Here is a 55,683-nt window from a genome sequence, read left to right on the forward strand (position 1 = left end):
GGTCAGTGGGCTGTCGTCGGTCGCGGCGGGAGGCAGCACAGCCGGCGGCGACACAGCCGGCAGGGGCGACGACCGACCGCCCCGTCGCGTCGACCGCCGCAGCTACGATCTCCAGTTCCCCGTCGCCAACCGCGAAAGCTGGATCGTCGATGTGGAGCCGTTCACCGCCCGCAACCGTGGCGACCCGACCGGCCCCGATAACGCGACCCGGGATCGCTACGCCTACGTCGCCCGCGAGATCGCCCGCAGCCACGGGAACATCCTACTGTGTTACCCCAACTACGCCGAGGCAAAGTGGGCCGCCGGTCGGCTGCGCGAGGAGATCGACAAACCAGTCTATCTCGATGAATCCTCAAGTCACGAGGCGACCCACGCGCTCCGCGAGGGGTTCGTCGACGACGATCACGCGGTGTTGGTGACAAGCACCCGCGGGACGCTGACTGAGGGCGTCGACTACGAGGGCGAGGAGTTACACACCTGTGCGGTGTTCGGGATTCCGCTTGTCAACATCGGCTCCCCGCGCGTGCAGGCGGTACGGCACGCCTACGGCGATCGGTTCGGGCGCGACAACGCCTTCGACTACGCGCTGACGGTGCCAGCCGTCCGACAGGTGCGGCAGGCGATCGGTCGGGTGTTGCGCGGGCCCGAGGAACGCGGCGTTCGAGTGCTCGTCGGCGAGCGATACCTCCCCGACAAACCGCGGTCGGTCGCGCCGTTTTTTGCCGACCAAGAGCGTGCGGAGTTTCGGCGGTTAACGCCGGAGTATCTCGACAGCCAATTTGAGGCATTCTGGGAGTAAGACTGGCTGTGTGATACTAAATAACAGAAGAGCAGCCGGTGATACCGCAGCGACCGTCGCCGTCGATCAGTGATCGATCCGATTCTGGTGTCGCGCAGTCGCTTACGCGCGCAGTTCGTCAAGCGCAGCCTGCAGGTCGGCCTTATCCTGGACGCCGACAACGCGGTCAGCGGCTTCGCCGTTGTGGTAGAACTCGATGGTCGGGACGCTCCGGATGCCCTTTTCGCTGGCGAGCTCTTGGAGCTCGTCGATGTCGACTTTCAGGACTGCGGCGTCGGTTTCGGCAGCCAACTCCTCTACTGTTGGGGCCAGCATCTTACAGGGGCCACACCAGTCGGCGTAGTAGTCGACGAGGGCAACCTCGTTGTCGGCGATCAGTTCCGCGAAGTGGTCGCTGTCGGATACGTGGATCGGCTCGGTAGCTGCTTGGCTCATATTACCTTCTTCGGTAGCATTACATATAAGCATGGAGGGGCGATGCCGACAGCACACACAACCGCTCGGGTTTAGCCGTCGATCGTGTAGTTCAACACCACGCCGTCGTCCAATTGTTCGATATCGTCGAGCGTGAGCGCCGGGAACTCCTCGGTGAAGCCGTCGCCGTCGGCCAGCGTCGGCGCGTCTCGGCCGCCGATGAGCATCGAGCCGACGAACACAGAGAGTTCATCGACGAGTCCCTCCTCAAAGGCCGAGGAGATGAGTTCACCGCCGCCCTCGATCATGAGCCGTTCAAGCCCCTCGTCGGCGAGGCGGTCGATCCCGGCGGCGAGATCAACGCGGTCGTCGCCAGCGACGATGAGCTCCGCGCCTGCATCAGCCAGTTCGGTTCGCCTGTCTTCGGGTGCCTGTTCGGACACAAGCAGGTAGGTCGTCGCCTCGTCGTCGAGAATGCGGGCATCGAGTGGGGTTCGGGCTGTCGAGTCAGCGACGACACGGGCGGGGTTACCCGGCCGGCCGTGTCGCTGTCGCTGCACGCGGCGGTCAGTCACGTCAAGTGTGAGATGGGGGTCGTCAGCCAGCACAGTGCCGACGCCGACCATGACGCCGTCGGCGGCCGCCCGGATTCGGTCGACGCGGTCAAAATCCTCGGGGCCGCTGATGGCGAGTTGCTCCCGGCGTCGGGAGGCGAGTTTGCCATCGACGCTCATCGCGGCGTTGACGACGACGTGCATACCGGCATTCAGCGCGTGATCGACATCTGGGTTTCGGTCGCCGCGTAACCGCGGCACTAAGCTACTTGCCTGCTGAACCCAAACGCGGGGTATGGTGACCCTGTATGCGCTCGATGGGTGTCCGTACTGCGAAAACGTCCACGACGCCCTCGACGACAACGATATCGACTACGAGACGAGCTGGACAGACCCGCTTCACTCCGATCGCAACGATGTCAAACGCGTCAGCGGGCAGCGAAGCGTCCCCGTCATCGTCGACGAGGAACGCGGTGTGACGATGGCCGAAAGCGAAAATATTCTCAGCTTTATCGAACGGAGTCTGGCATGACGATCTACACCGGCCGCGGCGACGAGGGACTCACGGATCTGCGGGATCGCTCGCGGGTGTCGAAAACGAACGTCCGGATCGAAGCCTACGGCGTTGTCGACGAGGCCAACTCGCTGATCGGCCGGGCGCGACCGACCGGTTACGACGATGTCGACGACTGGCTGGCCGGCGTCCAAAACCACCTCCATATCATCCAAGCGGAGTTCTCGATGCCGGAGGCCGACGATCCCTCGATCGAGGAGGCCCACGTCGAAGAAGTCGAAGACTGGATCGACACCGCTGATGAGGAGCTTGACCCGCTCACCGAGTTCATCCTGCCGGGTGGCAGCGACAGCGGGGCAGCACTCCATCACGCCCGGTCGGTGACCCGGCGGGCCGAGCGGCGGGCGGTTGAACTCGCCAACAATGAACCGATCAACGCCGAGGCGTTGGTGTATCTGAATCGGCTCTCGGACGCACTGTTTACGTTCGCGCGACTGGTCAACTCACGCGACGAAATCCCTGAGGAATCGCCAAGCTACTGAGCAGTGCTGATCAGTGCTCGCCATTCAGTCGAAGAGAACCCGGCGACGACCGACGGGACAGACGGGCGGATGACGGTCGTCGCGGTGCGGATGATGCCAACGATGCCGTCGGTGACACGACGGAGGCGATACGATGCGGTCGCAACGGAAGCAGGAATCCGTCGGCGACCGTATTTTTAGGTTTGCCTAATCCAATGTATAGGTTTCGGTTTAGGCGAGCCTAAATAGTGCGTGGCCGAACGCGGTTCGTCACCTCCCCCAGCGTGGGCGGCGATATCGCGGAGAGAAGCCTTTAAGTCCAGCCGAGTGTGAGTTTTCGCTGTCGGGTCGGTGGTCTAGTCTGGTTATGACGGCTCCTTCACACGGAGCAGGCCGACGGTTCAAATCCGTCCTGACCCATTCGATTTCTTGCGCGTTTGAAGGAGTAAGCCGACAGGCTCGCGGTCAATGCAGCAGTCACAGCAGCAGGACTGACCAGCTTCGCGCAGCCGTCGGCAACAAGGATACTAGGGTCTCCTCACTGAGTCGAACGCAGCCGGGAGAGACTGCCGTCGAAACCGATACTCAGTGATCCGTGGTTGTGTCGACTTGGGCGTCGATCCAAGCGGTAAGGTCGTCGCCGGGGACGAAGCCCTCGGCATAGCGGGCAACTGGGTCGCCGTCGACAAACAAGACAAACAGCGGCACGCTCCGCACCTCAAAGCGGTCGACGAGCGGCGGGTCGTCTCGTGGGTTGACGAGAGCGACCCCGATGTCGAGTTGGCGAGCAACGTTGCCGACGATCGGTTCCATGCTTGCACAGATGCTACAGCCCTCCGTGTAGAACTCGACCAACGCGATCTCGTGTTCCGAGATGAAGTCATCAAGGGCCGCTTCGTCGGCAAGATTGGTTGGGCGGGTTGTCGCTTGGGTGTCCGCCGCAGTATCGGCTGTCTCAGTCATAGCGAGAAGTAGGGGGGCTGGCTATCTAAGGCGTTCGGCCAAACTGAATCCCGGTCTTGACCGCGGTGCGATCCACCTCGTAGGTATGGCATGTGATATCAACCCATGAAATTTTGCCTATCGAGCCGAAATATGTGTTATGAGTTCGATCATTCTCTCGGTTTCCGCCGAGCAACAGTTGCTGCTGAAACTCCAGTCGATGGTCGTGATGACAATCTTCGGGCTCATCGCCGGGCTCGCGCTCAAGCAGGTGGTACGGGCGACCCTCGGGGATGGCTTCATCGACGCCAGCCCCTCCCGGCAGTCGCCGTGGCGATAACAGTCACCGCGTTGGGAGAGAGCATACCTCTCGAACTAGTCAGTGGCTGTCACCGTCGACTCACACCGTGGAGGCGTACGGGCGACTGGGAGTCAAAAGCGGTGCCGGTGTGGTAAAATCGGGAAACGCAACCGTTGTGAGTCCGCGTTGTGACAGTTCGAATACCTATGTATTGTACATATTTTCTATACTTATTCAAACATACATTTTGTTAAAACCGAATGTTCACCATTTATTATATATCCGAAACGGTTATACTGGCATATATGTTTAATTAGGGCCATGCTGGCCCAGACTGAGAGCCGCGTCGGCCGGAAACTGCAACGATTCATCACCAATATTCCCGATGGGAGTCGGATCTCAGATGATGCATTCGAGAGCCGCCATCGGGGCGTGCTCATCGCGACAGCGCTGCAGTTGCCGATTATCTACGCGATCAGTCGTCTCACAGGCATCGAATCGGTCACTGGGGCAGAGCTGCCCGCCATCCCGCTGACCCACTCGATCGCCGGGATCGGGCTCATCGTCGGTTTACTTGGACTTGCTGTGGTGCCAACCTTCCCACGACGGGTACGCACCTCACTCGCCTCGTTTGGCTTTATGACCACGGCCGCGGTATTAGCCTACTTTACTGGCGGCTTCATCGAGGCACACTTTCTGTACTTTGTCGGCGTCGGTGTCGTCGCGCTCTACGAGGACTGGGTGCCGTTCGGCGTTGCGATCGGCTACGTTGCCACCCAACACAGCGTCTTCGGGCTGATCGAGTGGTTTACGGTCTACAATCATCCGGCTGCGATGGCCAACCCGGTCGTCTGGGGCGGCATTCACGCGGTGTTTGTCAGCATGCTTTCGGTCGCCATCCTGATCAACTGGCAGTCGCTGGCGATCGCCCGCAACGAGATCGAAGCCCAGATCGAGGAGGTCGAACAGGCGAAAGACAACGTCGAACAGCAGCGTGCAGAGGCAGACCGACAGCGACAACAGGCTGAACAACAGCGCGAGGAGATGGCTGCGCTCAACACGAAGTTGGCCGACTCCTACGGAAGTGTGATCGATGCCTGTGCGGCCGGGGATCTGACACAGCGGCTCGACGAGGATGTTGACAACGAGGCGATGGCAGAGATCGCAACCTCATTCAACACCATGGTCGACCGGTGGGAAGACACCGTCATGGAGATTCAGTCGTTTGCGACAGCCGTCTCAGATGCAAGCGAGGAGGTGACAACGAGCGTGAGCGAGATCGAACAGGCCGGAGAGGATGTCGCCCGATCGGTTGAGGATGTCTCCCGCCGGGCCGACACCCAAAACGAACAACTCGAGAGTGTGTCCGGGGAGATGAGCGATATGTCCGCGACGATCGAAGAGATCGCGGCCTCCGCTGAGGAGGTGTCGTCGACAGCAGCGATGGCCGCTGATCAGAGCGATACCGGTCGGGCGCGTGCGGCCGACGCAACGGCCCAGGTCGACGAGATCGAACACCAAGCCCAGGCGGTGGCCGATCAGGTCGAAACGCTGGACGAGAAGATGGCGGAGATCGACGCGATCGTCGATATGATCGATGAGATCGCCGAACAGACCAACCTGCTTGCGCTTAACGCCTCGATTGAGGCCGCTCGTGCAGGCGAGGCCGGAGATGGGTTTGCGGTCGTTGCCACCGAGGTAAAATCACTGGCTGAGGCGGCCTCTGAGGCAACCGACGATATCGAACAGCAGATCACCGAGGCACAGTCAGTGACCGACGAGACAGTCGACGGCATCGACGCGATGACCGATCAGGTCGCCGAGGGTGCCGAAACGATCGACGCAACGATCGAGATCTTCGATGAGATCGCCGATGTGATCGATGAGGCCGAAAGCGGCACCGCCGAAATCTCCGAAGCAACCGACGATCAGGCAGCGTCCTCTACAGAGGTAGCCTCGATGGTCGACGAGGCCGTGACGCTGAGCGACAAGACGGCGGGCGACGCCGCCGATGTGTCGGCCGCAACCGAGGAACAGGCTGCCTCTCTCAAGGAAGTCACCGACAGCGTCCACGAACTCTCAGAGCGGGCCGCCGCGCTTCGCGATGAGATCACTGCCTTTGAAACATCGAACATGGAGACCGAACCGACGCAGACAGCGAGTTCCCCGGCCCCCAAAGCGACCGATGGCGGCCAGCACACCCCGCAGTAACGCTCCCACACGCAGGGTCGACGAGCGTTGTATCGTTCGTGTCTGCCAGCGTACGGTCGTCTAGCCGAGGATTTTTATTCGTCGATGCCTTGGTGATTGTTGCCATGTGCCACCACGTCGACATGGACATTGACTGGGAAGACGCCGTCACTGAACAGGATACCGAGATGCTAACCGAGACACCCGAGGCCGACGCCGAGGAGCCGGAACTCGACGCCGAGGAATCACCACCGGAAGCCGCGCCGCCAGCTGACGACTGAGCCCCGTTGTAATCGGTGGTGAGTAATCCCCGTGTCACACGCCACTTACTCACGGTCTCACGCCGCTGGAATTGGCCGTGAGCCAGTGACAAGGAAACAGTGCAGTGGGCCAACGAAACTCGTTCGCAGGACAGCAGGTAGTTTTCCGATCGCTCGACCTATCGCTGTCAGTTATCTGCTGCTGCAGCCGCTAACTGTTCTTTGATGAACTGTCCAGCATCCTCGTCTGAGCCGCTGTCGGCCCCGCGCAACAACCATTCATCGGGTTCAGCCCCTTGAACGAACATCGCTGGCTCCCACCAGACATCTGCACACCACGCTGTCCAACTAATTGCGTCGTGTGATTCAAGCCAGTTCATAAACGGTTCTCCGAAGTCGGCTGTCGTCCCGCCTAACCACCGATCATCGTAATCTCGCCAGCCGAATTCGGTAACGAACAGCGGATGTGTCTCATACACAGCTTCGACGCCACCCCCACCAGCCGTCTGCCCATCCCACGCACGGTTCTTGCTGACCGCATGGCCCGGATACACGTGGTATGCGTACGCGATATTGCCCCCGGTTACCGGATCGAGTAAGGCACCCTCCGGACTCGTTGACCACCCTGGGGAGCCGACGATAGCAACCGTATCACTGTGGTTCCGAATGGTATCAACGATCGGTTGCATGAACGTCAGAAACAACGCCCAGATATCGTTGATCGCGGGGTCGCTCGTCGGTCCCCACATCCCGGGGGTGGTTGGTTCGTTATACACCTCATAGAGAACGTGATCAGCATCGGCGTATCGGGACGCTACTGTCTCCCAGAACACCGTCGCCTCTGCTTGCAGCGACTGATTGATTGACTCCTCACGCAGCGATCCCCATGGAATCTTTTCGCCGTCTCTGTGAAAGTCGATGATAGCGTAGACATTCCGGGCAGCACATTGCGCAACGAGTGGATCGAGATAACTGCTGAGATACGTCTCCAGTTCAGCTTGCGTAAACGCCGGTGGCGTCGGTGCGACTCCATGCTCGGTATCACCGATATCGATCGGTTGGACAGGAATACGAATGACAGTTGGGTACCAGCCAGCGGTTTGATCAGTGAGATGGGCGAGGACGTCCTCACTGGAGCGTCCTCGATTCGGTGTCGTGGATCCCCGTTTTGGATCAACGATTGAAACGCCGCGAAGGGTGACAGCCGTTCCATCAGGCGTGACGAGATGGTTGCCATCGACAGCTAGCGGTGGCAACTCGGCGGTCGCGTCCGAGTGACTCTGTTTTTCCTCACGTGCATTGTCGGTGGAAAGACAGCCACTCAGGCCTGTTAGTGCGCTCATCAGTAGGAGACTCGTTCGCCTTGTCTGCTGGCGACAATCCATATCGGAGTGGTTCACAATTGGTTCCTCGGTTAGTCGTCGTCGGAGAGTACTCCCGTGTCGTCATCGGAGAACACGCCTGATTCGAACTCGTCCGGAGAGTCACGAAGCAGCCGCTCAGTCCCTTCGTGGGAAGCAAGCTCTCCTTGTTCCAGTTCATTCACCTCTTCGATCGTGTCGGCGGCAACTTTCTCAGTGACCTCAAAGGTCTCAACCGGCCGAACGACGCCCCACATCGCACCGATCGAGTGTAAGACCACCGCAACCGGCGTCAGGAGCAAAAATAGCGGCCACAGAATCGGATGTTTTCGGTAGGCGATCAGCCCAAACACCATATAGATGAACAGAATCCCGAGAAGGGCTGTCGAGAGGATCGAGTAGAGTTCCATCCCAGGAGCGGTTCCGGGTAGCAGATAGGAGGCAACAGCCAGAAACGGAACAAAGGGGGAAAATGCCCACGCGACCACGCGGGTGAAATACAGCGGCCGGTACAGCGGGGGCAGTAAATGATCGTCACCCATGGTACCGGACATCCATCGGCGTCGCTGTTTGAGCATCGCTGACACCGAGGGCGGTGCCTGGTTTCGGAAGCGAGTATTCACCAACTGGTACGTGAGATCGTATTCTTTGGCTGCCCGCCAGATCAAGTTCGTATCCTCTGTTATCGTAGCGACATTCCATCCGATCTCAGCTTCGATTGTCCGTCGGATAGCAAACCCGCCACCCCATGCATAGAGCGGATACGACAAGCGGTGGAAGCCGAGTTGTTCGAACTGGTACCCGGTGCGGAACACCTCACACAGGTAGGTGAGCCGAGACCCCGTATAGATCGGCTTCTCGGTGAATTGGATGAAATCAGCATCCGGAAGGCCGGTAAGCTCGGTGACAATCGTATCTTCGTCGAGATACAGAAGGTATTCTTCGTCGGCATCGACGTTCCGACGAGCCCACTCGACGGCTCGACCTTTGTTCGTCGCCTCGCAATCAAACTCGTCAGGAACAACATGTACCGTCGCGCCGTCAATATCGACCGCAGCTTCGGCGATAACACGAATGTCAGCGACCCCATCAGGAACAGCATTGACTGTCTGTTGAACCACTGGCTCGGCGTCTATCGTCAGCACACGGACTTGGATATCGTCGAGCCCCCAGACTTCGTCGGTATCTGTGTTCCACCCGTGGCGGAGCACAAACACTTCGAGCAGCCACCAGAGTGCCGAAAACGCATACACAGCGAACGCAACCCACAAAAAGACAGCCAGCAACCCCTGAACAGACAACAGTTCAGTCACAGATATGCTTAGCACTTAGTCCGGATTAGAATACTGTATATACTTTGAAGTGACGTGGCAAACGAAGATTGATTTGCGAACAAATGGCGACGACCCAATGAGTATTACAGACAGTGTAGGTGGCTGGAGCGGTAGCAGTGAGGGATTGCAGTGATCAGCGCGCTCGCTGGCACAGCGATTGCGCTCGTATTCTGGGTGACGCTGGTGCTGTATGGCTTTTCGTCCTTCTGGTGGCTGCTTGAAGTGACGGTGCTGGCCACCGGCTGGCGGGCCGACGATGAGAGCGAAATCCCACTCGAAAATATCCAGGTGCGAATTTTGACCTACAACTCGCCGTCGACCGTGCAGGTGACGGTCAACTCGGTGCCGGAGAAGATCGGCGCGACGAAAGTGATCGCCGAGGCCGACATGGATATCGACGGCGCGGATGTCCACGTTGTTCCCGACGACTTCGAGAGTCAAGCTCAAAAGAAGGGCCGAGCCATCGAATGGGCGCGCAAACACGTCGAGTGTGAGGAGGAGTACATCCTGTATCTCGACGAGGACAGCATCATGGTCAACTTCGAGGGGCTGCCGGCGGCCGATCTGATCCAGATTTCGGAGCATCCGCTGCGAACCGGGTCGTGGTGGGTCTATCTCTGTGAGGTGTTCCGGGTCGGCTACCAGCGCGAGCAGCGCGCGTTCCACCGGATGGCGTATCCGCTCTACGCATGGGGTGGTGCGGTCGCCGTCCGCCACGAACTCGAAAACGAGGTCACGTGGGACGTGCCGACGATCACCGAGGATACGACCTACATCTGGCGAGCCGCGAAGTATGTCGACCAACAGGGCGGCAAGTTCGAATACCGCCTGCTCAACAGGCGGTTTCGGAATCAGGCCCCGCCATCGATCCGAGAGATGTTCAATCAGCGGCGACGCTGGATGTCGGGGACACTACGGGATATGTACCGCCTCCCGAAGCGATACCTCCCGCTGCAGTTCACGCGGATCATCACCTGGACGCTATCGCCGGTGATTCCGCTGTTGTCGGTGTTGGCGTTTCTGTACCCGCAGTTCGTGCCCCAACACGGCCTCTATCAGGTCACCTCGATCGCCCTGTTCAGCATGCTGTTCGTCTACATGATCGCCGGGCTGATCGAATACAAGAAGTATCCCGAGGTGTGGCCGATCTATCTGGTGTTGACACCGCTGGTCGTCGCACTCCACGCGGTCGGCGCGCTGTGGGGACTGTTTCGGCCGGCGACGGATTTCAAAATCACCGAGAAAACGCCGGGACGGGTCACCCAAGACCAACCGGAGCGTGCAAGTTCCGAAACGCTCGCCGACCTGAATCCCGACCTCGATGCGGAGATTATGGAACCGAACAAACCAACGGAAGAAGACGAGACGCCCACCTCAGCGAATGACTAACAACTTAGCCCCAGATGTTGCCACCACCGTAGTCGGCTTCGCACTGACGGCATGTGTTGATTCCAAGGGCAGCGTAGATGCCACACGTGCCTGTCAGAGCACTTGTGACGAAAATAAAGACAAGCAGCCCGAGGCCGCCCATAGCCGCCAGCGTCGTCGTCGACTGCGGAACTGACGTGTAGAGCCACGCGATCGCACCGAGAGCAACCGGTGTCAGGAGGGTTCGGACGATTCGGTCACGGCGACCAACGTTTGTTTTTCGACCGCTCATACCATTTGTTACGTCGTTGAAATCCATAAAGCAACCGCAAACAGACCAACTAACGCCTGTATCGGCACAATCAACACCGAAGATTTCGACGACACCCGATAAAACAGATGTTACAAGCGGCGGTGTGACGAAGGGATCAACGAAGTTTTTGTGTCTTGGTAACTTTTCTCGTGGAGAGATCTGTTCGATTGGACAGTTGACCGATTCAATCCCACCCAGAGCGATGGGTTTATTACTCAGGTAGCCACTTAGTGCAGGTACATGTCTCACCACGACACGGAGGACACGTCGGATTCCCCGGCGGATCGAGTTCTTCGAGGGCACATTGACTAACACTGACGAAATAGAGTCAGTACGAATTTTCGACACGACGCTGCGTGATGGCGAACAGTCACCACGCACCTCGTTTGATTACAACGACAAACGCGCCATCGCCGAGCTGCTGGACGAGATGGGCACCCACGTCATCGAGGCTGGGTTCCCCGTCAACTCCGACCCCGAGTTCGAGGCCGTCTCGGACATCGCGGCGGCGACCGATGCGACGACCTGCGGGCTCGCCCGCGTCGTCGAGAAGGACGTCCAAGCGGCGATCGACGCTGGCGTCGACATGGTGCACATCTTCGTTTCGACGAGCGATGTGCAGCTCCAAGACTCGATGCACGCAAGCCGCGAGGAGGCGGTCAACCGCGCGGTCAAAAGCGTCGAGCAGGTTCGCGATGCGGGCTTGGAGGTCATGTTCTCGCCGATGGATGCGACTCGCACCAACGAGTCGTTCCTCGTCGAGGTCGTCGAGGCGGTCAGCGAGGCCGGCGTCGATTGGATCAACATCCCCGACACCTGTGGCGTCGCAACCCCAACCCGGTTTGCGAAGCTCATCAGGCTTGTCGGCGAACACACCGACGCCCGGATCGACGTCCACACCCACGACGACTTCGGGCTGGCGACCGCCAACGCGATGTCGGGCTTCGAGGCCGGCGCCCACCAAGCGCAGGTCTCGGTCAACGGCATCGGCGAACGCGCGGGCAACGCGGCCTTCGAGGAGGTCGTCATGTCCGCCGAGAGCCTCTACAACGTTGACACCGGCATCGACACGACCCGAATCACCGAGCTGGCGAAGCTCGTCGAGGAGAAGTCGACGATCCCGATCCCGGTCAACAAGGCGGTCGTCGGCGACAACGCCTTCGCCCACGAAAGCGGCATCCACGCCGCGGGCGTCATGGAGAACACCGACACCTTCGAACCCGGCGTGATGACCCCCGAGATGGTCGGCGCGTCCCGGGAGTTCGTCCTTGGGAAACACACCGGCACCCACTCGGTTCGGAAACGCTTGGAGGAGCTCAACTACGAGCCCAGCGATTCGGAGGTTCGGGCGGTCACCAAACTCGTCAAAGAGTTCGGTGCCGAGAAGGAGCAGGTCACCGACAGCGTGATCGCGCGCTTCGCCGAGGAGGTCGGTGTCAGCGAGATCGACTCAGAGGAGGTACGGGTCTAATGCCCGTCCCCTGCTCGTTTGCACCCGGTGAGCGACAGCCCCAGCCAACCGAGCGGGCAGCTGGGGCTTGGTGGTCAGTAGCACACCGATCACCGGAAACGCGTAACTATTATTATGAACCGTGTCATTTCTTCGGGTACGATGCCACAGCAACTCCCTCTCGGCGCGGCGGTCGACCGAGTCAGTGCTGTCGGCGTACGCGGTATTGTAGGGGTCTAACCCCGACTCCACTTTTTATCCCCAACTCCGGCGTTCGATCCACACCCGCAGTAGGTGTCGAACTCACACAAACCCGACAGCAAACCATGTATTCACCATCACACACAACACGCGACCGACCGACCACAGGAGCAGGCCAATGAGCGAAACAGCGAAATCACATCCCGACGCCGACGAGGAATCGACAACCGATGACACGACCGCGGAAGCGACGACGGCCGAGGCCGACAGCGGACGGACGCCCGTCACCGACGGCTCGACGGCCATCGTTCGCGCACTCGAAAACGGCGGCGTCGAGCACGCCTTCGGCGTCCAGGGCGGGGCGATCATGCCCGTCTACGACGCGCTGTGGGACTCCGATATCGAACACATCACGATGGCCCACGAGCAGGGTGCGGCCCACGCGGCTGACGCCTACGGCGTCGTCGCCAACGAGCCCGGGATCGCGCTGGCCACCTCGGGGCCGGGCGCGACCAACCTCGTTACCGGCATCGCCGACGCCAACATGGACTCCGATGCGATGGTCGCCCTGACGGGCCAGGTTCCCAGCGACATGGTCGGTTCCGACGCTTTCCAAGAAACCGATACCACCGGCGTGACGATGCCGATCACGAAACACAACTGGTTCGCAGCCTCCGCCGACAGCATCGGCGACACCGTCGGCGAGGCCTTCGCGCTCTCTGAATCCGGCCGTCCCGGCCCGACGCTGGTCGACCTCCCAAAGGACGTGAGCTTCGAGGAGACCGACAACGAGCCCGGCGAACCCGAACTTCCGCCGGGTCAGAAACCGCCAACCGAAGCCGATCAGGAGAACGTCGAAGACGCCGCCCGCGCGATCGAACGCGCTGAAAAGCCGCTGCTGCTGCTCGGCGGCGGCGTCATCAAAGCTGAAGCCAGCGAGACCGCTCGCGAGTTCGCGCGCGAACACGGCATCCCGGTCGTGACGACGATGCCCGGCATCGGCAGCTACCCCGAAGACGACGAACTCTGTCTCTCGTGGGCCGGCATGCACGGCACCGGCTACGCCAACATGGCGATCACCCACACCGACTGCTTGATCGGCGTCGGCACCCGCTTCGACGACCGACTGACCGGCGGCATCGACACCTTCGCGCCGGAAGCTGAGGTCGTCCACGTCGATATCGACCCTGCCGAGATCTCGAAAAATATCCACGCCGACTACCCCTGTATCGGCGACGCGGGGACGGTGCTCGACCAACTCACCGAGGAGATGGAGCATGAACCCGATGCCCGCGAGTGGCGCGAGCAGTGTCAGACGTGGAAAAACGAGTATCCGATGGATTACTCGATCGACAAGGACGCGCCGCTGCGACCGGAGTTCGTCGTCGAGGCCTTCGACGAGGCGACCGACGACGACACCATCGTCACCAGCGGTGTCGGGCAACACCAGATGTGGGCCTCCCAGTACTGGGAGTTCACCGAGCCGCGCACGTGGGTCTCTTCCCACGGCCTCGGCACGATGGGCTACGGCCTGCCGGCGACCATCGGCGCGCGCTTCGCCGCTGACGACGACCAGGACGTGGTCTGTTTCGACGGCGACGGCTCCTTTTTGATGACGATCCAGGAGCTGTCGGTCGCCGTCCGCGAAAACCTTGATATCACAGTCGCCGTCCTCAACAACGAGTACGTCGGGATGGTTCGGCAGTGGCAGGACGCCTTCTTCGAGGGTCGCCACATGGCATCGGAGTACAACTGGATGCCCGAATTCGACAAGCTCGCCGAAGCCTTCGGCGCGAAGGGCTGGCGTGTCAACGACTACGACGAAGTTGCCGACACCGTCGAAGCCGCCCTTGAGTACGACGGCCCCTCAGTCATCGATTTCCACATCGACCCCGACGCCAACGTCTACCCGATGGTTGCAAGCGGTGCGCCAAATGGCAAATTCGCTCTCTCGGAGGATCAGCTATGAGTGAGAACCAACAGGGCCTGCAAGGGCCACCGCCGGAGGAACGCCCACACCCGGACGGCCGGCGCAACAGCCAAGGGATTCGGATCGACCCCGAAGTCGAGGCCGAACCCGACAGCCGCACGGCGATGATCTCCGCGCTCGTCGAACACGAGCCCGGCGTGCTGGCGCGGATTGCGGGACTGTTCTCCCGCCGGCAGTTCAACATCGAGAGCCTGACGGTCGGCCCGACGACCGTCGAGGGCAACGCCAGACTCACCCTCATCGTCGAGGAGCCCGAACCCGGCATCGACCAAGCGAAAAAACAGCTCGCCAAGCTCAAGCCGGTCATCTCGGTCGGCGAACTCGAAAACCGGCCGATCCGCTCGGAGCTCGTCCTGCTGAAGGTCAACGGCGACGAGCCTGACAAGGTGCAAGCGGTCACCGAGATGTACGACGGCACAACGCTGGATGCCGGCCCCGAAACGATCACCGTCCAACTCACCGGCGAGTACGACGAGATCGAGGACGCCCTCGACGCCTACCGGCAGTTCGGCATCATCGAGATCGCCCGGACGGGCCCGACCGCCCTCGCCCGCGGGAGTACGCCGACGACACCCGGCGAAAAGCCCGCTGCGGAGGCAACCGCCGTTGGCGTCGAAACCGACGGCGGTAGCGACGCTGGCGGCGAAACAGGTGACGGTTCGGCTGAAAGCCAAGCCGAAACCACCAACTAAGGGGGGCGTCTTTCCGCACACACAATGGCAGACGAACTCGACGCCACGATCTACTACGACGACGACGCAGACACCGGCTATCTGGACGACGCCACGGTAGCGGTCATCGGCTACGGCAGCCAGGGCCACGCCCACGCCCAGAACCTCAACGACAGCGGGATCGACGTTGTCGTCGGTCTCCGCGAGGGCTCCTCGTCGCGGGACGCCGCCGAGAGCGACGGGCTCAACGTGGCGACGCCGCAGGAGGCGGCCGCACAAGCCGATGTCGTCTCGATTCTGGTTCCCGACACCGTTCAGCCAGCGGTCTACGACCAGATCAAGGACGAACTCGACGCTGGCGACACGCTGCAGTTCGCCCACGGGTTCAACATCCACTACAACCAGATCCAGCCCAGCGACGACGTCGACGTGACGCTCGTCGCCCCGAAATCGCCGGGCCACCTCGTCCGACGGAACTACGAGGCCGACGAAGGGACGCCCGGTCTGGTCGCCGTCTATCAGGACGTGACCGGCGACGCCAAAGAGCAGGCACTCGCCTACGCGAAAGGCATCGGCTGTACGCGGGCGGGCACCATCGAGACGACGTTCCGCGAGGAGACCGAAACCGACCTGTTCGGCGAGCAGGCCGTCCTCTGTGGCGGCGTCACCAGCCTCGTCAAACAGGGCTATGAGACGCTCGTCGAGGCCGGCTACAGCGAGGAGATGGCCTACTTCGAGTGTATGAACGAGCTGAAGCTGATTGTCGACCTCATGTACGAGGGCGGCCTCGGCGAGATGTGGCACTCGGTGTCGGATACCGCCGAGTACGGCGGACTGACCCGCGGCGACCGCGTCGTCGACGAGCACGCCCGCGAGCAGATGGAGGAGGTCCTCGAAGAAGTCCAAGACGGCACCTTCGCCCGGCAGTGGATCACCGAGAACCAGGCCGGCCGGCCGAACTACGACCAGCTGAAAACCGCCGAGGAGAACCACGAGATCGAGGCCGTCGGCGAGGAGCTGCGTGGCCTCTTCTCGTGGGCCGACGAGTAAATACGGATGGAACACGCACGCTACACTAACGGAGTTATCAAATGAGCAACGGAACGCTGTACGACAAGGTATGGGAGAAGCACAAAGTAGCTGAGTTGCCGAGCGGACAGGATCAACTGTTCATCGGCCTGCACCTCGTCCACGAAGTGACGAGCCCGCAGGCCTTCGGCATGCTCCGGGAGCGCGATCTCGACGTCGCTTACCCGAATCAGACCTTCGCAACGACCGATCACATCGCCCCCACCGAGGCCGAAAAGCGGGAGCGACCCCTCACGGACGAGCAAAGCGAGGAGATGCTCTCGGCGCTGGAGCGCAACACCAGCGAGAACGGGATCACGTTCTTCGGGTTTGAATCCGGCAAGCAGGGCATCACCCACGTGGTCGCCCCCGAACTCGGCCTGTCGCAGCCGGGGATGACCGTCGCCTGCGGTGACAGCCACACCGCGACCCATGGCGCGTTCGGCTCCATCGGCGTCGGCATCGGCACCAGCCAGATCCGTGACGTGCTGGCGACGGGCTGTATCGCGGCTGACAAACAGAAAGTCCGCCGGATCAACGTCGAGGGCGAACTCGGCGAGGGCGTCTACGCCAAGGACATCATCCTGAAAATTATTCAGGACCTCGGCGTCGACGGCGGCGTCGGCCACGTCTACGAGTACGGCGGGCCGGCCATCGAGGCCCTCGATATGGAGGGCCGGCTGGCGGTCTGTAACATGTCCATCGAGGGCGGGGCTCGCGCGGGCTACATCAACCCCGACGAGACCACCTACGAGTACCTGCAGGGACGGGAGTACGTCCCCGAGGGCGAGGCCTTCGAGGAGCGCAAGGCGTACTGGGAGTCCATCAGCAGCGACGAGGACGCCGAGTACGACGATGTCGTCACGGTTGACGCCGACGACATCGACCCGCTCATCACGTGGGGGATCAACCCCGGCCAGGTCATCGAAATCACCGACAGCGTCCCGCACCCCGAGGACTTCGAGGCCCGAACGGATCGGGAGGCCGCCGAGCAGGCCCTCGACCACATGGATATCGAGCCCGGCCAGTCGATGCTGGGCTACGATGTCGACGTGGCGTTCCTCGGCACCTGTACGAACGGCCGTGTTTCGGACTTCGAGGAAGCCGCCAAGATCCTAGAAGGCAACACAGTCGCCGACGGCGTTCGCGCGCTGGCCGTCCCCGGCTCCGAGACCGTCCGCGAGGAGTGTGAGGCTCGCGGCATCGACGAGACGTTCATCAACGCCGGCTTCCAGTGGCGGCGCGCCGGCTGTTCGATGTGTCTGGCGATGAACGACGACTCCCTGGAAGGCGACGAAGTCTGTGCCTCGTCGTCGAACCGGAACTTCATCGGTCGGCAGGGCTCCAAAGAGGGCCGCACCGTGCTGATGAGTCCCGCGATGGTCGCCGCAGCGGCCGTCGAAGGCGAAGTCGCCGACGCACGCGAGTATCTGAGCGACGATCCGGCTGGCAGTGCCAGCGGCGTTGGGGAGGCGGCTGACTAATGGCTCCTGAGAATCACATTACCGAGGTCGGCGGCACCGGTGTCCCGATTCCCGGTGACGACATCGACACCGACCAGATCCTGCCGGCGCGCTTCATGAAGGAGGTCACCTTCGACAACATGGCTGACTACCTCTTCTATGACGCCCGGCGGGACGACGACGGGTTCAACGACCACCCGCTCAACCGCTTCGAGGGCGCATCCATCGCAGTCGTCAACTCCAACTTCGGCTGTGGCTCCTCCCGCGAGCACGCCCCCCAGGCGATGATGCGCTGGGGCGTCGACGGCATCGTCGGCGAGTCCTACGCGGAAATCTTCCGCGACAACTGCAAGTCCCTGGGGATTCCGGCGGTCACGACCGACCACGAGACCGTCACCGATCTCCAGGAGTGGATCGAGAGCAACCCCGACGGCGAGATCGACATCGACGTCGAAAACGAGGCAGTCACCTACGGCGAGACGACAATCGACGTCGAGATCGACGACGCGATGAAGGAAGCCCTCGTCGAGGGGATCTGGGATACGACCGCGCTGATGTACTCCAATCGCAGCAAGGTCGAGGAGACCGTCGCCGGGCTGCCGTACGTCGAAGGCGACGATTAGTCAACAGAACTTAGAAAACCCGAATAGGATCTCACTTTTTATATAACTGTCATAGATACTTATCAATCAATTCTAATTTGGCTTCTAACTCAGCGCTATCCATCTCGGACAATTTGACTGTAATGTCAATATCTACGTTTTTATTGTATCGACTTTGTTCTGATTCAATCTGTTCAATCTGACTTATGTCTTTTTTATTTTCTTCTTTGTTATACTGGTTGTTGTTTGGTCTCTCATCGGGTTGCCGCGCGGTTTGAGTTGATTGCAAATCTTTTGAATTTGATTGTTGTGGGGATCGCTCTGGTTCAGATTCTTTGTATTCTTCTTTTACAATATCCTGAGAATCTTCTTTACTGTCGGCATTGTCTCTTTTTTTATCGCCTTCACTCTCATTTACCTCTGCTATTCTTGAATAAGGAGATACACTGGATAGTTCTTCAACAATCTTTCTTAAATTAATATCATTCTTGAATTTAAGTTGTGTGCGGCGTCCTGTACCAGATTCTTCTGTACCGTATCCCATCCCGTCTAATGTTTCAATCAATGTTTTAACTGACCTTTTCAAAGTGCTATTTGATACTTCTGTAAATCCAAATTCCGTCCTCAGAACATTAATTATATCCTTATTTTCGAGACCATCTTTACCATCGAAACTACCAATCTTAGAAAACGTTTCTTCTATCACGAGAACATATGCTTCAAAATCTGCAACTGCTTCAAGTAATAATTCGCTTAGTTTTTCATCATTTCCTTCATTGTAATATAATTCGAACCCTTCGGACGTAGGAATATACTCGTTGTCTGATTCTTCAATGAATCCTAGCCTTACACCATAATCTAGAGTACCGTTGATGTTCCGTTTATCCATATCCACCTCATCTTTTTCATCAATTTCATCACTAGTCCAAGTTCCTCCTGACTCCATTAGACTAAGAATAGATACTAAATTATCTGGACCAGCATATCTTGGTAGATCGTCGGCCTCAAAATCAAATTCAAATTGTTGAGAATCCTGTTTGATGCTGGTGCTACTGTTATTTTCCTCCTCTTTGTTCACAGAATTGTTAGACTCATTTGTTTCATTATGATATTCGTCGTTCAATCTTGCGAAACCATTGATGTTTTTTATTGCTTCAATGGATCTTACAATATCTCCAAGATCATCTTCGGTTAGATCGTCTTCTATAGATACTATATCTTGTGCTAACTTACGATTATCCTCATATTCATTATTTTGAATAAGAAATTCTGCTTCTGAGTATATTTCATAGTTCTCTAATATATTCGTTAGTTCATCTATAGCTTCTCCTGAAGATAAGAAATCCTGTTCATAATGTTTGATGACCGGGTCAATAGGGGTGTATACTCCACTCTTTTGTTTATTGAGGAGTCCTATGTTATGCCAAAATTTCAAAACTGGTGACGCAGCAGCTCTACTAATATCTCCGGTTGCGGCTTCCTTATAATTCACGGGCTCTCCCTGAGCTGTATACCTTTCAAGAAAGTTCTCAAGTATCTGTTTGTGTTTTTCGGCAGTAGCGTTTTCAGATGCTAAGGGCAGTTCTGACATAGAAATTTTGTGTAGATGATAGGTTATTAAACTTCTGTCATAACCTTCTTATTATTTGGTGAGAGGATGTCAACCGATGATTCCAGCATATAAAGTATCTCCAGAGGACACCATGGAACTTGGTTATGCGGTTTCTCAAATTGGACCTGACGCATTACAGTCTGAGATAGAAGAATTTACTGAGTTCTCACAGAGAAAAACTTCTGAAGGTCTAAAGATACTCGCCGAATTAAATATAGTGAAAAGAGAGGAAGACGAATACACTATTTCTTCTTCTTATCGTAAAAAGATAGATGATGTTAGCATTGAAAACCGTGATGTCCTACTAAATCAAGCATTAATTCAATATCGGCCGTTCAGATCCTTTGGAACATTCTTGAAAAAAGGATATGGAAAAGATAATGCTGCCAAGAAAACAAATGTTTTACACAATATAGCCAGCGACTCATCAAATCTACTAGACTTTTTTGAGCGATTTGGTCGATATACTGATTTACTGAATACTGATGGTGAAGAGATGTCCATTACGATAGAAGGAAAAGAGATTCCGGGGGATTCTGTTGAATCTGTTGAGGAGCTAAGAAATGCGCTTGAGTCTGAAGCGGAGATTCGCTTTTGGCTGGAGGAAACAATCGGTACCGAAATTGTTGCAGGCATAGATGAAGATACAGAAGAAGAAATCGTGAAGGCGTTTTCTAAACACGCCTCTTCTCCCAGAGATTCAATAACGGCAGCCGGCCGTGGGCTTGAGGATTTCCTTCGCGCCAAAGGACGTGAACAAGGAGTTAATCAAGCCGATCTAGAAAATTCTGCAGGTGCAAATCAAGTAGCCAATCTTCTCAGAGAAAAATCTGTGATCAGAAGTCTTCATACAAAAAGGGCCACCAGTCTTGCAGGTATCAGAAATAAAGGGGGTGCACATGGAGATGATCAACAGACTGGAAATAGATGGAGGACAGAAGCAGAAATCGCATTGACTGTCGCAATGGAAACCACGCTCCTAATTGCCAGTATAAGCCAGTATATTGACAATGGAAAGCAAGTTCTATAATAAAGTACTACATTAGAAGCATACTCATAGATAAGATATGTGAATACATAAAAATTTCAATAATAAAGAGGTATTCCAATTATAATTTTCATGTGTTATGTATTTTCACCTTTAATTTACATTGGCGTCAGTATACCAGTAGGCCCACAGAATCAATACACCCTGTAGCGGCAGCCGCGCCCAGCGAATCAGCGGCGACGGGTCGCCACCGCCGCCCGGCATCCCCTCGACGACGACCATCGAGGTCGCCATGTAGACGTTCGCCGGGAAAATCGCAACGAGCAGCGCAATCGTCGCCCACGCCGCGTACCGTCGCGTTCGTGGAATCAACACCCCGATCCCGACAGCAATTTCGGCGACACCGGAGAGGTAGACCAGCGCGAGCGGCGCGGGCAGGAACGGCGGGATGATCTGGGCGTACAGTTCGGGGACGACGAAATGCAGCACGCCCGCGACGACGTAGAGCGGCCCCATCACGTAGAGCAGCGGACGTTTGAACCGCGCCAAGTCAACCATCTACCGCCTGCTATGGTGACAACAGGGAAGCGGTTTGGGATTGCTGGCTTGTGCGGGTACGACCAAACATCGATCTCACTCAGTTGGATGATAGCCGGCGTACCCGGCCATTTGCTGTGTCGCTTTGTCGGTGAGTCCCGTCGAGAGTTGTGCCACCGCCCGCTCGATATGTCTTGTCCGGAGTGATACGACCGCCCACGGCGAGACGAACGACTCGCGGTGCAGTTCACCCTCGACGAACTCGCCAGCAAGCGGAATCGACTCGCTATACTCCTGTGTCGAGATGCCGAGCGCGATGTACTGGCGACCGGCAAACGGGTGAGAGTCGTCACTGATGATAACGTAGGGACGGCGTGGCGTATCGCCGAGCGGGTCGGCCGCGACGACGACGTGTCCACGCTCATATCTCATTCAGCGTCACCGTCATCGGCGTCGATGTCTGGAAGCTCCGCATCCCACTCAGGATTTTTATCGTAGTAGTCGCCGCGAAACGCTTCGGCCACGGCGTCGAGCCCGATGGCACTCGCGGTCTGTGCGTCGTAGGCCTCGGCATTGATCGCCCAGTAGTCGCCCTTGTGACGCACGAACCCTCGCGATTCGAGCCGGCGGAGCGTCGTGCCGACGCTGCCCTGCGGAATGTCTAGTTCGTCGGCGAGTTCGCTCGGCCGGAATCCCAACTCGGGGTTATCAGCGAGGTATTCAAGGATTCGACGGCCGTGGGTATCCTCGCGTGGGAGATCACTCGGATGATAATTCTCGAAATCGACAGGCATTGTAACTTAGTGTAACTCTACGTCACCAAGTGCCATAATTCTGTGGACGAACGGGATAAGAAAGGCCGAACATCGACATGCTCTTTTCAGTGCTGGCAAGACGACGCGTATGAGCCACACAATCGCCGTCATCGAAGGCGACGGCATCGGACAGGAAGTAATCCCAGCCGCCGTCGACGTGCTCGAATCGCTCGATCTCGACCTCGAATTCGTCGAAGGCGACGCCGGCGACGCCGTCAAGGAAGCCACCGGCGAGGCACTCCCACAGGAGACCTACGACCTCGCGGCCGACGCCGACGCCACGCTATTCGGCGCGGCCGGCGAAACCGCCGCCGACGTGATCCTCCCGCTGCGGGACGCCGTCGACTCCTTCGTCAACATCCGCCCCGCGAAAGCGTATCCCGGCGTCGACGCCGTCCGCCCGGAAACCGATCTGGTCTTCCTTCGCGAGAACACCGAGGGCGTCTACTCGGGCCACGAGGACGACCTCTCCGAGGATCTCTCGACGCTGACGCGCGTCGTCACCACCTCCGCCTCGGAGAAACTCGCGGAGTTCGCCTGCGAGTACGTCGATGACGGCGAGGGCTTCAGCGTCGTCCACAAAGCCAACGTGATGCGAAAGACCGACGGCCGGTTTCGCGATGCGGTCGTTCGCGTCGCCGACGAGCACGGCGTCGACACCGACGAAGTCCTGATGGACGCGTTTGCGACGCGGGTCTGTCTCGACCCCGAACAGTTCGACACCATCGTCTGTCCCAACCTTGCGGGCGACGTGCTCTCGGATCTCGCTGCCGGCCTCGTCGGCGGGCTGGGCCTCCTGCCGTCGGCGAACATCGGCGACGACAACGCGCTGTTCGAGCCGGTGCACGGTACCGCACCCGACATCGCCGGCCAAGGCGTCGCTAACCCGATGGCGACGGTGCTCTCGGCAGCGATGCTACTCAATCATCTCGGCTACAGCGAGGAATCGGATCGCGTCGAGACCGCCGTCGAAACCGTCCTCGCCGAGGGGCCGCGGACAGCCGATCTCGGCGGCGACGCCGACACCGAGGCTGTAACGCAGGCGATCATCAACGAACTGTAGCGCGACAAACGCGAATAGCAGAGATCAGCGAGGATCGGAGCGCCGTTAACTGACGAACTCGGTCGCCGTCGACGACTCTTGTTCTTCGGTGTCGAGTTGGAGTGACTGGTCGGTGATGTCGTCGAGTGCGTCTCGGCCCAGTATCGCGAGGATGGCAAAGCCAACCTTCGTGATGATGTCAAGGTAGACGATCACCATCATCTCGACGCTGGGCTGAAGCAGTCCGAAGCCGACCGGCGCGAGCAGCCAGACAACCGGATACAGCGTCCACAGCACGACGGTCACGTTCCGGAGTTTGGCGAAGACGATAGCGACGCGCTCGCTGGCGAAGCTCGCTCGATCCGGCAGTTCAGTAACCAGCAGGTAGGCCAATGCAACGTAGGCCACCCCGCCGAGGCCGAACAGCGTCAGCGACAACACACCCTCTGTGAAGATCGCGACGATGCCGAGGCCGATCAGTGCCACGTCAAGCCCGATCAACAGCGCGTAGAGTTGTTTGCCCGGCTTACACAGCATGGTGAGATACAGGATCAACAGCGGCGTCGTCAGCAGCCAGTCGACGTACCGTGGTGTGTAGAACGTCGCATCGCCGACCGGGATCGAACCGATGCCAAGCGATGTCAACGCGTAGGCAACCGTCGCGATCCCCGTGATCGCCGCAAGCACGGTGTAGTATTTCCGGTTTTTCTCGTCACGAACCGCAAAGTACGCCGACGGGATCGTGCCGAGTGCCAATGCGACCGCGCCAACCGCCGCCCAGCCGTCTGCACCAAGTAACATTAGTGATCACCAAAGTTGAAGCCGCCGTTGGTATCCTCGCTGTCCGTCTCGTGGCCGCCGTCGGTCGCGGCAGCATCGGGGGTCGCCGTCGCCGTCGGCGACAGGTCGCTTCCCGCAGTCGACGACGCCGACGCACCAAGGTTGCCACCGCCGCCAGTCGACGCGGCATCGACCTCGAAGCGGTCAAGGGCATCCCGCAGCTTCGCAGCCTGCGAGCGCAGTTGGGTCGCTGAGGATTCGACGGTCTGGAGCGTCTGCTGTTGGGCGTCGGCCGTCTCGGTGACGTTGTCCGCCGTCTCGGTCGTCGTCTCGCTAATCTCGGCGACCTCGTCGATCATCTCGACAACCGAGTTGGCCGCACGGGCCTGCTCTTCGGTCGTCCGGTTGATCTCGGTCATGCTGCCGTCGATCTCCTCGACGTAGTCGATGACGTCGTTGAGTTGGTCAATGGCCCCCTCAACAGTCTCGACGCCCTGACTGATGCGGACGCTCGTTTCGTCCATCCCAGCAACGGCTTCGCCGGTTTTCTCTTGGACGCGCTGGATGCGGCCCTCGATCTCGCTGGCGGCATCCTTGGTCTCCTCAGCAAGGCTCTTGACCTCCTCGGCGACAACCGCGAAGCCGGAGCCCTCCTGGCCGGCCCGGGCCGCCTCGATCGAGGCGTTGAGCGCGAGCAGGTTCGTCTGCTCGGCGATCTCGCTGATCATATCGACGATATCACCGATCTCGGCCATTTCCTCGTCGAGCACCTCAATGTCCTCCAGCGTCTCGTTGGTTGTCGACTCGACGGCGTCCATCTGTTCGATGGCGTCGGCCGCGGCGGTCTCGCCTTCGGTGCCGGCCTCGGTCGCGTTTTTCGTCGTTTCAGCGACGGTGTCGACCGTGGCGGCAACCTCCTCGGCCCCCGACGAGAGGCCGTCCATCTCGTCGGCCACATCACGGAGGTTCTCGGTTTGTTGGTGGGCGCCGTCGGAAATGTCTTCGACAGCCGTTGACACACCGCTGCTGTCCTCGTAGAGCTGCTCGGCGTGACTGTCGACGCCGGCGGCGGCGGTTTCGACCTCATCGGCAAAGGTCATGACCTCGCCGAGTGTCTGTTCCAGTTCGTCGATCGTCTCGTTGAACGCGACGCCGACCTGCTGCATCGCCTCATTGTCGGTGTCGGGATCGACGCGCTGGGTGAGATCACCGTTGGCGACCGCCTGCATCACGCGTTCGTATTCAGCGGCTTTCTCCTCGACGCGGTTGGCCCGCTGTTCCATCTGTTCGCGGGCGGCCTCCGCGTCGGCCTCGGCCTCCTCGGCCGCCGAGATCTGTTCTCGCAGGGAGCGACGCATCGAATCAAACGCCCGGTGGAGTTGCCCGATCTCGTCGTTGCGGGTGGTATCAAGGTCGACATCAAGATCACCCTCGGCCATCTGGTCGGCCTTCGTTGTCAGCCGTCGCAGGGCGATGATCGTGTTGCTGCCGATCGTCACGCCGATCAACGCGAGGCTGATGACCGTCAGCAGAATTAATCCGAGAATGCTTGAGCCGATGACGGTGGCCTCCGCGCCAAACAACGAACGGGCTTGGAAGTACACCAAGATCCCGGCTGCCGTGGCGAGGGCAACGACCCCCGCCAACGAGAGTGTGAGCTTCGTGGCATAGCTGTCACGAATGGGGTTACTTGACTGCGTGTCGTCCATATCACAGTGTTGTCGTCTAGCTACCTATATGTGCGGACTAGTTGGATAGGGAAAACATCGAACAGTGAGACCTTTCAGTATAGGGTATTCTGAATCGGGCACAATCAACAGGCGATGGCATCGACACACGTTGCAGACCGACCCTATGCACACAGGGTGGCAGGCTGGTGATCGTCTACGACTCTGTTTCGTCACTGTAGGCGCGTCGAACGCGATCGAAATCGTCGTTCGATTCGAGATGGCGTTGAAGCTCCTCGGCGTACGCTTGGGCGAGCGACTCGGCGGCTGCCAGCTTTTCACGGTCGATGCCGTCATCATCGCCAGCATCGAGGCCCAAAGCCCCTTTGATCGATTCGACGACGCCGGCGTCGTCATCAGCGGACGCATCGCCCATAGCCATCGGGCCGCCCTGCGAACGAACCGACTCCAGTTCAGGTATGATCGATTCAATGGCCTCGGTGTCGGCGACGAGTCGAGCCGCCTCGGCGTCGTCGGCGTGCTCGATATCGAGTTCAGTCGCGGTCATGATCAGCCCCCACTCCTGATTGGTGAATTGCGAGGCCTGAACCCGGTCGGTGAACGCCTGATCGACAGCCATGCGGTCGCCGACGAGCATGTCTCGCCACTCGCTCATGGCTGTGACTACACCTGCCGGTGGTTTCAGCCTACCGGGTGTGATGGCCACCACCAGTTTAGAACGGACGACTAATGCGCCCTCAGTGGGTAACAACGGTATGAACACTGCGACCCGTAGACAGCTGCTGTCAGGGATCGGGGCAACGGCAGTTGTTGGCGTTGCTGGATGCACTAGCCAAGGTGCTGAGACGGCCGAGAGCGGCCCATACGACGGGGTGCTTAGACGAGCAAATAATGTTGATGCCGAGAGCGTGACAGATAGAACAGATGCCGAATCGGTGACTGTCACTGTCGGCGTCGGCGAACAGGGGTTTGCCTTTGACCCAGCAGCCGTGCAGGTGTCGCCGGGAACGACGGTCACCTGGGAGTGGACCGGCAAGGGGGGCGGCCACAACGTTGTTGCGGACGCTGAAGACCCCGCGTTTGTAAGCGAACTCAGAGCCGAGGCCGGTTATACGTTTGAACACACGTTCACCGATCCCGGCGTCTACACCTACTACTGTAGCCCACACCGTGGCTATGGAATGATCGGCGTCGTGGAGGTTCTCGCGGAGTAACCATCGATCAGCGCAGCGTCTCAAACGCATCGCCACAGAGCCCACCGCCGGTCGGGACGCTCGCAGCCCCCTCGCTAATCCGCACCGGATCGGCGGCGAGATCATCCGCGAGCAGCGACCCCGTCGCCAGCCCACACGGCGCGATGTCGGAGATCGCCGCGGCGACATGAACGGCGGCCGTTCGCGCGACGACAGCATCGATCGTCGTCGTCACCACGGGCTCGACGCCCGCCTCGCGGGCACGGGCGGCCGCCTGTGTCGCCTGCAGCGGCCCGCCGAGGGCCATCGGTTTGAGGATCACCACGTCGGCCACGTTGGCATCGATGACGGCTGATATCGACGCTGTCGCCAGCGATTCATCGAGCGCGATGTCGACACCGCGGTCGCGAAGCTCGCGGTGGCCGTCGAGGTCGTCCGCGGGCAGCGGCTGTTCGATGTAGGCAACATCCAGCGCGGTGAACGCATCGATAGCCTGCTCGGCGGTCGGAACAGCCCACGCGCCGTTGGCGTCGACACGGAGGGAGATCCCATCGCCGACAGCCTCACGGACAGCACGGACGCGTTCGATGTCGGCGTCAAGCGATCGGGCACCGACTTTGAGCTTCAGGCACTCGGAGCCGTTGGTGATCGCCTCATCGGCGGCTGCCACCGTTGCAGCAATCTCCCCATCGCCGATGGTTGCATTCACCGGCACCTGTTGGGGAACCGGATCAGCGTCGACGCCGAAAGCCTCCTGCCGAAGCATCGCCGCCAACGGGGTTGCCTGCCCCCGACCGCGCGAATCAAGTCGCGCGAGTTCAATAGCATGAGCGGCCGCCGGCGTTGTCGCCGGATCAGGGGCTGTCTCAGGGGCAGCCGGCTCGGTCGCTTCGAGTGCGTCTTGGCAGTTGTCGAACGATTCAGTCCAACCCGGCAGCGGGGTAGCTTCGCCGATGCCAGTGACACCCGCGGCGTCAACACCGACAAGAAATCCGCGTCGCTGGGTTATCTGGCCACGGGCGGTGTCAAGCGGCGACTCAAGGCCGAGACTGAACTGCTCGACCCACATCAGACCGCCAACCCCACGCCGAACAGCAGCGCGTAGCCAGCCAACAGCTTCCCGGTCGTCTCCAGTGCGGGATTGAGGGCCGCGCCACTCGTTTCGGTTCGGATCGTCTCGGCGACACGGATGGCGACCGGCAGCGTGACCAGCGGCAGCAACACAATCATCGAGAAATCAGTCGCCAGCCACAGCCAGACCGGCACCAGATACGCCACAGCGAGCAGACCAATGTACTCCGCGCGGCTAAAGCCGTAGCCGAACCGGACGGCCAGCGTTCGCTTGCCCGTCGTTTCATCTTCGGCCTTATCGCGGATGTTGTTGACGACGAGGATGTTCGTCGAGATGGCCGCAATCGGGAGACTGGCGACGACCGCTTCAAACGTGATCGTCCCGGGCGGAATCGTCGTTGCCAGCGGCGCGGCGAGGACGGCTGCGGCTTGGACGTAGTAGGTGCCGGTGACGGCAATAACACCGAAAAAGACGAAGACAAAGAGGTCGCCGAGGCCGTGATACCCCAGCGGATAGGGCCCGCCGGTGTAGGCGATCCCGGAGATCACTGACAGCAGGCCGATGACGAGAATCGGAACGCCGCCAACATAGACGAGATAGCTGCCGACGACGACGGCAGCCGCGAAGGTGAGATACATCGCGGCTTTGACCTGCCCCGGCTCGATGAGGCCGGCCTGCGTCACACGGGTGAACCCCTCGCGGTCGTCGGTGTCGGCGCCCTGGATCGCGTCGTAGTAGTCGTTGGCGAAGTTGGTGCCGATCTGGATAAGCGCCGCGCCGACGAAGGCGGCGACTGCGGGGACGACGGCAGCAACGCCGTCGTGGACGGCGAGGCCGACGCCGACGATCACGGGGGCGGCCGCCGCGGGCAGTGTCTGCGGTCGGGCGGCGGCAACCCAGGCCTGCCGGCGTGAGAGTTCCGTACCGCTCATGGTGGTACTGGGGGCGGCGCGTGCCTGAATGTTGCTATTTGGCCACAGGTGAGGAGACTATTTACGAGTGGACACTAACGGCGACACATGGTCGACTACGATTCCTTACACGACCCGAACGCCGAGTACACGATGCGGGAGCTGTCCGGCGAGACGATGGGTGTCACCGCCAGCCGCGGCGGCGACCGCGATGTCGAGATCACCGACGTGCAGACGACGATGATCGACGGCAACTTCCCGTGGACCTTAGTCCGTATTTACACCGACAGCGGCGTCGTCGGCACCGGCGAGGCCTACTGGGGTGCGGGTGTACCGGAACTCATCGAGCGGATGAAACCCTTCGTTGTCGGCGAGAACCCCCTCGATATCGACCGCCTCTACGAGCATCTGATTCAGAAGATGTCCGGGGAGGGCACCGTTGAGGGCGTCACCGTCACCGCCATTGCGGGTATCGAAATCGCGCTCCACGATCTCGCTGGCAAGATCCTCGACGTGCCGGCCTACCAACTGCTGGGCGGCAAGTACCGCGACGAGGTGCGGGTCTACTGTGACTGTCACACCGCCGACGAGGCCGACCCACAGGCCTGCGCTGATGAGGCCGAACGCGTCGTCGAGGAACTCGGCTACGACGCCCTCAAATTCGATCTCGACGTGCCATCGGGTCTCGAAAAGGATCGTGCCAACCGCCACCTGCGCCCAGGCGAAATTCGGCACAAGGCTGAGATCGTCGAAGCCGTCACCGAGCGCGTGAAAGATCGCGCTGATGTCTCGTTCGACTGCCACTGGACGTTCTCCGGTGGGAGCGCGAAACGGCTCGCCGATGCCATCGAAGAATACGACGTCTGGTGGCTCGAAGACCCCGTCCCGCCGGAGAATCTTGAGGTGCAGGAGGAGGTCACCAAATCCACGATCACACCGATCACGGTCGGCGAGAACCGCTACCGCGTCACCGAGGAGCGACGCCTCATCGAGAACCAAGCGGTCGACATCATCGCCCCTGACCTGCCGAAAGTCGGTGGCATGCGTGAGACTCGAAAGATCGCCGACGTGGCGAATCAGTACTACATCCCGGTCGCCATGCACAACGTCTCCTCGCCGGTGGCAACGATGGCGAGTGCGCATGTCGGCGCGGCGATCCCGAACTCCCTGGCCGTCGAGTACCACAGCTACGAACTCGGCTGGTGGGAAGACCTCGTCGAGGAAAATGTGATCGAGGACGGCTACATCGAGATTCCCGAGAAGTCAGGTCTCGGTGTCACACTCGACATGGACGCCGTCGAGGAACACATGGTCGACGGCGAGACGCTCTTTGACTGAGCGAAGCAAATACGGCTAGCTCCCCGCCGATTTGTCTTCGTTGATTTGTAGACTAGTCGACATCGGCCGTTCACACCAGCCAAGAGAGAATACCAGGGGAGGCCGGCCGGCGACAATCACGTGACTACACCGCCTGATTCGGCAATCATATCAGTAGAATGAATAGACCGATCGGTGGTGTTTATACTTCCGGAACCCGTTTTGTACGCTATGGTTGCGGTGCCACAACTGCTGTATGTAGACGATGATGCCGACACGGCAGCGTCCCGCACTGAGACGCTCTCATCGGAGTACGACTTTGCGGTGCGTACCGCCAGCGACGTGGCTACCGCACAAGCAGCCCTGGAGACCCACGACATCGACTGTGTCATCAGCGAGTTCCGCCTCGGCGACGACGACGGCCTTGACCTGCTGTCGTACGTGCGCTCGGAACACGGCTCACTGCCGGTGATTCTCCTCATCGACGACGAGCCCGAGGAGATCGCCCGCGACGCCTTCAAATCCGGCGCGACCGATCTCTTCCCCCGGTCGATGATCGAACTCTCCTACGAGCCGCTGGTCGATCGAATCCGCGAGCTGACAACCGACCCGACAGAGAAAGCCGCCGAGGAGTTGACGGCGAGTACGAACGGCGGCAGCGCTAATGCGGCCACATCCGGGTCGACTTCGTCAGCACAACCCGCCGCAGCCGCCACCACGGGTGAGACGACAAGTGCTGATGCACCCGATTCGGCGGCGAGCGACGACACGACAGCCGGAGAGACAACGAGCGGTGACACAGCAACCGGCAACAACGCGGCCGACACGACAACAAGTGACGACACAGCAACGGCAGCCACCAACGGCGCAAGCGATGATCTCTCCGTCTCCGATCTGGACATCGATCAGCTCCGGGCGCTCCCGAAAGACGAGTTGATCGCGCTGCTCGCGGAGATCATCGGCGACAGCGACGAACCGGCGACCGAATCGGCTGAGGCGATGGCCGAGACCATCGATCCGACGGGGGATACCGACAGCAACGCGAGCGCACAGTCGACATCCTCCGAGACAGCCGGCGGTTCCGCGTCGACACCAAGCGAGCCAGCGACGACCGACGACGCGACGACCAGTGAGGAACCGACAACCGACCCGGATACCGCGACGACGACCCCTGAGCCAGACACTGCTGCGGCAACCCCTGAATCAGACGCCGACGAGATGGAGTGGGAAACCGACGAGGGCTACCACCGTCCATCGGGACTTGATCTCTCGCCGGGGACGACAGTGCTCGTGCAGTGTGGCTCACAGGACGCCCGCAAACACGACGCCCGAGAGGATCTCCTCGGTCTGACCGAGACGAACGATCGTAACATCCTCCTGATCCAGTATCGGTCGATGAACGCCGACCGGTTGGCCGCGATCGCCGAATCCGCCCAGCGAGTCAAGGTTATCACCGTCGGCTGTTCGCAGTCGGTGCCGAACGCCGTCAGCGACACCGTCGAGGTTGTCAACATCAACAACCCAAACGATGTGACACGGCTCGGCATCCTCTCGACGAAAACGCTGGATGACTGGCAGGCCCTCGATGGCGGGATCAGCGTCGCACTCGACCCACTCGATGTGTTGTTTCGGTACAAATCCGTCGAGGGTACCTTCCGGTTCCTCCACATCTTCCTCGGTAAACTTAGTGCCGGCGGCGCGGTCAGTTCCTTCTTCGTCAATCCCTCGGCCAGTAACCCACAGGATGTGAACACGCTCAAACCGCTGTTCGATCACATTCTGACGGTGGATGCCGCCGGGATTGATCTGGAAGGCGGCTGATCGAGTACAGCAGTCGCCGGAAACAGGAGGGCAGTACCGGGCGCAACCGGGCGACATGATGGATTGACTGTGGGAACTGTGCGACCACCGCACATCGTCGAAAACTGCCATACTGCGAGTCGATCATAACCCTTAACCGTAACTGTGGCATCGGTTCTGGTAGCGGGATGGGATAGCCAGGAGATTCCGCCGGGCTCATAACCCGGAGATCGGTAGTTCAAATCTACTTCCCGCTACTTCTCACCGAACGTTACCAGTCCAATAGCGTCGTGTGTCGCCTCACGAGTCTGCTGATACAACTCTTCGAGACCAGATCAGATCGTCAAAAATGCCGAGGAATCGGCAACGACTTATCGCAGTTGTTTCACGGGCGCGTACCCCCGAGCCTCGAGCTTTCGCTCGACGCGTTCGGCTGTAGCGTCTACGGCGGCTGCGGCGGGTGTCTGTTGTCGCCGGGCCTGTCGACGACAGCGTTCCTGAGTCATCCAGCGTGATTTCTCTTCGTCGGTCATGGCCGCCCAGTCGGGCGGCAGGTCGTAATCGTGTCTCATAGCGTCGGTCTGGGCAGTTGTATGGTACAGCGATACATATATACGCCTTTTCGATATTGTTTATTCGTTGTGTGTTTGGCGTATTTTAGATTTGTTTCAGCTCATTCAATACAACTATACAAAAGAAATAGCGCATAATTCGGCGTTTAATACCGTTGTAATCAACCATTGAAGACTCAGTGTGGTCTGAGAGACCTTGGCGTTTATATCCCCGTAGCGTCTACCGCCTGTGAGATACTATCATGGGATCAGATACCACTGACACCCTCTCAACGTTGGGACGGGTGTTGTTCGGCCTTGGCGTCGCCCTCCAAGCGACCGAAGACTTCCGCGAGATGGATGAAACGATCGAGTATGCCGACTCCGCCGACGTGCCGCTACCAGAGATAGCGGCCCCGTTTGCCTCTGGGATGATGGTCGTCGGCGGACTCGGGACAGCCCTCTGGCGGTTCCCACGGCTGGCGACCGGTGCGGTGGCGACGTTTCTGGCGGTGGTGACGCCGACGATGCACGACTTCTGGAACGCCGAGCCCGACGACAAAAGCGGCGAGCGACTGGCCTTTTTCGGGAATCTCGCCATGTTCGGGGCTGCCTTGGCGTTCCTTCGGGCGGCGTACAATCGGTAGCGACGGACGGTCGCAATGGCGGTCTCGTCGCTGCTGACAACGGGCGTATCGAGCTAAATACATCGTCGGGTGATCCGAAATATACAATACCATGTTTGAATAATGAGTAAGTCATGAGTGAGGAGGTCGTCGCGGATTTCACCGGAAAGCTCCTCACCGAGGATATCGAGCAACTCAAACCTGTCAAAGGACGCGTACTTCTCAACCGCGAACAGTTGGTGCTCGTAACAGGCGAGGGTAAAGAGACCATCTTTCTCTCGAAGATCGTTAGCACAAATCCCGGGTCGGTCGCCGACAGCGTCTCACAGTTTCTTGAGGAAGCGATCGCCATCGCCTACGAGCGAAACGGAACCCGTCGGCAGGCGATCATCGGCGGCAGCCCGGAGACGATCGCCAAGTTTCGGACGCTGCTGTTCAAACTCCTGATCGGCAAACAGACCGTTATCGCCAAACATCCCGCCAAACGCGGCGGTCGGGTGACCGACGCGCCGGCGAGGAAGATGCTCCTGGATCTCTCAGAGTCCGCAATCGAGCTTACCTTAGACGACAAAACGGCTCGCATCAACGTTGAGGCGGTCATTGGGTTCGAACACGAACAACGGGAGCTGATGGATCGTGCCCGGCCGACGTTGATCCTCGATCACGCCGCCGGGAGCACAACGCTCACAACCTATATTTCGCTCCTCAGCAAGCGGAAACTCACCTTCCTGAGTCAGTTTGTGCGGCTCAACTACAGCAAGGTTGTCGACGACGTGCGGCAGACCGAGGTCAGCGATACCGAAACCCAAGCGCTCATCTCGCTGTACAGTGCCGGCGGCAACGCGTCGCTGGATGGGATCGTCACCGATGACGACACCGACACACAGACTGTCGCCGAGCACCTGCTCGAAAAGGAGTTGGTCACCGAAGAGGAGGGCGTCCTCTATCTCACCTCTCGGGGCGAGATCGTCGTCACCGAACAGCTGGAATCGGTCAACGAGTAATCCGGCTCGCGCCGGGGATCCACAGTCACATCGTGAACAGTTCGGTGTCGTCGGGCACCGAAAACAGCCCCATGCGGACGCCGCAGTCAAGCCACCCATAGCCGTAGGAAAACGCAACTAAGGCGTTAACTGGATCGTCAGCCGCCCGAAAGTGCCGTCCATCGCGTAGATACGATTCGGCCATCTCCCGACAGTCGGCAGCGGCCTCGCCAAACGGTGTTTCTGCCGGCGGTTGTATCGTCGCCGCCGCCAACGCATCGGCCAACATCTGCTCGTAGCGATCCGTCTTTTCATCGAGGTCAGCAGCCATATCGGCCGTCTCGCTGGCCAGTCGGAAAGCCGTTCGGCTGTGGTGTCGCTACTGCTCGGCGGCGTACTTCAGAAACAGCGGCGTCACCACGAGATCCATGACAGCCATTCCGTAGGCAATGAGCTGTGTGATGCCAGTGAGGAAAAAATACGAGACGGCTGCGATCATCACCGCACCGGAGGCACCGATACCCCAGCGGACGAGTGGGTTGCGAAGCATTGGGTAGACTGTCAAACCGGTACCGCAAAAACTCACCCAAGGCTTCGATTCGCGTTTCACTGTCACCGGTTCGCACACGACACACCGAGACTGCGGTTACAACTCCTCGTCGGCCAACTCCTGTTCGGCGACGATCTCGTACGGCGACAGCCCGTTTCGGATCGCATCCAGCAGCCGGAACGCGTCATCCGGCGAGAGGAAGTGTCGGGTGACCGCTCGGCCCATCTGGGTCGGTTGCAGTCCGTCGATGAACTCCCACTCCAGTAGCTTCCCAACCGCACGCTGGGTGTCGATCTCGCCGAGCATCCGGTCGTTGAGCCGCTTGGCTGACTCGCCAGCGACAGTGATGTTGGCAAGCGTTTCCTCGACGGCGGCGGCCTGATCGTAGACGTTGCGCACGTCCTCCATCTCGCCTTTTAGGAGTTTGAACGCGACCTCATCTTCGGTCATCTCCATCGAGTTATGATAGGTGCAGTCGGGTTCGATCAGCATGTAGACCGTCCCCTTGTCGTGGTAGTCAGGGCGGCCCGCCCGGCCGAGCATCTGGCTGAACTCCTGGACGGAGAGCCACTCGATGCCCATCGCCAAGGAATCAAAGATCACCTGCGAGGCCGGGAAGTCGACCCCGGCGGCGAGGGCGGCAGTGGTGACGACCGCCGAGAGTTCCTGATCGAGGAATTTGCCTTCGACCTGTTTGCGCTTTTTGTAGTCGAGGCCGGCATGATATGGCGCGGAGTCGTACCCAAGTTTTCGGCTGATCGAGTGACAGCGTCGCCGCGAGTTGGTGAAGATGATCGTCTGCCCACGGTAGCCTTTCGAGGATTTCTGGTCGAAGGCGCGTTTGACGAGTTTGTCTTCTAACCGGAGTTTCTCGCGTTCATCGGCGAAGGTGACGTGTCGCTCGATCGGGACGGGTCGCTCCTCGAATTCGATCAGCGTCGCACCGAGTCGCTTGGCCAGCCACTCAGGGTTGCCGACGGTCGCCGAGAGATAGAGCCACTGTGCGCCGCTGTAGGTGCTTCGTGTGTCGGCGCGCTCCTCACAATAGTATTTCAGCCGCGAGATGAGGCCATCGAGGCGGTGGCCACGTTCCGGCTCTTTGAGGGTGTGAACCTCGTCGATGACGACAGTGCCGATGTCGCCGAGATCCTTACCCGTCCGGAGGGCGTGGTCGATCCCCTCGTAGGTACCAACGATCACGTCCGCGCCCGGATCAAACCGCGTCCCGTCGTCGTTGATCCGACTCGCGCCGACCCGGATCGTCACATCAAGGCCGAGGTCACCGTAGCGATCCCGGAAGTCCTCGTGCTTCTGATTTGCGAGGGCGACAAGCGGGACGAGGAAGAGCATCGTCCCCTCACCGGTCAGCGCGCGATCGATCCCGGCGAGTTCGCCGATCAGTGTTTTCCCGGTCGCCGTCGCGCTGACGACAAGTTGGTCGTCGCCATCGAACAGCCCGTTGCGTACGGAGAGGCTTTGCACCGGCAGCAACTCGTCAAACCGGGATTCGAGCATCGGCTGTAGCTGCGGATGAAGCCCGAGGTCGGCCGTCTGGACGGGATCAACGTCGTCGACGGTCGCGCTGATGGTGTCGAACTTCGTGAGGTCGGGATCAAGTTCCCCCGACAGCAGATCGACGATCCGGTCGAGATCCTGCACCTCAAGCAGTAAGTCCTCCAGTCGTTCCTGGGCTTGGCTGGTGAACTGGCCTTTGTAGGCGAGTTCGCGCTCTAACTCCTCGCGGGCACAGTCCGGACAGATATGCTCACGGTCGGTTTTGATCGCGGTTTCCTCGGTGATCGGGGAGTACGCGCCGTCGTTGGCGCAGTACCGACAGGTGCGGACGACCTTCGCCGAGAGTTGGTAGCCATCAAGGAGTTCCTGGAGCTCCTGGCGACCCTCCGTGGAGGTTTGTTGAGAGATCCGAATGCGGGTCGCTGCCCGCGCGATGTCGACAAACTCCTGGGGATCGCGGGGCTCTTCGGAGCTTCCGGTCTTCGTGCGAAACTTCCCTGGCCGCGGGCCGGCATGCGTTTCTTTACACTCGAGGGTGCCGTGAAACACGCGCTCGCCGTCACGAAGGGCGACAACGCGGTAGCTGTCGCCGTCGGCATGCAGGAACAGCGTCTCGACGGCGGCGGCCTGCTGGGACACGATCAGGGGGTACGACAGCGGCCTATTTGAGCGGTTCGCTTGCCAGCCACAATGGATTCGTGTGGCGAAAGCCACGTTAATACCCACGGAGGACAACTATCCGATATGCGTGGCCTTCGTCTCGGACGGGTCTTTGGAATCCCCGTCCAACTCAATTGGACGTTTCTGTTGATCCTCCCGATCTTTGCGTGGATTATCGGCTCCGACATCGTTCGGCTGACCGAACTCGTCAACGACCTCCTTGGGAGTGCGATCGCCAGCGATCCCCTCACTGTCGGGCTGACGCCGTGGCTGCTCGGCACAGCCGCCGCCGGTGGCCTCTTTGGTGGCGTGTTACTCCATGAGTTCGGCCACTCGCTGATGGCGATGCGGTACGATGTCGAGATCGACTCGATTACCCTCTGGCTGCTTGGCGGCGTCGCCAGCTTCAAAGAGATCCCCGAAGACTGGCGCCAGGAGTTCAACATCGCCATCGCCGGCCCGGTTGTCAGCGTGCTGCTCGGCGGCATCGCCTTTGTCGTCTTTCAGACGCTGCCGGCGACCCTCGATCCGGTTCGCTTCGTCGTCGGCTACCTCGCGTTGATGAACGTCGGCCTCGCAGTCTTCAACATGCTGCCGGGATTCCCGATGGACGGCGGCCGGGTGCTACGCGCGCTGTTGGCCCGCAATCGACCCCACGCCCGGGCGACACAGCTTGCCTCCGAGGTCGGCAAGACCTTCGCGTTTGTGCTCGGCCTGTTTGGGCTGTTTGCGTTCAGCCCGCTGATGATCCTGCTGGCCTTCTTCATCTACATGGCCGCTTCCGGCGAGGCCCAACAGTCGATGCTGAAATCGGCGTTCCAGGGTGTCACCGTCGGTGATATCATGACAGCACGCCAGGAACTGCTCGTTGTTGACCCCGACACAACGATCAGCGATCTGTTGACGCGGATGTTGACCGAACGTCACACCGGCTACCCCGTCGTCGACAGCCGCGAGGAGCTGATCGGCATGGTCACATTAGATCACGCCCGCTCGATCAAGGAGGTCGAACGCGACGCCTACACTGTCGGCGATGTGATGGAACGCGATGTCACGGCCATCGCGCCGACCGCCGACGCCTTCACCGCTCTCCAGGCGATGCAGGAACACAGCGTCGGCCGGCTGCCCGTCGTCGATGAGGCGGGGAACCTCATCGGTATCGTCTCGAAAACCGATCTGATGACCGCGTTCAACGTCATTCAGAGCCGCGGTGATGCGACCTCGCTGATCGGTGGCTCGTCGGGCGCTGACATCCCCTCACTCAGGTAGGTGGAACTCGCCGACAGCGGTAGTTTTTCCCCATTGCATAGCTGAATAAGAGGTATGCTTACTGTCGTATCGGACACCCACAGCGTCCACGGCCACGAACTGAAAGGCCGGACGCTGCAGGCTGTTCGGGAGGCTGATCTCGTCATCCACGCCGGCGACTTCATGCGGGCGGCGGTACTCGACGCCTTCGAGGCCGAAGCCCGAACGCTCCGGGCGGTCTCCGGCAACAACGACGACAGCGAGATCCGGGATCGACTCCCGGAGGCCTGTACCGTCGAATATGAGGGAGTCCGGTTTGCGGTCACCCATCGCGTCAGCGGCGGCCCAACGGAACTGACGCTGTTCGGTCGCGAACGCGACGCCGATGCCGTGATCTACGGCCACAGCCACAATCCCGGGGTCGACACCAGCGGGGAGTTGCCCCTCATCAACCCTGGCAGCCACGCCCAGCCCCGCGGCTATCGAAAAGCCCATGCGGAACTGGAACCGACCGACGACGGCCTATCCGGGCGGCTTGTCACCCCCAACGACTACGTGATCGATACGTTCACACTGTCGAGATAGCCCCCGACCGAAACGTCTTTCGGGCATGCCGGCGGTGGGGGAACCATGACTATCGCCGAGCTCCTCACCGATCCCGTGTTGTTGGGGATCCTCGCGGTGTTGCTAGCGTTCGTCTTTTTCGGCTATCTCCTCCTGCGGCGTACCGTCCTCGGACTTCGAGAAGGCTATCGTGATGGCCAACGGCGGGAGTAACGTGGCCGAGACACACCACCGGAGCATCCCATGATCGGCGTTGAAACGCTGGCAACGTTTGGAATCGCCGCGGCGGCCAGTCTGTTTATGGCCTGGGCGATCGGGGCGGGCTCCTCGGGATCGACACCGTTTGCACCCGCGGTGGGAGCCAACGCTATCTCCGTCCTCCGGGCGGGCCTGATCGTCGGCGTCCTCGGCTTTTCTGGGGCGGTACTGCAGGGAGCCAACGTCACCGAAGCCGTCGGGAGTGAACTGATTATCGGCGAGCCACTGACCGCCGGGGCCGCGATCGTCGGCCTGCTGACCGCAGCCGTCCTCGTCGCCCTCGGCGTCTTCGCCGGCTACCCGATCGCCACCGCCTTTACCGTCACCGGCGCGGTCGTCGGCGTCGGGCTAGCGATGGGTGGCGGGCCCGCCTGGGCGAAGTACGCCGAGATCCTCACGCTGTGGACGCTGACGCCGTTTGTCGGTGGCGGGATCGCGTATGCGATCGCCCGGCTCATCCGCGGGGATCGCTTCGATGAGGATCGCCTCATTGCTGGGTTGGCCGGCGTCGTCGGCGCGCTGATCGCCAACATCGGCTTTACCTTCCTCGGGCCGGCGGGCGAACAGGGCTCGATCGCCGGCACCCTTGGCGCGGCGACCGGGCTTTCGGCGACAGTCGGTGTCGTCGTTGCCACACTCGCCGTCGCGCTCACCGCGATGGCAACGCTGTGGCTCGCACTGAACCGGGATCGGGCGGCCGGCCAGCGGCGCTTCCTCCTGTTTTTGGGTGGTCTGGTCGCCTTCTCGGCGGGCGGGAGTCAGGTCGGCCTGGCGATCGGGCCGCTGGTGCCACTGCTCGGGGGTGGGATCGACATTCCGCTGTGGGCTGTGCTTGTCGGCGGCGGGTTTGGGCTCTTGGTTGGCTCCTGGACGGGCGCGCCACGGATGATCAAGGCCATCTCACAGGACTACTCCTCGCTTGGGCCGCGGCGGTCGATCGCGGCGTTGATCCCGTCGTTTGCGATCGCCCAAACCGCGGTCTACTTTGGCATCCCGGTGTCGTTCAACGAGATCATCGTCTCCGCGATCGTCGGCAGCGGGCTGGCCGCCGGCAACGCCGGGGTGAGCCGCGATAAGATGCTGTATACGGTGTTGGCGTGGGTCGGCTCGTTGGTCTCGGCGTTCGTCATCGGCTACGTGGTGTACACCGCCGTCCAACTCGTCTTCTAACTCGTTGTTCGGCTGTTGCTCCCGGATTCCGTCACAAAAACAGCTACTCCGTCAACTCGGGTTCGTCGTCGCTTTCGGTTTTCGGATACTCGTCGGTGACGGTCAGGCGTGCTTTGAGGATGCGCGTGCTGTCGACCTCCTCGATCTCGATGACGACGCCGTCGTACTCGAAGGTCTCGCCCTCCTCGACGAGCCGGCCAGCCCGGTTGAACACGAAGCCGGCCAGCGTTTCGAACTCTTGGCCTTCCGGGAGCTCGATGTCGAGTACCTCGTTGACCTCGTGGATGTTGACCTCGCCGCGGACGACCGTCGTCTGATCGTCGAGCCGTGTGAATGGTTCCTGTTCGTCGCCTTCGAGGATGTCGCCGACGATCTCCTCGACCATATCTTCGAGCGTGATGATCCCCTCAGTCGTCCCGAACTCATCGAGGACAACGACCATCTGGAGGCGGTTTTCCTGCATTTCGGCCAGCAGGTCATCGACATTTTTCGATTCGGGGACGTGGAGCGTCGGCTGGACGATATCTCTGAGCTCGCTTGTCCCCTCGCTGTACTGGTGTTCCCGCACCAGATCGCGGACGTTGACGACGCCGATGATGTTGTCGAGGTTGCCGTCGTAGACGGGGACGCGGACGTGGTCGTGGCCGATACAGGCCTCGATGGCCTCCTCGATGGTGGCGTCCTCAGAGACGGCGGTGATGTCGAGCCGCGGCGTCATCACCTCCTTGGCGATCGTCGAGTTGAACGTGAAGATGCGTTTGAGCATCTCGCGTTCCTCCTCGTCGATGACGCCCTCGCGTTCGCCGGTTTCGATGATATCCTTGATCTCATCGCGGGTGACGTACGGCGATTCGATCGCCGAGGAACTGCCCATCGCCTTGTTGACGATGCGGGTCAGCTTATCGAAGACGATGATCAGCGGGAACAGCACGTACTCCGAGAGCTTGAGCGCGCCGGCGATCCGGAGGGCCCACGACTCGGTGTTTTCGACCGCGTAGGATTTCGGCGCGCTCTCGCCGAACAGCAGGACAACGGCGGTGATCCCGAACGTCGCCGCCACCACGGCCTGTCCCTGCGAGAGGTAGATGCCGAACAGCGCGGTCGCAATCGAGGACATGGCGATGTTGACGATGTTGTTGCCGACGAGGATCGTCACCAACAGCCGGTGTGGGTCGTCCTTGAGGGCTTTGACCGTCTCGGCGTTGGGAATCCCCTCCTCAACCATCGACTCGATGCGGTGTTGGGGCAGCGAGAAGAAGGCGATCTCGGAGGACGAAAAGAACGCCGACAGGCCGATCAGCAGGACGATAGCGACGATCCCGAGTCCGGTGATCGCCGTCGTGCTGAGGGCCGGCAGCTGGAGCAGCCCGCTGGCGAGAGACATGCCTACAAGCGATAAGCCCATTGTCAGTGATCGTTCCTCCGCCCCGGAATTAAGCGTTGTCCTCGATACATGATGCGCCCATGTCGTCCCGCGAGCGGTGGACTAAAACCGGCGGGCGCCCTCCGCTACCCAATGACAACGCGGCGGTGTGACGGCTGCGGCACGAAAGTCAAGATCGCCGGCGGGATCGGCGACATCTGGAGCTTTGACTTCGGGCCGACCGACGGCATGATCCTCGAACTCGCCGACGGCAGCGAGCACTTTCTCTGTCTCGACTGTGTCGACCGGCTGCCCGATGACCACGATCCAACCGCCGAGGACGTGGCTGCGTTGCCGACCGCCGACGATGCGGACGGGTCGCCGGCTGACGACGAGTAGCTACATTCGGCTCGTGAACGCCTCACCAGTCTAGTGATCCTCCTCAATCGCTCAGTACAGCCCACTCAAGCCCCAGAAATCGCGGAGAGAACTGTTCCGAGAAGCGTCAAACAAGCGGCACCAACTAACGCGAAGATGGAAATAGCCGAGGCAATAAACTCCTCAGGGTCAGTTTCCAGTGCTTCGTAGACAGCGGTGACGGTCATCCCGGCCCCGCCGATCGCCATAAGCAGTATCGGGATGCTATGGTCTCCAGCAGCGAGTGAGCGTGTTGCTGGCCCGCCCACTGAAAGTCCGATTACGGCGAACGCGCCGGTGTATATGTACAGCCGCTCCATAGTGACTGTAATAACGCGCAACTACTTGTGAGTTTGTTGAACGATGTTTTTTGTGCTGCTTGGCCGCCTCAGAGACTCGCTGTCGACACCGACGACCACCCCACCGCAATCCCTACGTTTTTCTCTCCAGCCTTCCGACCGACGGCCGTGAAGCCCGCCCGCATCGTCGAGTCCTTCCCAGCCCCCGAGTTTCGGGCTGGGCAAAACCAAGCCCTCAGCGACATCCAGTCGGCCTACGAGGCCGGCAACGACGTGGTGTTGGTGCGCGCGCCAACCGGCAGCGGAAAATCACTGCTGGCGCGGGCGATCATGGGCTGTGCGCGATCGAAACAGACCGCCGAGCCCGCCCAGGCGACCGGCGCGTACTACACGACGCCGCAGGTCTCCCAACTCGACGATGTCGCCGCCGACTCGCTGCTCGACGATCTCAATATTATCCGCGGCAAAAGCAACTACACCTGCCTGCTGCCTGGCGAACACGACACGCCGGTCGATCAGGCCCCCTGTGCGCGGGAGTCCGGCTTCGACTGCTCGGTCAAACATCGCTGTCCGTACTTCTCCGACCGAGCGATCGCCTCCGCCCAGCCGTACGCGGCGATGACGCTGGCGTACTTTATGCAGACCGCCGGCTCAGACGTGTTCGGCAAACGCGATGTCGTCGTGATCGACGAAGCGCATGGACTGGCCGAGTGGGCCGAAATGTACGCAACGATCGAGATTTCTCCCGAGCGTGTGCCGGTCTGGGACGATGTCGGCGTCCCCGATATCGCCGGTGCCGACGACCCCCTTGATCGCACCGCCCGCTTTGCGGAGACGCTGGCAGGCGTCTGTTCGCAGGCAAAAGACGACCTAACCGCAAAGCCCGAACTCACACCCGAGGAGGTCGCCCGCCGTGACCGCCTGAACGAACTCATTTCTGAGCTCAACTGGTTTGTCGACGACTACCGCGAGCCCGAGAGCCAGACGACCTGGGTCGTCGATCAGTCCGGTGGGGAGGGGACAGCGATCACGATCAAACCGCTCGATCCCGCTCGGTATCTCCACCACACAGTCTGGGATCGGGGCGAGGCCTTCGCGCTATTGTCGGCGACGATTCTCAACAAAGAGGCCTTCTGCCGACAGGTCGGCCTCGATCCCGACCGCGTCGCCCTCGTCGATGTCGAGCACACGTTCCCGGTGGAAAACCGCCCGCTATACGACGTGACACAGGGCAAGATGACCTACGAGCACCGCGAGACGACTCTTCCAAAAATCGCTCGCCTGATCGTTCGGCTGATGGCCCACCACCCCGACGAAAACGGGTTGATCCACGCCCACTCCTACGCGATCGCCGAGGAGCTGGCCGACCGGCTGGCCGATTTTGGCGTCGGCTCGCGGGTACGAACCCACACCAAAGCGAGCCGAGACGACGAACTCACGGCGTGGAAAGCCAGCGACGACCCCGAGGTCTTCATCGCGGTCAAAATGGAGGAAGCCCTCGACCTCAACGGCGACCTTGCCCGCTGGCAGGTGCTCTGTAAGGCCCCGTATCTCAACACGAACGACTCCCGGGTCGCCCGCCGACTCGAAGACGACCAGTGGGCGTGGTATCACCGGACGGCGTTGCGGACGGTGATTCAGGCCTGCGGGCGGGTGGTTCGCGCCCCTGATGACTACGGGGCGACCTATCTCGCCGATTCGAGTCTGTTGGATCTCTTTGATCGGGCCGCCGCCGACATGCCGCCGTGGTTCCGCGAGCAGGTCGATCGGTGTTCGCGGCCGACGCTCCCAGAGTTTGATCCGACGGCCGCCGTCGCCGGGATCGACGACCCAGCTGACACCCGGAGTCGCCAGCGATCTGTGACACAGCATCGCAGCGAGTCGGCATCGTCCAACGGGCAGACACGAACCGACGCTGACGCTGATCAACGGGCTGATCACCCGCTGTCGGATGTGTGGGGGGACGGCTAGATCAGCGTCGCGCCCCAAGCAACCATCGAGCCGACCATCAGCACGGTGAAGATGACCGCAATGATCTGCTGTCTGTCCATACCCTTTCTACTAGGGCCGAGTAAGTTAGCTCCGTTGACTTCGCACGAGGCAACGACGAATCGAACAGCACAACGTACCCGACCCTACTAAAAATTTGAGATGGACATTCACGAATTTTTCGAGTTTGAATACAAACAATAAAGCAGTTATTTCTATTTTACTGTCTTACTACGACACTAATTCTCACAGTAGACTTATATTCTACTACCTTATACAGAGCGTATGGCCACAGATAGCCTACCGATCGCACTCACCCTGTATCGTTGTGGAACACTCACCTTCACGCAGGCAGCGACGCGTGCCGGGCAGTCGCCGGAGACCTTCGCCCGCGTTCTCGACCGCTTCGGTGTCCCGTGTCGCGGCGAGCAAACAGACCAGTCAACGTTCTCAGAACCAACAGTGTAGGCGGTTTGTCGCCCCGTTTCTCGACACCCGCACTCGGGTTCTGATTGTCATTCACTATCAGTACAGATAATTTGAAGCTGAGTATTATGTATGTGGCAACGCCTCTCACGAATGGAGGCACGCGTATGACAGCATCCGTAACCGACCCCTGTGGCCGGCTTGAACTGCCGCATGCCGAGGCTTGGGCTGCCCACGCAACCGTCGAGCACTGGCTTCGAGACGCCGTCGACCGAACCACCGTCGACGATGTTCGTATCGAACGCGTCTCTCGAATTCTTGACCGACTCGAAGCCGACGGGGTATTCACAACGGACGAGCTGTCACTGCTCTGTGAACTGTGTCGTGACCGCCTTGCGGCATCGGCCGTCCCCACGCGGGATCACTCCTCGTTGCGGGCGGTCATCGAGGCAGCTGAAACACAGCGCGAACGCTGCACACAGTAGCAAGGCGAAGAGGCCGACCGGCGCTCGTCAGGTCGTCCGCAGGTGATCCTGCTTCGGTTCGTACACCTCGCCTTTTCGTCGCAACTTCTCAATCTCTTGTTCGGCTTTGGAGGCATCCATCCCGATCTCATCGGCCCGATCCAACACTTCCTCGATCGGAGCGCCTTCTTCGAATTCCTCTTCGATATCGCTGATGAGCCCCTTGATATTTTTAATCCGATCACGCTGCGTCTTCGAGGTGCCTGTTTCGACCACGTCGGCGTCGAACTGCCCGGTTTCAGGGTCGACACCGATATCCTGCAGACAGGAGCGAACGATATCGACTGATCGATCGGCGTCTTCGGCCTCGACGGTATCAGAGAGGCGCACGCGCGCACTCGCCTCCGCCAGCCGAACAAGGGCTTCGAGTTTCCGGGCGGTGACCGGGATCGGCGCGTCCTCGTCAGCCCCTTTCGAGCGGAGGTCGACGTAGAACTCCCGGATCGTCGCTTTCGCCTCGTCGGTCATCGTCGGGAAACAGGAGCGTTTGGCGTGGGCAACGTATTTTCGCAGGAGTTCGGCGTCGATCTCCGGGGCGACCTCCTCGGTCACGTCGTCAACCTGCTGTTGGGTGAACTCCGAGGTTGCGATCCGGTCACGCTGGGTGTTGAGCTCCCCGGCGTAGTTCGTTTTGAGAATGTGATCGGCGAGTTTGCCGTCGTGTTCGGGATCGGGTTGGTCAGTAACGGTGAAGATGAGGTCAAACCGCGAGATGAGCGCGGGTTCGAGGTCGATCTGCTCGCCGATCGGCTCATACTGATCGAACCGACCGTACTTCGGGTTGGCCGCGCCTAAAAGGGAGCAACGGGATTTCAGGGTGGCGTTGATACCGGCCTTCGAGATGCTGATCTTCTGTTGTTCGAGGGCCTCGTGCATCGCCGATCGGTCGTCGCTGGCCATCTTGTCGAGTTCGTCGACCGCCGCGATCCCCTTATCGGCCAAGACGAGCGCGCCCGCTTCGAGTGTCCACTGCTGGCCGTCGCCGAAATCATCTTGCACAGCGGCGGCAGTAAGGCCAGCGCTGGAGCTGCCTTTCCCCGAGGTATACACCGACCGCGGGGCAATATTTTCGATATATGATAACATCTGACTCTTTCCGGTCCCAGGGTCACCAATAAGAAGCATATGCAGATCGCCACGAATCCGTGATCCGTCGGGAAGATTCTTCGTCACGCCGGAAAACAACTGAAGGATCATCGCCAACTTCTCCTCCTCGTAGCCGTAGATCGCTGGCGCGACCGAGCCGACCATCTGGTCGTAGATATCGTCCTCGTTGGAGAGAGTGATGATCGTCTCGATGTCCGCCTGCTCGATGTCCATGTCCTCGAACTCCTCGTCCTCGACGGTGATCGAGACACCGTCCATGTAGAGATCGAACAGCGAGGACTTCTCGTTGCCCTCCGACATCTGTTCGATGTGGAGGACGCCGACAGCGGTGACGTGATCGCCGGGGGTGACCTTGCCGGTGATGTCGTCTTCGACGTTCATATCGATACTCTGTGGCGTCTCGCCGCCGCGCAGGCCTTCGGGGCTCTCCTGGACGCGGATCTTTTGCGCATCGATGAACTCAGATTGATCGAAGTTGATGCGGAACGGCCCTTGTCGCTCACAGCCCTGACACTCGTGGGGCTCCTGAAACTCGCCGTCCTGCTGGGGGATGTAGTTCATCGTTCCACAGCGTTGGCACTCGAAGGCGGAGTCAGTGATCTTCGGGCGCACATCGGTCGCTTTGCGGACGATCCCTTGGACAGCGACGAGCTTGCCAATATGGTTGTCGTGGACGCGGATACCGCGGATGTCGACGGACTCCGGGAGGTTCCGCAGTCGAACGTGGGCGTTGCCGAGTTTGACATCCGCCGGCAGGTCGTAGAGCCGGAGGGCTTCCTCGGCGTACTCCTGGAGCTGGTCGGGCTGGGAGCGATAGTCCTCGGCGAGATCCGCATCGAACTGATAGAGGTCGTCATAATCGATGTACAGCGACCGCTTTTCGTTGGGATACTGCTGGGCGAGCTGCCCGATCTCATCGCGGTAATAGTTGCGGTAAAACTGGATGAACCGATCGGTGAGTTCCTGATTGGAGGCCTGCGCCATTGAGAGAGGCGTAGGTCGGCATCGGTTATGAAAGTCCGGATCCCACAACCACCCTCAGTATTCGAGTCATGTACCATTACTGCAAAAATGCTTGCGCCGGTACGAGTGGTATGGCGTCATCGCAGTCGACGACAGCAGGAACCACGCGTGGGCAACACGAACTGCTAATTATTGGTGGCGGCGTCGCCGGACTGACGGCGGCGACGTTTACCGCTCGCGCTGGCATCGAGACGATGGTGATCAACGACGGCGAGACGGTGCTGCGGCGCAACGCCCATCTCGAAAACATTCCGGGCTTTCCGGCCGGCGTCAACCCCCGCCGGTTTGCGGATATGTTGCGCGCACAGGCAACCCGAAACGGTGCCGAGTACCAGACGGGCACCGTCACCGAGTTGACCGGCGATATCGACGACGGATTCACAGCCACCATCACCGGCGGACAGGCCAGCGACGACACCGAGAGAGCTGCTGGCGACGGCAAGGATGCCGAACCGACACGGGAACTGACGGCTGATCGGGTGTTGGCCGCCTCGTTCCCGGATGCTGACTTTCTCGAGGGGTTCGATATCGAGACCCGAACAGCCGACAGCAAACAGTACGCCGAGGCTGGCGAGTTGGGCCGCACCGGTGTTGAGGGGCTCTACGTCGCGGGGCGGTTGGCCGAACGCTATCACCAAGCCGTGATCGCCGCCGGCGATGGGGCCGAAGCGGCGATCACGCTGATCCACGACAGCGACATCCCCTTCTACAACGATTGGGTCGCCCCCGAGGGCTACTGGACGGATCGCGGTCGGGAGGTGCCGCCGGGCTGTGAAGAGATCGATCCGACCGAACAGCGCGCCAGACAGGAGGCCGCGATGGCGGCGATGCAGGAGTACTTTGCCGCGCCACACGACCAACAGCAGCGAACCTTTCCTTCGCTTGTCGACGACGAACGCAATCGTCTCGATTGGGAACGGTAGCGAACCCCGAACGCCTATCTACCTACCGACCCGACGTTCGGAGTATGCTTGACGGCGTCAACGTCGCCTTGGGCGTCACCGGCAGCATCGCCGCGGTGAAAACCGTCGAACTCGCCCACGAGCTCCGCCGACAGGGCGCGAGCGTCCGTGCGTTGATGAGCGATAGCGCCCACGGGATCATCCACCCGTGGGCCCTCGAATTCGCGACCGAGCGCGACGTTGTCACCGAGATCACCGGCCGCGTCGAACACGTCGATCTCTGCGGCCGCGACGGCTGGGCAGACGTGTTGCTGATCGCGCCGGCAACCGCAAACACCGTCGGCAAGGTTGCGGGCGCGGTCGACGACACGCCGGTGACAACCGCCGCGACCACTGCCCTCGGCGCCGATGTTCCAGTTGTCATCGCCCCCGCAATGCACGAACCCATGTACGACCACCCTGGCGTCCTCGATGCCATCGACCGCGTCGAATCGTGGGGCGTCGAGTTCGTCGATCCCCGCATCGAGGAGGGGAAGGCCAAGATCGCCACCGCCGAAGCCATGGTCACCGCGCTCGCCCGCGCGACGACGCCGCAGGATCTTGCCGACCGCCATCTCGTCGTCACCGGCGGCGCGACCAGCGAGGCAATCGACCCGATCCGCGTGCTGACCAACCGGGCGTCGGGCCGCACCGGTCGCGCGGTCGCCCGCGTCTGTGCGATTCGGGGCGCCGACGTGACACTGATCCACGACGGCCCCGACGTGCATTACGCTGATGTGGTCGAAATCGAGAGCGCCGCAGAGATGCTGGCCGCGGCCGATGCCGCCTGCGAGGATGCCGACGCGATGGTCTCGGCGGCGGCCATCGGCGACTACACCGTCCAGGAGGCGTCCGCAAAACTCCGCTCCGGGGAGGCCCGCACACTGGAGTTAGAGCCGACGCCGAAGGTGTTGGATTCGATTCGACAGGGTCACCCCGACCTCCCCTTGGTCGGCTTCAAGGCTGAGACGACCGGCGATGACGACGCTCTGCTCGAACAGGCGGTCGCGCTCCGTGATCGGATCGATCTTAGCTTCGTCGTCGCCAACGACGCGACGGTGATGGGCGAAACCGACACCCGCGCGCTGTTGGTCGACCGTGGGGTCGAGTCAGTCGCCGACTGTGAGGTCGTCGAAGGGCCGAAGCCCCTGCTCGGTGATCGGATCGCCAGCCGGCTCGCGAGACTGCTCGGCGAGTAACTGATCAGACACCGCTCGGCGGGTTATTGAACAGACAGGTAGTATCTCGACAGATTACTCACAAACCAACAGTTGACACACCCGCTTTTCGAAACTCCGACTCATCCGACAGCCGAGATAAGAATAGTTTTGAGGCGTCCCCGACTTCCCCCGACTAAGACCAGTATGACGTTCGGACAACCCTCGGACGCGCCGGACGGAGTGACCGGGCGATGACGACCCCCGAGTCGGGGATCATCGTCCCCGTCAAACGCTCGGCGACCCTCCGCCAGACTGTCGGCTACGTGATCGGAGACGCACTCGACCGGGCCGCCGACGGCGACGTGGCCGTCGTCCACTTCGTCTCGGTGGCCTCGTGGCGTGCCGAAGACCCCGGCTCCGACCGCGAGCGACAGCGCGCGGTCGACCTCCTTGAGCAGGTCGAAACGTGGGCCGGCTTCGAACTCGACGAGGCCGACACCGACAGCGACACAGTCACTATCGAAACCGCAGTGATCGGCGACACCGACTACCTGTTCAGCCCGGAGGACTACGCCGACCTGCTCACCGAGTACGCCGAGCAACACGGCCTCGGACGCGTCGTCGTCGACCCCGAATACTCGCTTGTCGGCCACACGACGCTGGTAGAGCCCTTGGAGTTCGAACTCGCCCAGCGCGATCTCGCTATCGAGGAGGCCCCGGTCGACCGCCCGACACGCCGCGGTCGATTGGTCAGCCGGACCACGCCGGCCCGCTTTCTCACGCTGTTCGGCACCTCGATGCTGTTCTATCAGGTGCTTGGCGGGTTTAGCGGGCTGTTCGATCTCGTGACGGGCGTCGCGACCGCGCTGATCGTCGCCACAACGTTGTCGAGTGTGAGTTTCTACCGTGATCCAACGCTTCGGGAGTCGCCAAAACGCGTCCTCCGCGGCGTCATCTACGTGCCGTATCTCCTCTATGAGATCGTCGTTTCGAATCTCGTCGTCGCCCGCGTGATCCTCGATCCGCGCCTCGATATCGATCCACGGCTCACGAAAGTTCGGGTGTTCGTGGGTTCGGGGTTCCCGCTGACGACGCTGGCAAACAGCATCACGCTGACACCGGGGACGCTGACGGTGAAAGCCGACGATCAAGAGCTCTACGTCCACTCACTGGTGCCGTTCGCCCGCGAGGGGCTGTTCGACGGCGCGTTAGAACGCTGGGTTCGGTTCGTGTTCTACGGCCGGGAAGCAGCTCGCTTCCCGTCGCCGCGTGATCGTGGCGACACCGAAGTGCTACAGGATCCGGGTGTAGACGAGCCGGCGAACGGCGAACCCGAAGCCGTCGCCGACGGCGGCGTCGATTGTAGTGGTGACGATACACAGGAGGGCGACCAATGAGTGTCGCCGACGCCGCGCTGATCGCCGGCTACACCGTCGGCGACGGCCTGTTGATCGCGGCGACGCTGTTCGTCACGCTGGCTATCGCCATGCTGTATCGGGCGATCATGGGGCCGACCAATCAGGATCGCGTCCTCGCGGTCAACGTCCTCGGCACCAACACGGTCGTCATTCTTGCGTTGCTGGGGGCGGCCCTCGGCGAGCCGTGGTTCCTCGATATCGCGCTCGTCTACGCATTACTGAACTTCCTGATGTCGGTTGCCATCTCGAAGTTCACTGTCGAGCGGGGTGGAGTCATATGATCACCACCGTTCGGATCGGGCTCATCGCGGTCTTCGTCGCGCTGGGCCTGTTTTTCACGTTCGTCTCGGCGACCGGCGTGATCCGGCTCCCGGACGTGTTCTCGCGGGCCCACACCGCCTCGCAAGCCGACACGCTGGGCGCTGGCTTCGCGCTCGCGGCGGTCGCGCTGACGATTGGCTGGGGCCCAACAGCGGTTAAAACGGTGCTCCTGCTGTTTTTCATCTTCGTCACCAACCCGACGGCCGCCCACGCCATCGCACGGGCCGCCTACGAGGAGGGCGTCGAGCCGTGGACAAAGGGGGATGAGCGACGATGAGCGTCGCTGCTCCGCAGCTCGCCGGCTTGGTGCCGCTGCAGAGCGTCGGCATCACGCCTATCGAGGCGTCGCTGTTCGTCTTCGTCCTGCTCACGGCTGTCCTGACCGCGCTGTTTCGGGACGTCCTCGCCTCGATTGTGGTCTTCGCGGCCTACAGTCTCGGCTTGGCCCTGCTGTACACGTTCTACCGTGCGCCCGATGTGGGGCTGACTGAGGCTGCAATCGGGGCCGGTGTCACCACCGTCTTCCTGCTGTTGACGATTGCGAAGACGACGCGACCGGCGACCGACGCCCGCTTCGAGGCGATCAACTGGCCCGCCGTCGGCGTCTGTGGGCTGTTCGTCCTCGTCGTCGCCGCGACGCTGCCGGCGTTCCCGGCGGTCGGCGATCCCGCCTCGCCGATCCTCGCGAACGCCGACGTGACCGGCTACTACCTCGCCAACGCCTACGACGAGACCGGCGCGGAAAACGCCGTCACCGCCGTTCTGGCGGCCTACCGCGGGTTCGATACCTTCGGCGAGGCAATCGTCGTCTTCGCCGCGGGCATCGCCAGCCTGCTGGTGCTCGGGCGGGAGGTGTTCACCGCATGAGCAGCGACCGACTCAACGGCGATACGTCATCTGACACCCGCGTTGCCCGCCAACGGCCGCTCTACAGCGAGAGCCAAGTCATCATGACGACGGTCAAAGCGGTCATCCCGTTCGTGTTGACCTACGGGCTGTTCATCACGTTCCACGGGACGAGTTCGCCCGGCGGCGGGTTCCAGGGCGGCGCGCTCATCGCGTCGGTCGTGTTGATGATCGCCTTCGCCTTCGGGATCGAGTCGACGCGGACGTGGCTTTCGAACACGCTCGTCGTCCTCCTCGCAACGCTCGGCGTGGCGATCTTCGCCGGCATCGCCCTCGTCCCGATGGCACTCGGCGAGAACTTCCTCGATTACACCGCCTACTACCCCGTCCTCGGGGACGTACTCGGCCTCAAGGAGTACGAGTTCGTCAAATACGGGATGGAGGCCGTCGAGATCGGCGGCATCGCCTTCATCGTTTCGGGTGTCTTGATGGGGCTGTTCTTCGCACTGGCGGCCGGCATGACGCCGCCGAGCAGCACCGACACCGATGCCGACACAGCGGCAGATACCGGTGCCGACACGGCGTCGGAGTCGTCCGGCGATGTCGCTAGCGGCGATGCCGAAACCCCTGGCGACGATGGCGACACAGCCGCTGCTGGCAACGACGAGCAGGCAGGTGAGACCCAATGACTGATTTCCTTGGCGTGGTGACGACGCGACACGCCTACGCGCTGTTCGTCCTGCTGTCGGCTATCGGGCTCTACATGATGATCGCAAACGAGAACCTCGTCAAGAAGATTATCGGCCTCAATATGTTCCAGACCGGCGTCTTCCTGTTTTTCGTCACCTCGGCCTACCGGATCGGCGGCGCGGCCCCGATTGTCACCGAGGGCGGCGGCCCCTACGTCAGCCCGCTGCCGCAGGTGATCGTCCTGACGGCGATTGTCGTCGGCATCAGCCTCACGGCGGTCGGCCTCGCGCTCACGATCCGGCTCTACAGCGAGTACGGCACCCTGCGTGCCGACGCGCTCCGGGAGGTGATCGGCGATGAGTGACGCCCTCCTCCCGCTGTTGATTGCCATTCCGCTGTTGGCAGCGGTCTTCCCGCTGCTGTTGGGACTTCGCTTCGACAGCGCTGGCTGGCCGGTGGCGATGGCAACGTCACTGCTCGTCGCCGCGCTCGCCGTGCGGTTCACGTGGGCGGTCTCGCCGGCCAGCAGCGGCCCCCAGCGACTCGTCCACGACCTCGCTGGCTACCCCGCCCCGTACGGGATCGAACTCGTCGGCGACGGCCTGTCGGCGATCCTCGTACTCCTCATCAGCGTTGTTGCCGTTGCTGTCCTCATCTACGCCCGGACGACCGGCCCCGACAGCAACGCCTTCTACAGCGGTTTCCTGCTGTTGACCGGTGGGCTGCTCGGGATGGCACTGACCGGTGACCTGTTCAACCTCTTCGTCTTCCTCGAAATCGTCGGGCTGGTGAGCTACGCGCTGATCGCCAGCAGTGACGACGGCCGGGCGGCCTACGGCGCGCTCAAATACCTTTTCCTCGGGACGACGGGCGCGTCACTGTACCTGATCGGCGTCGGCTACGCCTTCGTCGCCACCGGGACGCTCAACATGCGCGATATGGCGAGTGAACTCGCCGCCCTCGGCTACGGTGATCCGCTCGTCCAAGCCGCCTTCGGCTTCATCCTCGTCGGCTTCATGCTGAAAATCGCCATCTTCCCGCTGCATACTTGGCAGCCCGATGCCTACACTTACGCGCCGGATACCGTCTCGGCGTTCATTTCCGCGCTCGTGTCGACGACGGCGGCCTACGCGCTCATCCGGATCGCCTACGACGTGTTCACGGTCGACTTTTTCGCAGCGAACCCACTGATTACCGACGCCGTCCTACTCGTCGCCTCGGTCAGCATCGTCGTTGGCAGCCTGCTGGCCTTGCTGCAAACTGAACTCAAACGCATCTTCGCGTACTCCTCGGTCGCCCAGTTCGGCATGATCCTTGCAGCAATCGGTCTCCAGAGCGAAACCGCGCTGTTCGGCGCGGTCATCCACCTCGTCGGCCACGGACTGATGAAGGCCACGCTGTTCATGGGCGCGGGCGTCCTCTCCTCGGCCTACGGAGCCCAGACCGTCGCCGACTACGCCGGTCTCGCCAAGCGCGCGCCGATCACGTCAGGGATGATGGCGGTCGCCGGCCTCGCGCTCGTTGGGATTCCGCCCTCGGTCGGTACGCTCGGCAAGTGGTTCATCGCCCTTGGCGCGGTCGAGGCGGGCTCGTGGGGCGTCGCCGCGGTGATCTTCATCAGCACGCTGTTGACGCTGACGTACATCGGCCGGCTGCTCGAAGCCCTGTACTTCACCCAGCCCGCGACTGACGACGACACCGGCGTCGCTGGCGATACTGGCGATGCGACTGACGACGGTTCAATCGTTGCCGATGGCGGTGCCGATTCGTCGACTGCCGCCGGCCTCGACGACGTTGTACCCGTCGCGACCGAACGCGTCGTGGTCGTCGTCGTCCTCGCGCTGTCGACGGTCGCGCTGTTCGGCGCGGCCGGCCTGTTTGCGGAGCTGCTTGACCCCGTCTTCGGGAGGTTCTTCCAATGACTGAAATCGCCGCGGTTCGACCATTGGCTGCCGTCCTCGTATCGTTCGTCGCCGCCGGGCTGATCCTCGTTTCCGGCCGCCGGCCGAACCTCAGAGAGGCGTGGACGATCCTCGCGTCGGTGTCGATGTTCGGCCTCGTCGCCAGCATGGTGCCGGCCGCCCTCGACGGCGACATCCTCGTCACCAACCTCGGCACTATCGTCCCCGGCATCGATTTCCTCCTCCGGGCCGACCCGCTGGGCGTCCTGTTCGCCTCCCTCGCTAGCTTGCTGTGGATCGTCACCAGCTTCTATAGCATCGGCTATATGCGCGGCCTCGACGAGGACAATCAGACCCGGTATTTCGCCTCGTTTGCCGTCTCGGTCGCCGCCGCCGTCGGCATCGCCTTCTCGGGCAACCTCCTGACGATCTTCGTCTTCTACGAGGTGCTCTCGGTCGCAACGTACCCGCTCGTCGCCCACGACGAAACCGAGGAAGCGCGGGCCGCGGGCCGCAAGTATCTCGCCTACACCTTCTTCGGCGGCGGGGTGTTGGTGCTGGCCGGGACAACGCTGGTCTACTGGCTCGCCGGAACGGTTGATTTCACACCGGGCGGAATCACCGCCCTCGCCAACGCCGACCCGACGGCGGCGACCCTTGCGTTCATCGTCCTCGCGGTCGGCTTCGGCGTCAAAGCCGGGTTGATGCCGCTCCACCAGTGGCTCCCGGAGGCGATGGTCGCGCCGACGCCGGTGTCTGGCCTCCTACACGCGGTCGCGGTCGTCAAAAGCGGTGTCTTCGGCATCGCCCGCGTCGTCCTCGACGTGTTCGGCCCCGAGACGCTGGCCGCGCTCGGCCCCGACCGCTTCGGTGACCTCGGGATCGCGCTGCCGCTGGCCGCGCTGGCGGCGATTACGCTTACCGTCGCCAGCATCATCGCCCTGCGGAAGGATCACCTCAAACGCCGGCTGGCCTATTCAACAATTAGCCAGCTCTCCTACATCGTCCTCGGGCTCGCACTGCTGGAGGGTGACGCGCTGATCGGCGGGCTGCTCCACATCC

General features: G+C 60.9%; 60 protein-coding genes and 2 tRNA genes (2 of these 62 running past the window's edge). 40 read left to right on the top strand and 22 right to left on the bottom strand.

Annotated features, from left to right (window positions below):
• Positions 1–799, top strand: the final stretch of a protein-coding gene (locus DM826_RS01515) for an ATP-dependent DNA helicase (protein WP_205738779.1). Its footprint begins 1,727 nt before the window's first position; the window shows 799 of its 2,526 coding nt (coding positions 1,728–2,526); the start codon falls outside the window, past its left edge; the stop codon is at positions 797–799.
• 102 nt (positions 800–901) lie between these two features.
• Here the strand turns inward: DM826_RS01515 and trxA are convergent, their stop codons facing one another.
• The gene (gene trxA / locus DM826_RS01520) at positions 902–1,234 is read right to left on the bottom strand and encodes a thioredoxin (protein WP_120100615.1); all 333 of its coding nucleotides are present in this window, start codon (positions 1,232–1,234) and stop codon (positions 902–904) included.
• 71 nt (positions 1,235–1,305) lie between these two features.
• Positions 1,306–1,971, bottom strand: coding sequence for a 2,5-diamino-6-(ribosylamino)-4(3H)-pyrimidinone 5'-phosphate reductase (locus DM826_RS01525; RefSeq protein ID WP_120100884.1), 666 nt, complete (start codon positions 1,969–1,971; stop codon positions 1,306–1,308).
• Positions 1,972–2,062: 91 nt separating this feature from the next.
• On the opposite strand from DM826_RS01525, the gene DM826_RS01530 reads away from it, so the two are divergent.
• The 3 genes from DM826_RS01530 to DM826_RS01540 all read left to right on the top strand — a co-directional run bounded on the left by DM826_RS01530 (position 2,063) and on the right by DM826_RS01540 (position 3,222).
• Positions 2,063–2,299 (top strand): glutaredoxin family protein, encoded by a 237-nt coding sequence (locus DM826_RS01530; RefSeq protein ID WP_120100617.1) that lies wholly within the window; start codon positions 2,063–2,065, stop codon positions 2,297–2,299.
• Positions 2,296–2,823: a cob(I)yrinic acid a,c-diamide adenosyltransferase gene (locus DM826_RS01535; protein WP_120100620.1), complete on the top strand. Its 528-nt coding sequence runs from the start codon at positions 2,296–2,298 to the stop codon at positions 2,821–2,823. Before DM826_RS01530 ends, DM826_RS01535 begins: the two co-directional genes overlap by 4 nt.
• 324 nt (positions 2,824–3,147) lie before the next feature.
• Positions 3,148–3,222, top strand: a tRNA-Val gene (locus DM826_RS01540).
• 165 nt (positions 3,223–3,387) lie between these two features.
• Here the strand turns inward: DM826_RS01540 and DM826_RS01545 are convergent.
• The gene (locus tag DM826_RS01545) at positions 3,388–3,765 is read right to left on the bottom strand and encodes a thioredoxin family protein (protein ID WP_120100622.1); all 378 of its coding nucleotides are present in this window, start codon (positions 3,763–3,765) and stop codon (positions 3,388–3,390) included.
• Between the two features lie 139 nt (positions 3,766–3,904).
• Here DM826_RS01545 and DM826_RS01550 point away from each other — a divergent pair, with 139 nt between their 5' ends.
• From DM826_RS01550 to DM826_RS12925, 3 genes are all read left to right on the top strand, one after another.
• Positions 3,905–4,084 carry a hypothetical protein gene (locus DM826_RS01550; protein ID WP_120100624.1) on the top strand — a complete coding sequence of 60 codons (180 nt, stop codon included), beginning with the start codon at positions 3,905–3,907 and terminating at the stop codon, positions 4,082–4,084.
• 282 nt (positions 4,085–4,366) lie between these two features.
• On the top strand, positions 4,367–6,256 hold the full coding sequence (locus DM826_RS01555; protein WP_120100626.1) for a methyl-accepting chemotaxis protein: 1,890 nt from the start codon (positions 4,367–4,369) through the stop codon (positions 6,254–6,256).
• 104 nt (positions 6,257–6,360) lie between these two features.
• Positions 6,361–6,516, top strand: coding sequence for a hypothetical protein (locus DM826_RS12925; protein ID WP_165853220.1), 156 nt, complete (start codon positions 6,361–6,363; stop codon positions 6,514–6,516).
• A gap of 167 nt (positions 6,517–6,683) precedes the next feature.
• On the opposite strand, the gene DM826_RS01560 is transcribed toward DM826_RS12925, so the two are convergent.
• Positions 6,684–7,838 (bottom strand): glycoside hydrolase family 5 protein, encoded by a 1,155-nt coding sequence (locus DM826_RS01560; RefSeq protein ID WP_165853221.1) that lies wholly within the window; start codon positions 7,836–7,838, stop codon positions 6,684–6,686.
• Between the two features lie 71 nt (positions 7,839–7,909).
• On the bottom strand, positions 7,910–9,169 hold the full coding sequence (locus DM826_RS01565; protein WP_233735646.1) for a glycosyltransferase: 1,260 nt from the start codon (positions 9,167–9,169) through the stop codon (positions 7,910–7,912).
• Positions 9,170–9,319: 150 nt separating this feature from the next.
• Here DM826_RS01565 and DM826_RS01570 point away from each other — a divergent pair, with 150 nt between their 5' ends.
• A complete protein-coding gene (locus DM826_RS01570; RefSeq protein ID WP_233735647.1) occupies positions 9,320–10,579 on the top strand; it encodes a glycosyltransferase in 1,260 nt (419 codons plus the stop codon).
• Positions 10,580–10,583: 4 nt separating this feature from the next.
• On the opposite strand, the gene DM826_RS01575 is transcribed toward DM826_RS01570, so the two are convergent.
• Positions 10,584–10,850, bottom strand: coding sequence for a YgaP family membrane protein (locus DM826_RS01575; protein WP_120100888.1), 267 nt, complete (start codon positions 10,848–10,850; stop codon positions 10,584–10,586).
• 292 nt (positions 10,851–11,142) lie between these two features.
• On the opposite strand from DM826_RS01575, the gene DM826_RS01580 reads away from it, so the two are divergent.
• From DM826_RS01580 to leuD, 6 genes are all read left to right on the top strand, one after another.
• Positions 11,143–12,342: a LeuA family protein gene (locus DM826_RS01580; RefSeq protein ID WP_120100634.1), complete on the top strand. Its 1,200-nt coding sequence runs from the start codon at positions 11,143–11,145 to the stop codon at positions 12,340–12,342.
• 358 nt (positions 12,343–12,700) lie between these two features.
• Positions 12,701–14,491, top strand: coding sequence for a biosynthetic-type acetolactate synthase large subunit (gene ilvB, locus DM826_RS01585; protein WP_120100637.1), 1,791 nt, complete (start codon positions 12,701–12,703; stop codon positions 14,489–14,491).
• Complete coding sequence (gene ilvN, locus DM826_RS01590; protein ID WP_120100639.1) at positions 14,488–15,204, top strand: acetolactate synthase small subunit; 717 nt, start codon at positions 14,488–14,490, stop codon at positions 15,202–15,204. The genes ilvB and ilvN overlap by 4 nt, the downstream gene beginning before the upstream one ends.
• A 24-nt stretch (positions 15,205–15,228) precedes the next feature.
• A complete protein-coding gene (gene ilvC / locus DM826_RS01595; protein WP_120100642.1) occupies positions 15,229–16,233 on the top strand; it encodes a ketol-acid reductoisomerase in 1,005 nt (334 codons plus the stop codon).
• A 41-nt stretch (positions 16,234–16,274) separates the two neighbouring features.
• A complete protein-coding gene (gene leuC, locus DM826_RS01600; protein WP_120100644.1) occupies positions 16,275–17,735 on the top strand; it encodes a 3-isopropylmalate dehydratase large subunit in 1,461 nt (486 codons plus the stop codon).
• A complete protein-coding gene (gene leuD, locus DM826_RS01605) occupies positions 17,735–18,337 on the top strand; it encodes a 3-isopropylmalate dehydratase small subunit (RefSeq protein WP_120100647.1) in 603 nt (200 codons plus the stop codon). Before leuC ends, leuD begins: the two co-directional genes overlap by 1 nt.
• A gap of 49 nt (positions 18,338–18,386) precedes the next feature.
• On the opposite strand, the gene DM826_RS01610 is transcribed toward leuD, so the two are convergent.
• Entirely contained in the window at positions 18,387–19,907 is a 1,521-nt protein-coding gene (locus DM826_RS01610; protein ID WP_120100650.1) for a hypothetical protein, read from the bottom strand.
• Positions 19,908–19,983: 76 nt separating this feature from the next.
• Between DM826_RS01610 and DM826_RS12760 the strand changes: the two genes are divergently transcribed.
• Positions 19,984–20,958, top strand: coding sequence for a hypothetical protein (locus tag DM826_RS12760; protein ID WP_133304616.1), 975 nt, complete (start codon positions 19,984–19,986; stop codon positions 20,956–20,958).
• Between the two features lie 111 nt (positions 20,959–21,069).
• Here DM826_RS12760 and DM826_RS01615 read toward each other — a convergent pair whose 3' ends face one another.
• The 3 genes from DM826_RS01615 to DM826_RS01625 form a co-directional block, all read right to left on the bottom strand.
• Positions 21,070–21,474, bottom strand: coding sequence for a DoxX family protein (locus tag DM826_RS01615; protein WP_205738780.1), 405 nt, complete (start codon positions 21,472–21,474; stop codon positions 21,070–21,072).
• Positions 21,475–21,549: 75 nt separating this feature from the next.
• A complete protein-coding gene (locus DM826_RS01620; protein ID WP_120100653.1) occupies positions 21,550–21,885 on the bottom strand; it encodes a hypothetical protein in 336 nt (111 codons plus the stop codon).
• Positions 21,882–22,247, bottom strand: coding sequence for a MarR family transcriptional regulator (locus DM826_RS01625; RefSeq protein ID WP_120100656.1), 366 nt, complete (start codon positions 22,245–22,247; stop codon positions 21,882–21,884). Before DM826_RS01625 ends, DM826_RS01620 begins: the two co-directional genes overlap by 4 nt.
• Positions 22,248–22,356: 109 nt before the next feature.
• Between DM826_RS01625 and leuB the strand changes: the two genes are divergently transcribed.
• Entirely contained in the window at positions 22,357–23,331 is a 975-nt protein-coding gene (gene leuB, locus DM826_RS01630; protein WP_120100659.1) for a 3-isopropylmalate dehydrogenase, read from the top strand.
• 45 nt (positions 23,332–23,376) lie between these two features.
• Here leuB and DM826_RS01635 read toward each other — a convergent pair whose 3' ends face one another.
• From DM826_RS01635 to DM826_RS01645, 3 genes are all read right to left on the bottom strand, one after another.
• Positions 23,377–24,111 carry a bacteriorhodopsin gene (locus DM826_RS01635; RefSeq protein WP_120100667.1) on the bottom strand — a complete coding sequence of 245 codons (735 nt, stop codon included), beginning with the start codon at positions 24,109–24,111 and terminating at the stop codon, positions 23,377–23,379.
• Entirely contained in the window at positions 24,111–25,799 is a 1,689-nt protein-coding gene (locus DM826_RS01640; protein WP_120100670.1) for a methyl-accepting chemotaxis protein, read from the bottom strand. Before DM826_RS01640 ends, DM826_RS01635 begins: the two co-directional genes overlap by 1 nt.
• A gap of 175 nt (positions 25,800–25,974) precedes the next feature.
• On the bottom strand, positions 25,975–26,433 hold the full coding sequence (locus DM826_RS01645) for a DUF5799 family protein (protein WP_120100672.1): 459 nt from the start codon (positions 26,431–26,433) through the stop codon (positions 25,975–25,977).
• 100 nt (positions 26,434–26,533) lie between these two features.
• Between DM826_RS01645 and DM826_RS01650 the strand changes: the two genes are divergently transcribed.
• Positions 26,534–26,992: a halocyanin domain-containing protein gene (locus DM826_RS01650; RefSeq protein ID WP_120100675.1), complete on the top strand. Its 459-nt coding sequence runs from the start codon at positions 26,534–26,536 to the stop codon at positions 26,990–26,992.
• Positions 26,993–26,999: 7 nt separating this feature from the next.
• Here the strand turns inward: DM826_RS01650 and menC are convergent, their stop codons facing one another.
• Both menC and DM826_RS01660 read right to left on the bottom strand, forming a co-directional pair.
• Positions 27,000–28,040, bottom strand: coding sequence for an o-succinylbenzoate synthase (gene menC, locus DM826_RS01655; RefSeq protein ID WP_120100678.1), 1,041 nt, complete (start codon positions 28,038–28,040; stop codon positions 27,000–27,002).
• Positions 28,040–28,975 carry a 1,4-dihydroxy-2-naphthoate polyprenyltransferase gene (locus DM826_RS01660; RefSeq protein ID WP_120100680.1) on the bottom strand — a complete coding sequence of 312 codons (936 nt, stop codon included), beginning with the start codon at positions 28,973–28,975 and terminating at the stop codon, positions 28,040–28,042. The genes menC and DM826_RS01660 overlap by 1 nt, the downstream gene beginning before the upstream one ends.
• Positions 28,976–29,062: 87 nt before the next feature.
• Here DM826_RS01660 and DM826_RS01665 point away from each other — a divergent pair, with 87 nt between their 5' ends.
• The 5 genes from DM826_RS01665 (at position 29,063) to DM826_RS01690 (ending at position 34,252) form a co-directional block, all read left to right on the top strand.
• The gene (locus DM826_RS01665; RefSeq protein ID WP_120100683.1) at positions 29,063–30,292 is read left to right on the top strand and encodes a mandelate racemase/muconate lactonizing enzyme family protein; all 1,230 of its coding nucleotides are present in this window, start codon (positions 29,063–29,065) and stop codon (positions 30,290–30,292) included.
• A 210-nt stretch (positions 30,293–30,502) separates the two neighbouring features.
• On the top strand, positions 30,503–32,092 hold the full coding sequence (locus DM826_RS01670) for a DUF7504 family protein (protein ID WP_120100685.1): 1,590 nt from the start codon (positions 30,503–30,505) through the stop codon (positions 32,090–32,092).
• 161 nt (positions 32,093–32,253) lie between these two features.
• A tRNA-Met gene (locus tag DM826_RS01675) sits at positions 32,254–32,328 on the top strand.
• Positions 32,329–32,885: 557 nt separating this feature from the next.
• A complete protein-coding gene (locus DM826_RS01685; protein ID WP_120100690.1) occupies positions 32,886–33,269 on the top strand; it encodes a DoxX family protein in 384 nt (127 codons plus the stop codon).
• A 113-nt stretch (positions 33,270–33,382) separates the two neighbouring features.
• Positions 33,383–34,252, top strand: a complete 870-nt coding sequence (locus DM826_RS01690) for a CheF family chemotaxis protein (RefSeq protein WP_120100693.1) — start codon at positions 33,383–33,385, stop codon at positions 34,250–34,252.
• Positions 34,253–34,277: 25 nt separating this feature from the next.
• Here the strand turns inward: DM826_RS01690 and DM826_RS01695 are convergent, their stop codons facing one another.
• From DM826_RS01695 to DM826_RS01700, 3 genes are all read right to left on the bottom strand, one after another.
• Positions 34,278–34,562, bottom strand: a complete 285-nt coding sequence (locus DM826_RS01695; protein ID WP_120100695.1) for a DUF357 domain-containing protein — start codon at positions 34,560–34,562, stop codon at positions 34,278–34,280.
• Between the two features lie 48 nt (positions 34,563–34,610).
• Positions 34,611–34,781, bottom strand: coding sequence for a hypothetical protein (locus DM826_RS12930; protein WP_165853222.1), 171 nt, complete (start codon positions 34,779–34,781; stop codon positions 34,611–34,613).
• Between the two features lie 96 nt (positions 34,782–34,877).
• Entirely contained in the window at positions 34,878–36,935 is a 2,058-nt protein-coding gene (locus DM826_RS01700) for a DEAD/DEAH box helicase (protein WP_120100698.1), read from the bottom strand.
• A gap of 105 nt (positions 36,936–37,040) precedes the next feature.
• Here DM826_RS01700 and DM826_RS01705 point away from each other — a divergent pair, with 105 nt between their 5' ends.
• From DM826_RS01705 to DM826_RS01715, 4 genes are read left to right on the top strand one after another with little or no spacing between them, the layout of a single operon-like run.
• A complete protein-coding gene (locus tag DM826_RS01705; RefSeq protein ID WP_120100700.1) occupies positions 37,041–38,225 on the top strand; it encodes a CBS domain-containing protein in 1,185 nt (394 codons plus the stop codon).
• A 54-nt stretch (positions 38,226–38,279) separates the two neighbouring features.
• Positions 38,280–38,789, top strand: a complete 510-nt coding sequence (locus DM826_RS01710) for a metallophosphoesterase (protein ID WP_120100702.1) — start codon at positions 38,280–38,282, stop codon at positions 38,787–38,789.
• A gap of 45 nt (positions 38,790–38,834) precedes the next feature.
• Positions 38,835–38,981, top strand: coding sequence for a DUF7859 family protein (locus tag DM826_RS12935; protein ID WP_165853223.1), 147 nt, complete (start codon positions 38,835–38,837; stop codon positions 38,979–38,981).
• A 33-nt stretch (positions 38,982–39,014) separates the two neighbouring features.
• Positions 39,015–40,196 carry an inorganic phosphate transporter gene (locus DM826_RS01715; RefSeq protein ID WP_120100894.1) on the top strand — a complete coding sequence of 394 codons (1,182 nt, stop codon included), beginning with the start codon at positions 39,015–39,017 and terminating at the stop codon, positions 40,194–40,196.
• A gap of 43 nt (positions 40,197–40,239) precedes the next feature.
• On the opposite strand, the gene DM826_RS01720 is transcribed toward DM826_RS01715, so the two are convergent.
• Positions 40,240–41,601, bottom strand: a complete 1,362-nt coding sequence (locus DM826_RS01720) for a hemolysin family protein (RefSeq protein WP_120100705.1) — start codon at positions 41,599–41,601, stop codon at positions 40,240–40,242.
• Between the two features lie 111 nt (positions 41,602–41,712).
• On the opposite strand from DM826_RS01720, the gene DM826_RS01725 reads away from it, so the two are divergent.
• On the top strand, positions 41,713–41,958 hold the full coding sequence (locus DM826_RS01725) for a DUF7561 family protein (protein ID WP_120100707.1): 246 nt from the start codon (positions 41,713–41,715) through the stop codon (positions 41,956–41,958).
• 65 nt (positions 41,959–42,023) lie between these two features.
• Here DM826_RS01725 and DM826_RS01730 read toward each other — a convergent pair whose 3' ends face one another.
• Entirely contained in the window at positions 42,024–42,296 is a 273-nt protein-coding gene (locus tag DM826_RS01730; RefSeq protein ID WP_120100710.1) for a hypothetical protein, read from the bottom strand.
• A 147-nt stretch (positions 42,297–42,443) separates the two neighbouring features.
• On the opposite strand from DM826_RS01730, the gene DM826_RS01735 reads away from it, so the two are divergent.
• A complete protein-coding gene (locus tag DM826_RS01735) occupies positions 42,444–44,246 on the top strand; it encodes a helicase C-terminal domain-containing protein (protein ID WP_120100712.1) in 1,803 nt (600 codons plus the stop codon).
• Here the strand turns inward: DM826_RS01735 and DM826_RS13335 are convergent.
• Positions 44,243–44,326, bottom strand: coding sequence for a surface glycoprotein (locus DM826_RS13335; protein ID WP_120084097.1), 84 nt, complete (start codon positions 44,324–44,326; stop codon positions 44,243–44,245). The genes DM826_RS01735 and DM826_RS13335 overlap by 4 nt on opposite strands.
• 223 nt (positions 44,327–44,549) lie before the next feature.
• Here DM826_RS13335 and DM826_RS01745 point away from each other — a divergent pair, with 223 nt between their 5' ends.
• Together DM826_RS01745 and DM826_RS01750 are read left to right on the top strand one after the other, a co-directional pair.
• Positions 44,550–44,732: a hypothetical protein gene (locus tag DM826_RS01745; RefSeq protein WP_120100715.1), complete on the top strand. Its 183-nt coding sequence runs from the start codon at positions 44,550–44,552 to the stop codon at positions 44,730–44,732.
• Positions 44,733–44,857: 125 nt separating this feature from the next.
• Positions 44,858–45,175 carry a DUF7853 family protein gene (locus DM826_RS01750; RefSeq protein WP_120084099.1) on the top strand — a complete coding sequence of 106 codons (318 nt, stop codon included), beginning with the start codon at positions 44,858–44,860 and terminating at the stop codon, positions 45,173–45,175.
• Positions 45,176–45,202: 27 nt separating this feature from the next.
• On the opposite strand, the gene DM826_RS01755 is transcribed toward DM826_RS01750, so the two are convergent.
• Complete coding sequence (locus DM826_RS01755) at positions 45,203–47,305, bottom strand: minichromosome maintenance protein MCM (protein ID WP_120100717.1); 2,103 nt, start codon at positions 47,303–47,305, stop codon at positions 45,203–45,205.
• A gap of 110 nt (positions 47,306–47,415) precedes the next feature.
• Between DM826_RS01755 and DM826_RS01760 the strand changes: the two genes are divergently transcribed.
• The 10 genes from DM826_RS01760 to DM826_RS01805 form a co-directional block, all read left to right on the top strand.
• On the top strand, positions 47,416–48,267 hold the full coding sequence (locus DM826_RS01760; protein ID WP_120100719.1) for an NAD(P)/FAD-dependent oxidoreductase: 852 nt from the start codon (positions 47,416–47,418) through the stop codon (positions 48,265–48,267).
• Between the two features lie 44 nt (positions 48,268–48,311).
• Positions 48,312–49,484, top strand: a complete 1,173-nt coding sequence (gene coaBC, locus DM826_RS01765; RefSeq protein ID WP_120100722.1) for a bifunctional phosphopantothenoylcysteine decarboxylase/phosphopantothenate--cysteine ligase CoaBC — start codon at positions 48,312–48,314, stop codon at positions 49,482–49,484.
• 212 nt (positions 49,485–49,696) lie between these two features.
• Positions 49,697–50,842 (top strand): monovalent cation/H+ antiporter subunit E, encoded by a 1,146-nt coding sequence (locus DM826_RS01770; RefSeq protein ID WP_120100724.1) that lies wholly within the window; start codon positions 49,697–49,699, stop codon positions 50,840–50,842.
• Positions 50,839–51,144 carry a cation:proton antiporter gene (locus tag DM826_RS01775; protein WP_120100726.1) on the top strand — a complete coding sequence of 102 codons (306 nt, stop codon included), beginning with the start codon at positions 50,839–50,841 and terminating at the stop codon, positions 51,142–51,144. The genes DM826_RS01770 and DM826_RS01775 overlap by 4 nt, the downstream gene beginning before the upstream one ends.
• Positions 51,141–51,461: a monovalent cation/H(+) antiporter subunit G gene (mnhG, locus tag DM826_RS01780; RefSeq protein WP_120100728.1), complete on the top strand. Its 321-nt coding sequence runs from the start codon at positions 51,141–51,143 to the stop codon at positions 51,459–51,461. The genes DM826_RS01775 and mnhG overlap by 4 nt, the downstream gene beginning before the upstream one ends.
• Positions 51,458–52,051, top strand: coding sequence for a DUF4040 domain-containing protein (locus DM826_RS01785; protein WP_120100731.1), 594 nt, complete (start codon positions 51,458–51,460; stop codon positions 52,049–52,051). The genes mnhG and DM826_RS01785 overlap by 4 nt, the downstream gene beginning before the upstream one ends.
• Entirely contained in the window at positions 52,048–52,719 is a 672-nt protein-coding gene (locus DM826_RS01790) for an MnhB domain-containing protein (protein WP_120100733.1), read from the top strand. The genes DM826_RS01785 and DM826_RS01790 overlap by 4 nt, the downstream gene beginning before the upstream one ends.
• Positions 52,716–53,084 (top strand): cation:proton antiporter subunit C, encoded by a 369-nt coding sequence (locus DM826_RS01795; RefSeq protein ID WP_120100736.1) that lies wholly within the window; start codon positions 52,716–52,718, stop codon positions 53,082–53,084. Before DM826_RS01790 ends, DM826_RS01795 begins: the two co-directional genes overlap by 4 nt.
• Positions 53,077–54,642, top strand: coding sequence for a proton-conducting transporter transmembrane domain-containing protein (locus DM826_RS01800; RefSeq protein WP_120100738.1), 1,566 nt, complete (start codon positions 53,077–53,079; stop codon positions 54,640–54,642). The genes DM826_RS01795 and DM826_RS01800 overlap by 8 nt, the downstream gene beginning before the upstream one ends.
• On the top strand, positions 54,639–55,683 hold the 5' portion of the coding sequence (locus DM826_RS01805) for a cation:proton antiporter (RefSeq protein ID WP_120100740.1). Its footprint extends 635 nt past the window's final position; the window shows 1,045 of its 1,680 coding nt (coding positions 1–1,045); the start codon lies at positions 54,639–54,641; its stop codon lies beyond the right edge, outside the window. Before DM826_RS01800 ends, DM826_RS01805 begins: the two co-directional genes overlap by 4 nt.

Source organism: Halonotius aquaticus (assembly GCF_003605575.1).
GTDB lineage: Archaea > Halobacteriota > Halobacteria > Halobacteriales > Haloferacaceae > Halonotius > Halonotius aquaticus.

Coding starts and splice junctions, on each gene's coding strand:
- trxA (WP_120100615.1), bottom strand. CDS start 1,234: ATGAGCCAAGCAGCTACCGAGCCGATCCACGTATCCGACAGCGACCAC.
- DM826_RS01525 (WP_120100884.1), bottom strand. CDS start 1,971: ATGCACGTCGTCGTCAACGCCGCGATGAGCGTCGATGGCAAACTCGCC.
- DM826_RS01530 (WP_120100617.1), top strand. CDS start 2,063: ATGGTGACCCTGTATGCGCTCGATGGGTGTCCGTACTGCGAAAACGTC.
- DM826_RS01535 (WP_120100620.1), top strand. CDS start 2,296: ATGACGATCTACACCGGCCGCGGCGACGAGGGACTCACGGATCTGCGG.
- DM826_RS01545 (WP_120100622.1), bottom strand. CDS start 3,765: ATGACTGAGACAGCCGATACTGCGGCGGACACCCAAGCGACAACCCGC.
- DM826_RS01550 (WP_120100624.1), top strand. CDS start 3,905: ATGAGTTCGATCATTCTCTCGGTTTCCGCCGAGCAACAGTTGCTGCTG.
- DM826_RS01555 (WP_120100626.1), top strand. CDS start 4,367: ATGCTGGCCCAGACTGAGAGCCGCGTCGGCCGGAAACTGCAACGATTC.
- DM826_RS12925 (WP_165853220.1), top strand. CDS start 6,361: ATGTGCCACCACGTCGACATGGACATTGACTGGGAAGACGCCGTCACT.
- DM826_RS01560 (WP_165853221.1), bottom strand. CDS start 7,838: ATGAGCGCACTAACAGGCCTGAGTGGCTGTCTTTCCACCGACAATGCA.
- DM826_RS01575 (WP_120100888.1), bottom strand. CDS start 10,850: ATGAGCGGTCGAAAAACAAACGTTGGTCGCCGTGACCGAATCGTCCGA.
- ilvB (WP_120100637.1), top strand. CDS start 12,701: ATGAGCGAAACAGCGAAATCACATCCCGACGCCGACGAGGAATCGACA.
- ilvN (WP_120100639.1), top strand. CDS start 14,488: ATGAGTGAGAACCAACAGGGCCTGCAAGGGCCACCGCCGGAGGAACGC.
- ilvC (WP_120100642.1), top strand. CDS start 15,229: ATGGCAGACGAACTCGACGCCACGATCTACTACGACGACGACGCAGAC.
- leuC (WP_120100644.1), top strand. CDS start 16,275: ATGAGCAACGGAACGCTGTACGACAAGGTATGGGAGAAGCACAAAGTA.
- leuD (WP_120100647.1), top strand. CDS start 17,735: ATGGCTCCTGAGAATCACATTACCGAGGTCGGCGGCACCGGTGTCCCG.
- DM826_RS01610 (WP_120100650.1), bottom strand. CDS start 19,907: ATGTCAGAACTGCCCTTAGCATCTGAAAACGCTACTGCCGAAAAACAC.
- DM826_RS12760 (WP_133304616.1), top strand. CDS start 19,984: ATGATTCCAGCATATAAAGTATCTCCAGAGGACACCATGGAACTTGGT.
- DM826_RS01615 (WP_205738780.1), bottom strand. CDS start 21,474: ATGGTTGACTTGGCGCGGTTCAAACGTCCGCTGCTCTACGTGATGGGG.
- DM826_RS01620 (WP_120100653.1), bottom strand. CDS start 21,885: ATGAGATATGAGCGTGGACACGTCGTCGTCGCGGCCGACCCGCTCGGC.
- DM826_RS01625 (WP_120100656.1), bottom strand. CDS start 22,247: ATGCCTGTCGATTTCGAGAATTATCATCCGAGTGATCTCCCACGCGAG.
- leuB (WP_120100659.1), top strand. CDS start 22,357: ATGAGCCACACAATCGCCGTCATCGAAGGCGACGGCATCGGACAGGAA.
- DM826_RS01635 (WP_120100667.1), bottom strand. CDS start 24,111: ATGTTACTTGGTGCAGACGGCTGGGCGGCGGTTGGCGCGGTCGCATTG.
- DM826_RS01640 (WP_120100670.1), bottom strand. CDS start 25,799: ATGGACGACACGCAGTCAAGTAACCCCATTCGTGACAGCTATGCCACG.
- DM826_RS01645 (WP_120100672.1), bottom strand. CDS start 26,433: ATGAGCGAGTGGCGAGACATGCTCGTCGGCGACCGCATGGCTGTCGAT.
- DM826_RS01650 (WP_120100675.1), top strand. CDS start 26,534: ATGAACACTGCGACCCGTAGACAGCTGCTGTCAGGGATCGGGGCAACG.
- menC (WP_120100678.1), bottom strand. CDS start 28,040: ATGTGGGTCGAGCAGTTCAGTCTCGGCCTTGAGTCGCCGCTTGACACC.
- DM826_RS01660 (WP_120100680.1), bottom strand. CDS start 28,975: ATGAGCGGTACGGAACTCTCACGCCGGCAGGCCTGGGTTGCCGCCGCC.
- DM826_RS01665 (WP_120100683.1), top strand. CDS start 29,063: ATGGTCGACTACGATTCCTTACACGACCCGAACGCCGAGTACACGATG.
- DM826_RS01670 (WP_120100685.1), top strand. CDS start 30,503: ATGGTTGCGGTGCCACAACTGCTGTATGTAGACGATGATGCCGACACG.
- DM826_RS01685 (WP_120100690.1), top strand. CDS start 32,886: ATGGGATCAGATACCACTGACACCCTCTCAACGTTGGGACGGGTGTTG.
- DM826_RS01690 (WP_120100693.1), top strand. CDS start 33,383: ATGAGTGAGGAGGTCGTCGCGGATTTCACCGGAAAGCTCCTCACCGAG.
- DM826_RS01695 (WP_120100695.1), bottom strand. CDS start 34,562: ATGGCTGCTGACCTCGATGAAAAGACGGATCGCTACGAGCAGATGTTG.
- DM826_RS12930 (WP_165853222.1), bottom strand. CDS start 34,781: ATGCTTCGCAACCCACTCGTCCGCTGGGGTATCGGTGCCTCCGGTGCG.
- DM826_RS01705 (WP_120100700.1), top strand. CDS start 37,041: ATGCGTGGCCTTCGTCTCGGACGGGTCTTTGGAATCCCCGTCCAACTC.
- DM826_RS01710 (WP_120100702.1), top strand. CDS start 38,280: ATGCTTACTGTCGTATCGGACACCCACAGCGTCCACGGCCACGAACTG.
- DM826_RS12935 (WP_165853223.1), top strand. CDS start 38,835: ATGACTATCGCCGAGCTCCTCACCGATCCCGTGTTGTTGGGGATCCTC.
- DM826_RS01720 (WP_120100705.1), bottom strand. CDS start 41,601: ATGGGCTTATCGCTTGTAGGCATGTCTCTCGCCAGCGGGCTGCTCCAG.
- DM826_RS01725 (WP_120100707.1), top strand. CDS start 41,713: ATGACAACGCGGCGGTGTGACGGCTGCGGCACGAAAGTCAAGATCGCC.
- DM826_RS01730 (WP_120100710.1), bottom strand. CDS start 42,296: ATGGAGCGGCTGTACATATACACCGGCGCGTTCGCCGTAATCGGACTT.
- DM826_RS13335 (WP_120084097.1), bottom strand. CDS start 44,326: ATGGACAGACAGCAGATCATTGCGGTCATCTTCACCGTGCTGATGGTC.
- DM826_RS01745 (WP_120100715.1), top strand. CDS start 44,550: ATGGCCACAGATAGCCTACCGATCGCACTCACCCTGTATCGTTGTGGA.
- DM826_RS01750 (WP_120084099.1), top strand. CDS start 44,858: ATGACAGCATCCGTAACCGACCCCTGTGGCCGGCTTGAACTGCCGCAT.
- DM826_RS01755 (WP_120100717.1), bottom strand. CDS start 47,305: ATGGCGCAGGCCTCCAATCAGGAACTCACCGATCGGTTCATCCAGTTT.
- DM826_RS01760 (WP_120100719.1), top strand. CDS start 47,416: ATGGCGTCATCGCAGTCGACGACAGCAGGAACCACGCGTGGGCAACAC.
- coaBC (WP_120100722.1), top strand. CDS start 48,312: ATGCTTGACGGCGTCAACGTCGCCTTGGGCGTCACCGGCAGCATCGCC.
- DM826_RS01770 (WP_120100724.1), top strand. CDS start 49,697: ATGACGACCCCCGAGTCGGGGATCATCGTCCCCGTCAAACGCTCGGCG.
- DM826_RS01775 (WP_120100726.1), top strand. CDS start 50,839: ATGAGTGTCGCCGACGCCGCGCTGATCGCCGGCTACACCGTCGGCGAC.
- mnhG (WP_120100728.1), top strand. CDS start 51,141: ATGATCACCACCGTTCGGATCGGGCTCATCGCGGTCTTCGTCGCGCTG.
- DM826_RS01785 (WP_120100731.1), top strand. CDS start 51,458: ATGAGCGTCGCTGCTCCGCAGCTCGCCGGCTTGGTGCCGCTGCAGAGC.
- DM826_RS01790 (WP_120100733.1), top strand. CDS start 52,048: ATGAGCAGCGACCGACTCAACGGCGATACGTCATCTGACACCCGCGTT.
- DM826_RS01795 (WP_120100736.1), top strand. CDS start 52,716: ATGACTGATTTCCTTGGCGTGGTGACGACGCGACACGCCTACGCGCTG.
- DM826_RS01800 (WP_120100738.1), top strand. CDS start 53,077: ATGAGTGACGCCCTCCTCCCGCTGTTGATTGCCATTCCGCTGTTGGCA.